Origin of the sequence: uncultured Marivirga sp., assembly GCF_963974845.1 — a bacterium.
Classification (GTDB): Bacteria; Bacteroidota; Bacteroidia; order Cytophagales; family Cyclobacteriaceae; genus Marivirga; species Marivirga harenae.
On record NZ_CAXBEQ010000008.1, the window covers coordinates 115,344 to 173,014 of the forward strand.

Annotated in this window: 46 protein-coding genes and 1 tRNA gene (2 of these 47 cut by a window edge); 24 read left to right on the forward strand and 23 right to left on the reverse strand. The window is 36.2% G+C overall.

Translation table 11 applies throughout. The features are described 5' to 3' along the window. Together AAC601_RS16475 and AAC601_RS16480 are read right to left on the reverse strand one after the other, a co-directional pair. Positions 1 to 1,508, reverse strand: the 5' portion of a protein-coding gene (locus AAC601_RS16475) for a BCCT family transporter (RefSeq protein ID WP_303270742.1). It extends 106 nt beyond the left edge of the window; only the first 1,508 of its 1,614 coding nucleotides appear in the window; the start codon lies at positions 1,506 to 1,508; its stop codon lies beyond the left edge, outside the window. Between the two features lie 15 nt (positions 1,509 to 1,523). Then, entirely contained in the window at positions 1,524 to 2,786 is a 1,263-nt protein-coding gene (locus tag AAC601_RS16480) for a hypothetical protein (protein WP_340153863.1), read from the reverse strand. Positions 2,787 to 2,982: 196 nt separating this feature from the next. Here AAC601_RS16480 and AAC601_RS16485 point away from each other — a divergent pair, with 196 nt between their 5' ends. From AAC601_RS16485 to AAC601_RS16505, 5 genes are all read left to right on the forward strand, one after another. Beyond that, on the forward strand, positions 2,983 to 3,636 hold the full coding sequence (locus AAC601_RS16485; RefSeq protein WP_303270744.1) for an HAD family phosphatase: 654 nt from the start codon (positions 2,983 to 2,985) through the stop codon (positions 3,634 to 3,636). Beyond that, entirely contained in the window at positions 3,629 to 4,285 is a 657-nt protein-coding gene (locus tag AAC601_RS16490; protein WP_340153864.1) for a DUF4159 domain-containing protein, read from the forward strand. The genes AAC601_RS16485 and AAC601_RS16490 overlap by 8 nt, the downstream gene beginning before the upstream one ends. Before the next feature lie 46 nt (positions 4,286 to 4,331). Further along, positions 4,332 to 4,967, forward strand: a complete 636-nt coding sequence (locus tag AAC601_RS16495) for a hypothetical protein (RefSeq protein WP_340153865.1) — start codon at positions 4,332 to 4,334, stop codon at positions 4,965 to 4,967. A 34-nt stretch (positions 4,968 to 5,001) separates the two neighbouring features. Then, the gene (locus tag AAC601_RS16500; protein WP_340153866.1) at positions 5,002 to 5,658 is read left to right on the forward strand and encodes a DUF6048 family protein; all 657 of its coding nucleotides are present in this window, start codon (positions 5,002 to 5,004) and stop codon (positions 5,656 to 5,658) included. A 498-nt stretch (positions 5,659 to 6,156) separates the two neighbouring features. Next, positions 6,157 to 6,558: an ArsC/Spx/MgsR family protein gene (locus AAC601_RS16505; protein ID WP_303270748.1), complete on the forward strand. Its 402-nt coding sequence runs from the start codon at positions 6,157 to 6,159 to the stop codon at positions 6,556 to 6,558. 20 nt (positions 6,559 to 6,578) lie between these two features. On the opposite strand, the gene AAC601_RS16510 is transcribed toward AAC601_RS16505, so the two are convergent. Further along, complete coding sequence (locus AAC601_RS16510; protein WP_340153867.1) at positions 6,579 to 7,979, reverse strand: outer membrane beta-barrel protein; 1,401 nt, start codon at positions 7,977 to 7,979, stop codon at positions 6,579 to 6,581. Beyond that, complete coding sequence (locus tag AAC601_RS16515) at positions 7,963 to 8,511, reverse strand: RNA polymerase sigma factor (RefSeq protein WP_340153868.1); 549 nt, start codon at positions 8,509 to 8,511, stop codon at positions 7,963 to 7,965. The genes AAC601_RS16510 and AAC601_RS16515 overlap by 17 nt, the downstream gene beginning before the upstream one ends. Before the next feature lie 58 nt (positions 8,512 to 8,569). Between AAC601_RS16515 and AAC601_RS16520 the strand changes: the two genes are divergently transcribed. Then, positions 8,570 to 9,886 carry a type IX secretion system plug protein domain-containing protein gene (locus AAC601_RS16520; protein WP_340153869.1) on the forward strand — a complete coding sequence of 439 codons (1,317 nt, stop codon included), beginning with the start codon at positions 8,570 to 8,572 and terminating at the stop codon, positions 9,884 to 9,886. Here the strand turns inward: AAC601_RS16520 and cas6 are convergent. The 12 genes from cas6 to lepA all read right to left on the reverse strand — a co-directional run bounded on the left by cas6 (position 9,864) and on the right by lepA (position 27,877). Then, complete coding sequence (gene cas6, locus AAC601_RS16525) at positions 9,864 to 10,643, reverse strand: CRISPR-associated endoribonuclease Cas6 (protein WP_340153870.1); 780 nt, start codon at positions 10,641 to 10,643, stop codon at positions 9,864 to 9,866. The two genes, AAC601_RS16520 and cas6, sit on opposite strands and share 23 nt — an antisense overlap. A 63-nt stretch (positions 10,644 to 10,706) precedes the next feature. Continuing rightward, complete coding sequence (gene ychF, locus AAC601_RS16530) at positions 10,707 to 11,804, reverse strand: redox-regulated ATPase YchF (protein ID WP_303270753.1); 1,098 nt, start codon at positions 11,802 to 11,804, stop codon at positions 10,707 to 10,709. A 13-nt stretch (positions 11,805 to 11,817) separates the two neighbouring features. Then, positions 11,818 to 12,909, reverse strand: a complete 1,092-nt coding sequence (locus tag AAC601_RS16535; RefSeq protein WP_340153871.1) for an AI-2E family transporter — start codon at positions 12,907 to 12,909, stop codon at positions 11,818 to 11,820. Between the two features lie 74 nt (positions 12,910 to 12,983). After that, positions 12,984 to 16,346, reverse strand: coding sequence for a S8 family serine peptidase (locus AAC601_RS16540; RefSeq protein ID WP_340153872.1), 3,363 nt, complete (start codon positions 16,344 to 16,346; stop codon positions 12,984 to 12,986). 89 nt (positions 16,347 to 16,435) lie between these two features. After that, on the reverse strand, positions 16,436 to 17,242 hold the full coding sequence (locus tag AAC601_RS16545; RefSeq protein WP_340153873.1) for a hypothetical protein: 807 nt from the start codon (positions 17,240 to 17,242) through the stop codon (positions 16,436 to 16,438). Between the two features lie 7 nt (positions 17,243 to 17,249). Continuing rightward, on the reverse strand, positions 17,250 to 17,942 hold the full coding sequence (locus AAC601_RS16550) for a hypothetical protein (RefSeq protein ID WP_340153874.1): 693 nt from the start codon (positions 17,940 to 17,942) through the stop codon (positions 17,250 to 17,252). 66 nt (positions 17,943 to 18,008) lie between these two features. Continuing rightward, positions 18,009 to 19,430 carry a RagB/SusD family nutrient uptake outer membrane protein gene (locus tag AAC601_RS16555; RefSeq protein WP_340153875.1) on the reverse strand — a complete coding sequence of 474 codons (1,422 nt, stop codon included), beginning with the start codon at positions 19,428 to 19,430 and terminating at the stop codon, positions 18,009 to 18,011. A 12-nt stretch (positions 19,431 to 19,442) separates the two neighbouring features. Beyond that, on the reverse strand, positions 19,443 to 22,418 hold the full coding sequence (locus tag AAC601_RS16560) for a TonB-dependent receptor (protein WP_340153876.1): 2,976 nt from the start codon (positions 22,416 to 22,418) through the stop codon (positions 19,443 to 19,445). Positions 22,419 to 22,649: 231 nt separating this feature from the next. Then, a complete protein-coding gene (locus tag AAC601_RS16565; RefSeq protein WP_340153877.1) occupies positions 22,650 to 24,506 on the reverse strand; it encodes an OmpA family protein in 1,857 nt (618 codons plus the stop codon). Positions 24,507 to 24,552: 46 nt separating this feature from the next. Further along, the gene (locus tag AAC601_RS16570; RefSeq protein WP_340153878.1) at positions 24,553 to 25,176 is read right to left on the reverse strand and encodes a 7-carboxy-7-deazaguanine synthase QueE; all 624 of its coding nucleotides are present in this window, start codon (positions 25,174 to 25,176) and stop codon (positions 24,553 to 24,555) included. Continuing rightward, positions 25,157 to 26,053, reverse strand: a complete 897-nt coding sequence (locus tag AAC601_RS16575; protein ID WP_340153879.1) for a tetrahydrofolate dehydrogenase/cyclohydrolase catalytic domain-containing protein — start codon at positions 26,051 to 26,053, stop codon at positions 25,157 to 25,159. Before AAC601_RS16575 ends, AAC601_RS16570 begins: the two co-directional genes overlap by 20 nt. A 39-nt stretch (positions 26,054 to 26,092) precedes the next feature. Further along, positions 26,093 to 27,877 carry a translation elongation factor 4 gene (gene lepA / locus AAC601_RS16580; protein ID WP_303270763.1) on the reverse strand — a complete coding sequence of 595 codons (1,785 nt, stop codon included), beginning with the start codon at positions 27,875 to 27,877 and terminating at the stop codon, positions 26,093 to 26,095. A 339-nt stretch (positions 27,878 to 28,216) separates the two neighbouring features. Between lepA and AAC601_RS16585 the strand changes: the two genes are divergently transcribed. The 10 genes from AAC601_RS16585 (at position 28,217) to AAC601_RS16630 (ending at position 40,436) form a co-directional block, all read left to right on the forward strand. Beyond that, positions 28,217 to 29,713, forward strand: coding sequence for a GH3 auxin-responsive promoter family protein (locus tag AAC601_RS16585; RefSeq protein WP_303270764.1), 1,497 nt, complete (start codon positions 28,217 to 28,219; stop codon positions 29,711 to 29,713). A 23-nt stretch (positions 29,714 to 29,736) separates the two neighbouring features. Beyond that, positions 29,737 to 30,894 (forward strand): 1-deoxy-D-xylulose-5-phosphate reductoisomerase, encoded by a 1,158-nt coding sequence (locus tag AAC601_RS16590; RefSeq protein ID WP_340153880.1) that lies wholly within the window; start codon positions 29,737 to 29,739, stop codon positions 30,892 to 30,894. Continuing rightward, entirely contained in the window at positions 30,894 to 32,210 is a 1,317-nt protein-coding gene (gene rseP / locus AAC601_RS16595) for an RIP metalloprotease RseP (RefSeq protein WP_340153881.1), read from the forward strand. The genes AAC601_RS16590 and rseP overlap by 1 nt, the downstream gene beginning before the upstream one ends. A gap of 19 nt (positions 32,211 to 32,229) precedes the next feature. Further along, the gene (locus AAC601_RS16600) at positions 32,230 to 32,847 is read left to right on the forward strand and encodes a DUF1684 domain-containing protein (protein ID WP_303270767.1); all 618 of its coding nucleotides are present in this window, start codon (positions 32,230 to 32,232) and stop codon (positions 32,845 to 32,847) included. A gap of 405 nt (positions 32,848 to 33,252) precedes the next feature. Beyond that, positions 33,253 to 35,670, forward strand: coding sequence for a phenylalanine--tRNA ligase subunit beta (gene pheT / locus AAC601_RS16605; RefSeq protein WP_340153882.1), 2,418 nt, complete (start codon positions 33,253 to 33,255; stop codon positions 35,668 to 35,670). Positions 35,671 to 35,672: 2 nt separating this feature from the next. Then, positions 35,673 to 35,969: a hypothetical protein gene (locus AAC601_RS16610; protein WP_303270769.1), complete on the forward strand. Its 297-nt coding sequence runs from the start codon at positions 35,673 to 35,675 to the stop codon at positions 35,967 to 35,969. 15 nt (positions 35,970 to 35,984) lie between these two features. Continuing rightward, complete coding sequence (locus AAC601_RS16615; RefSeq protein WP_303270770.1) at positions 35,985 to 36,269, forward strand: cell division protein ZapA; 285 nt, start codon at positions 35,985 to 35,987, stop codon at positions 36,267 to 36,269. Positions 36,270 to 36,421: 152 nt separating this feature from the next. Then, positions 36,422 to 37,984, forward strand: a complete 1,563-nt coding sequence (gene rny, locus AAC601_RS16620; RefSeq protein ID WP_340153883.1) for a ribonuclease Y — start codon at positions 36,422 to 36,424, stop codon at positions 37,982 to 37,984. A 144-nt stretch (positions 37,985 to 38,128) separates the two neighbouring features. After that, positions 38,129 to 39,388 (forward strand): M24 family metallopeptidase, encoded by a 1,260-nt coding sequence (locus tag AAC601_RS16625; protein ID WP_340153884.1) that lies wholly within the window; start codon positions 38,129 to 38,131, stop codon positions 39,386 to 39,388. A 349-nt stretch (positions 39,389 to 39,737) separates the two neighbouring features. Further along, positions 39,738 to 40,436: an energy transducer TonB gene (locus AAC601_RS16630; protein ID WP_340153885.1), complete on the forward strand. Its 699-nt coding sequence runs from the start codon at positions 39,738 to 39,740 to the stop codon at positions 40,434 to 40,436. Between the two features lie 54 nt (positions 40,437 to 40,490). Here the strand turns inward: AAC601_RS16630 and AAC601_RS16635 are convergent. From AAC601_RS16635 to mltG, 4 genes are all read right to left on the reverse strand, one after another. Next, a tRNA-Ser gene (locus tag AAC601_RS16635) sits at positions 40,491 to 40,575 on the reverse strand. A gap of 86 nt (positions 40,576 to 40,661) precedes the next feature. Further along, a complete protein-coding gene (locus AAC601_RS16640; protein WP_303270774.1) occupies positions 40,662 to 41,594 on the reverse strand; it encodes a YihY/virulence factor BrkB family protein in 933 nt (310 codons plus the stop codon). Continuing rightward, a complete protein-coding gene (locus tag AAC601_RS16645; protein WP_303270775.1) occupies positions 41,591 to 41,995 on the reverse strand; it encodes a thioesterase family protein in 405 nt (134 codons plus the stop codon). Before AAC601_RS16645 ends, AAC601_RS16640 begins: the two co-directional genes overlap by 4 nt. A 3-nt stretch (positions 41,996 to 41,998) precedes the next feature. After that, entirely contained in the window at positions 41,999 to 43,033 is a 1,035-nt protein-coding gene (gene mltG, locus AAC601_RS16650) for an endolytic transglycosylase MltG (protein ID WP_303270777.1), read from the reverse strand. 94 nt (positions 43,034 to 43,127) lie between these two features. Here mltG and AAC601_RS16655 point away from each other — a divergent pair, with 94 nt between their 5' ends. The 8 genes from AAC601_RS16655 (at position 43,128) to AAC601_RS16690 (ending at position 54,328) form a co-directional block, all read left to right on the forward strand. Beyond that, positions 43,128 to 43,748, forward strand: coding sequence for an L-threonylcarbamoyladenylate synthase (locus tag AAC601_RS16655; protein ID WP_303270778.1), 621 nt, complete (start codon positions 43,128 to 43,130; stop codon positions 43,746 to 43,748). Positions 43,749 to 43,767: 19 nt separating this feature from the next. After that, positions 43,768 to 44,397, forward strand: coding sequence for a WbqC family protein (locus tag AAC601_RS16660; RefSeq protein WP_340153886.1), 630 nt, complete (start codon positions 43,768 to 43,770; stop codon positions 44,395 to 44,397). Between the two features lie 90 nt (positions 44,398 to 44,487). Next, entirely contained in the window at positions 44,488 to 47,085 is a 2,598-nt protein-coding gene (locus tag AAC601_RS16665; RefSeq protein ID WP_303270780.1) for an ATP-dependent Clp protease ATP-binding subunit, read from the forward strand. Positions 47,086 to 47,563: 478 nt separating this feature from the next. Continuing rightward, positions 47,564 to 47,827 (forward strand): hypothetical protein, encoded by a 264-nt coding sequence (locus AAC601_RS16670; protein ID WP_303270781.1) that lies wholly within the window; start codon positions 47,564 to 47,566, stop codon positions 47,825 to 47,827. Between the two features lie 809 nt (positions 47,828 to 48,636). Beyond that, complete coding sequence (locus AAC601_RS16675) at positions 48,637 to 49,107, forward strand: Lrp/AsnC ligand binding domain-containing protein (protein ID WP_303270782.1); 471 nt, start codon at positions 48,637 to 48,639, stop codon at positions 49,105 to 49,107. 98 nt (positions 49,108 to 49,205) lie between these two features. Continuing rightward, positions 49,206 to 50,012, forward strand: coding sequence for a prolipoprotein diacylglyceryl transferase (lgt, locus tag AAC601_RS16680; RefSeq protein WP_303270783.1), 807 nt, complete (start codon positions 49,206 to 49,208; stop codon positions 50,010 to 50,012). Between the two features lie 500 nt (positions 50,013 to 50,512). Further along, positions 50,513 to 53,371 (forward strand): excinuclease ABC subunit UvrA, encoded by a 2,859-nt coding sequence (uvrA, locus tag AAC601_RS16685; RefSeq protein ID WP_340153887.1) that lies wholly within the window; start codon positions 50,513 to 50,515, stop codon positions 53,369 to 53,371. 57 nt (positions 53,372 to 53,428) lie between these two features. Beyond that, positions 53,429 to 54,328: a bile acid:sodium symporter family protein gene (locus AAC601_RS16690; protein WP_340153888.1), complete on the forward strand. Its 900-nt coding sequence runs from the start codon at positions 53,429 to 53,431 to the stop codon at positions 54,326 to 54,328. Between the two features lie 3 nt (positions 54,329 to 54,331). Here AAC601_RS16690 and AAC601_RS16695 read toward each other — a convergent pair whose 3' ends face one another. From AAC601_RS16695 to AAC601_RS16705, 3 genes are all read right to left on the reverse strand, one after another. After that, on the reverse strand, positions 54,332 to 54,574 hold the full coding sequence (locus AAC601_RS16695) for a DUF4834 domain-containing protein (RefSeq protein ID WP_340153889.1): 243 nt from the start codon (positions 54,572 to 54,574) through the stop codon (positions 54,332 to 54,334). A 111-nt stretch (positions 54,575 to 54,685) separates the two neighbouring features. After that, positions 54,686 to 57,499 (reverse strand): carbamoyl-phosphate synthase large subunit, encoded by a 2,814-nt coding sequence (gene carB / locus AAC601_RS16700; protein WP_340153890.1) that lies wholly within the window; start codon positions 57,497 to 57,499, stop codon positions 54,686 to 54,688. 74 nt (positions 57,500 to 57,573) lie between these two features. Further along, positions 57,574 to 57,671: the 3' portion of a class I SAM-dependent methyltransferase gene (locus tag AAC601_RS16705; RefSeq protein WP_340153891.1), read on the reverse strand. 508 nt of this gene lie beyond the right edge of the window; only the last 98 of its 606 coding nucleotides appear in the window; the start codon falls outside the window, past its right edge; the stop codon is at positions 57,574 to 57,576.

Below are 57,671 nucleotides of genomic sequence, written 5' to 3' on the forward strand. Positions count from 1 at the left end.
CGTGCATGTTCTTTCATCAATCCTTTATAAAGACTGAACATCATTAAAATCAAAATGAATGCGAATGGTAGCCCGGTAGTGATGGCAGCTGTTTGTAAGGCTGTGAGCCCACCCCCCACTAGCAATACAGCAGCGACTGCTCCTTCAGAAACTGCCCAGAAAATTCTTTGACCAACTGGCGCGTCTAATTTACCACCAGCGGTGATACTATCAATCACCAATGAACCGCTATCCGAGGAAGTAACAAAGAAATTGATGACCAATATCACTCCAATACCAGAGGCTATTCCCGTCAGTGGGAATTGTTCTAATAATACGAACAGACTTGTAGACGCATTAGCTACGATTTCAGGACCAATATCAGCTATTTCATTAAGTTGAACCCAAATTCCAGTTCCACCAAAAGCTGTCATCCATAAGAATGTCAATAAAGTCGGTACCAATAGAACACCCGTAATAAATTCTTTCACAGTCCTTCCTTTGGATACACGTGCTATAAACATTCCTACAAAAGGTGACCAACTAATCCACCATGCCCAGTAGAAAACAGTCCAGCCATTTTGCCAACCGCCTTCCCCATCCTTAGCATAAGATTCCGTCCAGAAACTCATGCTGAAGAAATCTTGGATATAGTTACCTAAATTCTGAATATAAGAATCGAAAATATACAGGGTGGGTCCAACTGCAATAATAAATATTAAGAATATTGCACCAATCCTAATGTTCAATTCACTTAAATTCTTCACTCCTTTGTCAATGCCCGAAAAAACAGAAATAGTGGCAACCAGGGTAATTCCAGCAATAAGTAATACTTGGGTGGTGACCGTATCTGGGATATCGAAAAGATAGCTTAATCCAGAATTTACTTGTTTCACTCCTAACCCTAAAGAAGTAGCTAGACCAAATAAAGTAGCCAAAACTGCGATCACATCAATCACATCACCTATCCATCCATAGATTTTATCTCCTAAAATTGGATAAAAAACCGAACGAATGGTAAGCGGTAATTTTCTTGAAAAAGCAAAAAAAGCAAGTGAAAGCCCTACTAAAGCATAAATACCCCAAGCATGAAGCCCCCAATGTAGAAAACTAAATTGCATAGCTTGAGAGGCGGCTTCTCTAGGATTTTCTACATCCTGTGGTGGAGTTAAAAAATGAGTCATGGGCTCTGCTACACCCCAGAAAATGATGCCGATGCCCATACCTGCACTAAAAAGCATAGCAAACCACGCACCACGACTAAACTCTGGTTTAGCATCTTTTCCTCCTAGTTTGATTTTACCCAGTTTACTAAAACCAATCACAATACAAAATATTAAAAACAAATTAGTTACCAATACAAAAAACCAACCCGCATAATCAGAAATACCAGCTTGAATTTTGGCAAAGACTTTTTCCATAGGTTCACCAACTACCAAAGTGACAGTGATGAAAACCACAATCAAAATGGTTGCCGGCCAGAAAACCGGTTTATGAACATCGAAATATTTACTTAATTTATTCTTCATAGTGCTTTCTTCTATTTAGAAATAATAACCAATATTTATATTGAATCGGGTATTGATAGTAGGTTTTTCAAGCGGTGCATTGATAGCTCCTTCCTCAGTAACGCCTACCCTTCCATTTACATTTTCACCTCTTCCACTACTTAATGCATTTCCACCAAATGCATTACTTAGCCATGGTTGATTAATGCCTGAAGCAATATCAAAAAACGTATAGGTATTCCCTGCGGTCACCATAAACCCCAAAATATTCTGCTGGGAATCTACAAATTTGTATTCCTCTCCCAAAATTTCAATGCTTCCATACTTATACATATAAGAATAATCATCATAAAACGTCAGAGAGGAAATTGGTCCCCATTCCAACTTATACTCATAAGACAAACCCAATGAGAAAGTAGTAGCACTTGATGCCACTTGATAGGTGTCAAATCCGTACGCTCCCATATTAACATAGTCTACTGAATTCCCTGCATCATCTATACTATTGGGATAATCATAATGAGTTAATTGAAAATTAATTCTTGCTACTTTATTGACAGCATATTGAGAATGAAATGCGGTGGCCCAATGAGCAAAGCTTTTTCCTATATTAGAATTAAATATTTCACCAAACTGCCCAGAAAGTCCTATCAAGAATTTCCCTTTTTCATATTCAGCTCTTGCATTGACCTGGTTTCTTTCTTTATTTCCATTATAGCCATCGGAAGGAATAACATCATAAGAATATCTGGCAGATGCGAAGCTTCCGTAATCCGGTTCACTAACACCCCTGGGTTCTGCCATTAAGAAGTATGCTAAGTGGTACGTCCAATTTTCTTTTTGCCATTTAAATTTCAAGCCTGTATCATAATCGTCTTCCAAGCCGAAGTAGTATGGTAAATGAAACCACCAAGAATTACCTGAAAATTCTAACTTACCAAAAGGAACCTGGGTGACTCCCAATTGCATTTGTAGTTGATCAGAAAAGTCATGAAATAAAAATGCTTTTTTCACAAAATGCGTATTAAAGCCCGGGTAAAAGCGATATTCGAAATCAATTCCTACATTTTTGGTCTGTCCATTAGCTTCCAATCGGAAAGTATCCCAAAAGAATCCATTTCTATTCTCTGTAGGCAAAGGAGACGTTTTCCCTTCATATATAGTATATATTGTATTAAAACGAACCGCGCCACCTACTGTAATGAATGTGGTGTCTTCATCATCTAAAAGTGCTTGAGCTGTACTTTCAAAAGAAATGTAAGTAAAAATGGTTATCAAAAATAAAAATCTAATGTTCATATCATGAGTATTAGAATTCAAAAAGTGATACTATAACAATAAATCAATACACGAATTGTTTAGATCATTATCTAAAAACATAATATAGTTGATTATAAAAGCAAAGTCAAAAATCAAGTAATTACAAGAAATGCAACACTTATTAAGGTAATTAAAGGGATTTTAACTTATTTCGTAATTCTTTAAAAAAACAGAAATGCACGATATATTCTCTAACAAAAAAGCCATTATTTTTGATATGGACGGAGTTATAATTGACAATATTTCTTACCATATTGAAGCTTTGAAAATATTTTTAAAACAATTTGGTAAAGAGGTCACAGAAGAGGAGTTTCAAAATCATTACAACGGAAGAACCATTCAAGAAGTGATTTTAGACTTAAAACCGGGAGCTGATCCTAAGGAAGTGATGCGTTTAGCTGAAGAGAAAGAGAAAATATACCGTGATTTATACAGCCAGGACTTGGCTCCAACACCTGGCTTAATGGAATTTTTGCCAAAAGCTAAAAAAGCAGGTTTGAAAATGGCAGTGGCCACTTCAGCTATTACAGCCAATGCAGATTTCACCTTAGATGGCTTAAATATTAGAGAATATTTCGATGCGGTTATTGATAGCACAATGGTTATAAAAGGAAAGCCGGACCCACAGATTTATATAAAAGCTGCAGAACAATTGAATATTTCTCCTGAAAATTGCGTTGTGATGGAGGATGCATTGGCAGGAATTCAGTCGGCAAAAAGTGCAGGAATGGATGTCATTGGATTATACACTTCTTTAAAAAAAGAAGAACTACCCAACGGACTGCTGATGAAAATAAAAGATTTTAATGAACTGAATAAAAATGAATAAAAATCTCAGCATACTACTCGTATTTCTTTTTGCCATATTTTCTGCTTATTCACAGCAAGTAAAAATAGCCAAATTAAAATATAGTGGAGGTGGAGATTGGTATGCCAATAAAACAGCACTTCCGAATTTAATCAATTTTTGCGAAAAGGAATTAAATCTCCCGCTGAGTAATAAAGACTATGTTGTGGAAGTAGGTAGTAAGGAAATTTACCAATATCCCTATATTTATATGACTGGACATGGCAATGTAGTTTTTTCGGATGATGAAGCTCAAAATCTAAGGAATTATCTCATCTCAGGCGGTTTTTTACATATAGACGATAATTATGGTCTAGACCAATTTATAAGATTGGAAATGAAAAAGGTATTTCCGGCATCTGATTTTGTAGAAATACCATACGATCACCCTATTTATCATCAAAAATTCAAATTTAAAGATGGTCTCCCCAAAATACACGAACATGATGGGAAGCCGGCTCAAGGACTTGGCATTATTTATGAAGGTAGGGTTGTATGTTTTTATTCTTATGAAAGTGATTTGGGAAATGGCTGGGAGGATCAAAGTATTCATAAAGACCCAGAGGCCGTTAGATTAAAGGCGCTTAAAATGGGAGCCAATATTATTAGCTTTGCTTTCACTCAGGATTAAACCGTATGTACATAATAAATCAATTAGAAAGCTTAATTTTGCGGTCATGTTGAAAACTGCCACCAAACATATTGTTATTGCCCTAATTGGACTTTTCCTCTTTGGTGCTTGTGAACCTTGTGATGATTGTGGTCCCGACAATGCATACCCATATTTCAATTTGAGTATTCTGAACAAAACATCTTTAGATACACTGACTCAATACAAAAGCAGATTGAATACTGAAATAAAAGCTGTGGACGCAGCATTAGATAAACCTGAAAACGCTCCTGTTGTTGACTCATTAAATAACCTCAGAACGCTAAAGTCAGACTCATTGGCTTTAATAAATGCCCTAATCACAACCACAAATGATAAAACCATTAGTATCGAATCTATAAATGGAAAAACCAATTTATTTGAAAATGTTAGAGGAGGGGATAGTTTAAATAGATTTCGCATACCAATTAATACGCTGCAGACTGAGTCCGAATATATTATTAAAATTGAACTCGCAGACTCTTTACGATTTATGAAAATCGAATATCAATTGAACGACACCACAATTAATAGCAAAATCACCAAATCTGTGAAAGATTTAAAGGTGATTGAACATCAATTTGATTCCTTAAGAGGGCCGTTTGGTTGCCAACCAATTTCCGATTGTATCAGTAATGAGCTTGAAATATATGTTGAAATATAAATTCTTATACCTTTTATTATTCATACCATTATCGATGACTCAAGCATTTGCACAGGATTCAACAGATGAAAATTCTGAAGAACCTGAAATGCAGGAGAAACTTAAAAGATTAAGCTTAGGAATTGGGTTTGATTATCTAAAACTACACACTTTATTAACTGACAATAGTGAAAAATGGGAAGGAGCAGTTAATTTTCTAATCTTAGAGAAACTCTCAGTAATCGGTGAATACGGTGTAGCAGAACTAACACCTGAAGAAGCCTATAAAAACTCAGATTATAAGTCTGACGGCAACTACTACCGGATTGGGCTTGACTACCATTTTACAGTAAACCCAAACAACTTTTTACTTTTAGGTTTAAGATATTCACAAGCATCTTTTAATGAAAATATAGCGTATGAAATCGGAAATCCTGTATTTGAAAATGAGACCGGGGAACTCAATCGAAATAATTTAACAGCACGATGGTATGAATTTGTATTAACTTCTGAGAAAAAAATAAAAAGGATTCGAAAAAAAGATATCCCTGATTTTCTTTCCATTGGCTTTAAATTCCGACTAAAATCACTTCTACAATATGATGATTTTGATGATTTTAAAATAAAAAATATTCCGGGCTATGGCAGAACTAATATTAGTTTAAATCCGGAATTTAATCTCTACCTAAAATTTAGAATACCACTTAATTAAACTATTTTTATAGATCTTTGTAAATCAAGGTGATCTATAAGAATGATTTGAATCTACTTTCGTTTTTCATGGACGCAGCTAGAATTTGAAAGCTACTCTAAAGACTTTCCGTAAACCAACTTTTATAAGTTAAATAAGGCTTGATAAATAGTAAGGAAGTCCTTAAAAGTTCCTAGTCATACTTCAATACAAGAAAATCAAGATAATTTAGACTGCCCAATTCTTCTGATGATTACGTCAAAATTGGCTCAGCCTTGTATAATTAAAAGATCTATAAACCTCTTCTAACTTAGAACTGACTCTTCAAATATTTCTCAAACGGTCTAACAGTTTCCAATTTTGAAATAAAATCGTGACTACTAGAATGAAATACAGACATTATTAAGCAGGCAATCTGAGAGTCGGATATCAAACGTTGGTAAATATTAGTAGCCTATATTTGAAACTTCAACTCGGGTACATAGTTCAATATACATGGAGACACAGAAAAAGACTAATATGGAAATTAAATTCATCTACGATAGCAGTCAAATTAAAGAGAGAGAAGCTTTTGGCTATGCAACTTCTTTAGATCAGCATTATATAAATGCGATTGACTTAAGCAAAGAGACCTTAACTGAAAGGCAATGGGCCGAACTTGCCCAGAAGCTTAACATCACTGTAAAGGAATTAATAGATGAAAATAATGACTACTATCAGGATGAGCTAAAAGATAAAGATTTTGATGAACACGACCTTTTACAATTAATTAAAGACCACCCTCAAATTATTAGAACTCCAATAATTGATTCAGAAAAATATGCGAAATTCATAAAATCGCCTTATGATTTTAATGAAATGGATATGGCTTTTAAAGAAATCAAAAAACATTTAGCAAATAAGGGCGAAAGCGATGAGTAGCTAACTCCATAACTCAATTATTAAAACATATATGCCAAGCTCATATTGAGCCCCATAAATGCCGGCATGCTGCTAAATGTAGCATCATCGGTTGTTACATTAGATAGTGCACGTTTGTATGTTGGCATAATACTTAATGCATATTTATCTGCGAAGGGATAACTTACCTCTATCCCAGCAATGCTACTTGCAAAAAAGTTCTTATATGATTTTTTGTCACCTTGACTAAACTGAATTTCATTGATTTGATCGCTTCCACCTTTCAAAGTATTTCTAACTATGAAATCTCCCGATAGTCCAGCAACTAAAGAAATATCAAATTTACTATCAATTACTTTGTAAGAAGCCATAACAGGAATTGTCAAAATATGTAGATCATTATACAATTCATACTCAGATGTAACATTCACGACCCTACCGTCCGATATTTCTGTTGAACTACTTGCCCCATGATATGGGTATAACTGATCACTGTTCCTATCTCTTAATACTGTACTACTAAGGGAGGAAGATCGATAAGCACCATATTGCAAACCTGATTTTATATTCCACTTGTCATTTAGAATTACTCCAAAATTTAATCCTAAAGTAAAAGAAATATTGCCTTGCATAGGCGCAGAACTTAAGTTTTCAACAGTTTCCCTCTCTTGCTTGGCATTAAAATTTGTATTATCACTAGTTGTTCTTCCTGCAGTACCAGGATTATTGAGTGTAGAAACGGTAGAAAATAATGGTGTTTCAGTAATTTCCGAATTAGGGTTAAAACTTCCCGATCCAATATTTACATTCGTATTCCAAGCAAGGTCTGACTTTTTCTTCGGTTTATCCAGACTACTAACTGCAAAATAGGAAACTTCCTCAACTGCAACTTCCAATTTAGGAAATTCAATCAATGCTGGTGAAACGGCTTCTATTTTTGATATAAAAACATCCGATTCTCTCCCGATTTCTTTCTCATAAAAAACAATAGTCTGATTATTCTCTATTGAAGATGATTTAATACTCGCTGTTTGATTATCATTATTAGAAACTGCAAATGCATTTCCTTCAAAATTACTTTTATCTTTATCGTCTTCTTTGTCGCTAGCTATTAATTCCGGTTTAGCCAGGAAAACATCATTATTACTGATGAATAATTTTTGAACATTACTTTCTGGAAGCTCAACAGGAGCTAGTGTAGTATCCTGTTTTACCTTAAAGGTGAAATCCTGCAAATTAAAATAGATAGAAATTAAAGCGATAAAAATTACTGCAGCGGCAAGATTTCTATAGAAGGCAGCTCGTTTCTGCATTTTTCCATTTTCTTGCTTAAGCAATCCAGCTTCAATCCCTTCCCATACATTATTGCCAGGCTGAACTTCAGCTTGGTCAAGTTTTCTGCGAATAGAATCGTTAAATTTATCTTTATTGAAATCTTTCATTCCCCCACTTACTTTGTTTCTCTAATTGTTCCATTAATATTTTTCTTGCTCTTGCATATTGAGATTTCGATGTCCCTACGCTTATATCGAGCATTTCTGCAATTTCTTTATGTTGATAGCCCTCAACTGCGTATAAGTTAAAAATTACTTGACATCCTGTAGGCAAATCTTGTATTAAATCCATCAAATCTTCAACTGCCAAGCTATCTACTGAGAGAGAATTAATTCCTTCTCTTATTTCTTCTACGTCAACCATAGGATAGAGATACAACTTACTTCTCTGATGATTTAGCGCAGTATTAATAATGATTCTTTTAATCCAATAACCAATACTTGATTCCCCTCTAAACTTCACTATATTCTCAAAAACCTTTATGAACCCTTCCTGCAAAATATCTTCCGCCTCTAAAGTTGATTTTGAATAGCGCAAAGCTACAGCCATCATTCCCGAGGAGAATTGCTGGTAGAGTTCATATTGACTCTTTCTGTCGCCCTTCTGGCAACCTTTTATAAGTTCTTTGGTTCTAGGCATGACAAAAACCTTAAGGATTCTGTTTATATTAGACCCAAAATACAAATTAAAGGTTGGAATGAAACAGAATTTAATTATTTTAATTACGTTTTTGATTATTATAAGTACACAGAATAGTTGCGTTCCCGTACAGTCAACAGGCAGCAAAACCCCAAGTCCAAAAAGCTATTATCCTGATCTATCTTTTGAAAGTAAAAGTTACCAAGAAAGGATAAATACTGTGCAATCAATACTCTTCAATGGTAACAAAATGACTTCTACTAACAATCCAGTGCTGGAACTTGGGAAAAACGATCGACTGCTTCTGACTTTTGATGACATCAATGAGCAACAACAACAGTATTTTGCAAAAATACTTCATTGCAATAAGGATTGGACAGCCAAAAGCAATATTCAGGCTATGGATTACTTGGAAGAATTTAATCAGTTCCCAATTAGAGAATTTGAATTTTCTTTTGATACCAAAATGGGATATGTCCACTATGAATGGCAGGTTCCAACAGTGAGGCTTTCAGGGAATTACTTAATCGTAGTTTACCAAAATAATAATGAAGAAGACATAATTTTAACTGAACGATTTATGGTTCATGAAAATAAAGCTGGCATCAATTTCCAAATTTCAGCATCAAATGTGGTGTCAAAAAGAAGAACCCATCAGGAACTAGAGTTTGAAGTGATGCTAAATAATATTAATGTCCTAAATGTGGGTGCTGATATTTACCCTGTAGTTAGACAAAATTATAATTGGTTGTTCGCAAAGGAAGCACCAAAGCCGTTGCAGATTTCGGACGGCAACAAGCGCTTAACCTATAAATTTTACAATGGTGAATTAAATTTCCCGGGTAATAATGAATTTAGATTCTTCGACATCTCAACAGTAAATTTCAAAGGGAACGGTGTAGCCAACATCAATAAAGAAACAAAACCTATTACTACTACACTAAGAGTTGATCAAATAAGAGCTTCGGAAGCTTTCAGGGAATGGGAAGATAGAAATGGGACCTTTGTTATTGGTAATAGAGAGAGACAAGATATACCGCTGGTTTCTGACTATTTCTTAACTGAACTTAAATTGGAAGCACCACAGGAAATTGGTGATATCTATGTGGTTGGCGAATTTAACAATTGGCAATTGAACAATAAAAACAGGATGAAGTATAACACCAATACCGGAATTTATCAAAATAGCTTTTTGTTGAAACAAGGCTATTATGAGTATCTATACTTCGTAAAGAATCAAGAGAATAACCCAATAGAAGGAAGTCATTTCGCCACTGAAAATAACTATGATATCTTGATTTACTACAGCAGTCCTCAAATTAGATATGACAAGCTGATTGGTTACACCCAGTTTAATTCTCGAGCTGCCCAGTGAAATAAGGTACTGTTTGACTACCTGGAGTAACTTCTGCTAAATCTAGCATTCCAAACCCTTTGTCGTTGAACAGTCCGAGTCCATTCTCGAATAGAAACTGATGCAAACTAGGAGGCGCCTTTAAGGTGAAAGGGAAAGTATATCCTCTGACCTCATAGGGAATGTCCTGATCGAAAATGGGATAAACTCTAGAATATTTTTTACCTCTATCTTCCAACTTTTTGAGGTAATTGCTATCTGGATAAAACTCAAACCCTTCAAAGTCATGACGTTCACGTTTTTGCAGCAGCGCATCCCGCAAGAGGTCTGCGAATTCAAATGAATCAGGATGGATAAATTTTTTCCCTGAGTCGCTAGAAAATTCCGGACTTAATAAAACAATAGGAGAAATACAGATATACTTCGTTTCTTCTTTAAATTCAAGTTCGTTTTCCAGCTCCACAGCATGAGGTACAATTGTCAATCCATTCAATTGTATTTCAGGAAGGCTAAATAAAACTTCAATGATTGAATCAACAAACTCCTTATTTGAAGAAGAAAAAACTACAGTTATTTTAGAACTGTAGAAATGAAGGCCAGACTTACTTACCGTTGTTTGACCTTTTAAACCAGAAAAATTATAATCTTTAAAATTATAAAATTCTTCCCTACCGCACTTTTTAATTAAACCCTTAAAAAATCTGAATAAATAGTACTGGTGATGGAAAGGAACAGTAGCTCCTTTTTCCTTATTCTTAAAAATTAATCTAACTCTCACGACCCTCTTTTATTTTCTAAGACCAATCGTGATATAAAATTGTTTTAAAATTTCTAAGAAAATTTACACATTAAATCTAAAATGCATTATGTCACCGTCTTTTACTACGTATTCTTTGCCTTCAATAGCTATTTTACCTGCTTCCTTGCAGGCCTGTTCGGTTTTATACTTTTGGTAATCGTCAAGTTTAATCACTTCTGCTTTTATAAAGCCTTTTTCAAAATCGGTATGGATGACTCCTGCTGCCTGTGGTGCTTTCCAACCCTTCTTAATGGTCCATGCTCTGACCTCTTGTTTCCCGGCCGTAAAATACGTTATCAAATCCAAGATAGTATAAGACGCTCTAATCAACTTATTCAAGCCGGACTCACTTAATCCGTATTCATCTAAAAACAAAGCCTTTTCATCTGCATCATCAAATTCAGCAATTTGGGCTTCAATAGCTGCACTAACGATGATAACTTCTGCCTCTTCATCTTTCACATAATCCTTAAACTTTGTTACCAACTCGTTGCCAGTGACCGCTGCTGATTCCTCAACATTCGTTACATATATAACAGGCTTGTCGGTCAATAACATCAAATCCCTAACAGGTTCTTTCTCTTCTTTGCTCAGTTTTAATGTCCTAGCATTTTTTCCATCTTCCAAAACGGCCTTATACTGATTTAAAACAGCCAATTCCTTCCTGGCATTAGCGTCACCTGATCTTGCAATTTTCTCAGTTTTCTGAATCTTCTTTTCAACAGAATCTAGGTCTTTCAGTTGCAGCTCTGTATCAATAATATCTTTATCTGCTACTGGGTTTACTCGGCCCGAAACGTGCGTGACATTATCATCCTCAAAACACCTTACAACATGGACAATGGCATCTACTTCCCTAATATTCCCCAAGAACTTATTACCTAAACCTTCTCCCTTACTAGCACCTTCTACCAACCCAGCTATATCAACAAATTCGATGATAGTGGGTACCACTTTTTCTGGAGAAACCAAATCCTCCAGGATTTCCAATCTCTCATCTGGAACACTGATTACCCCCACGTTTGGGTCTATCGTGCAAAAAGGAAAATTAGCAGCTTCTGCTTTGGCATTTGAAAGTGCATTAAACAAAGTTGATTTACCTACATTTGGTAAGCCGACTATCCCACATTGTAATCCCATGAAAATATATTATTTAATTCTGAAATATTTTATATTGCTTATATCCTTGGTAAAGTTCAATAAATACAACTCTTATGACTGTATAAACGGGGATAGCGGCAATCATACCTAATACCCCTGCCAAAGATGCGCCTGCAAAGATAATAACAAAAATTTCTAATGGATGTGCTTTTACACTTTTTGAAAAAATTAAAGGTTGTAGCAAAATATTATCAGTAATCTGAACCACGGCAAATACAGAAACAATTTTTACTCCCAAAAAGAAAAGTTCATTATTAAATTCAAATATTCCACCAGTCGTTACTCCAACAATGATCCCGAAGGTAGCTCCAAGAATGGGACCAGCATAAGGTATTAGGTTCGCTACTGCAGCAAACACAGCAATAGTCACCGCGTACTTGATTCCGAAAATACTTAGACCGACTGATGCAATCGTAAAAATTGAAATCATTTGAAAAAGTAAGCCTAGTAAATAATTAGAAAGCAACTTTTCAATTTTATAAATTGCTCCTATAGAAACTTCAAAGTATTTGTTAGGAATTAATTGTATGAATTTTCTCCTGGCTAATCCTTTTTCATACAATAGGAAAAAAGTAATGAAAACTACTGCTAAAATAGCAACGAAAATACTACCAGTAATGGAAATAAAATTATTAATTATGTAACTAAAATCAACCGTCTGGGCGAAATTAAGAAAGCTTTCCCTTAAACGGTCGATGATAAAGCCTTCCTCCCCAATATTTGGAATAGAGTCTATCAAAAACACTTCAATTGATTGTATAGGAGTTGTTATTCTACTATACAAATTATCATAATCAAGCCCACTTAAAATCTGAATTTGCTCTGACACGAGAGGGATAAAAAGTCCAATAAAAAGTACTATAAAACCGATGAGCACTGAGAATGCTATGATAATAGTTACAATCTTGGGGAGTTTATATCCGTAGAAGTACAGGCTATTTAAATACCCAACCAGTGGCCTTAAAATAGTTGATATTATTAAAGATATAATGATGTAAATCAATATATCAGAAAAAAGGAGGCTTATTAAATATATAGCTAACGAACCCCCTAATAAAAACAAAATCGGCTTGAGTCTATTCACAACTCTAAGATACTAGATATAAAAAGAAATGAAAGGAATTTAGATCCTTCCATTTCCATTCCAATTAGGCACGGCTACTCTAACACCATTAATTTTTTCATATAATTTCTATCTGAGGTTCGGAAAAGAATGAAAAACACCCCTTCTTTACCATCAATACTTACCTCTTGTAATGAATTTGAAAGATGTGATACTTTGAATTCAATACTTTCCCCAGTTAAGCTATAAACCCCTTGAATCTCTAAATTTACTTGGCTTTGAACTTTAAAAACACCATTTGTAGGATTTGGATAGATTTTGACAACGTCTTCAAGTGATTCCGCATTCCCCGTTACAATGAATTCAAATACATCTGATCTCATTAAGCATCTACCATTATAAATTTCAACTTGAAATTCACCAGACATGTCACCAATAGGAATGGATGGTGAATTACTATTTTCAATTGGGAGTCCGTCAAAATACCATTGATAGTTATCAGAAAACCTCGTACTGGACAATATGTTATTTTCTAATACAATTGATGGCTTAGCAATATTAGATTGCACTACATTAATTTCCCTAGTAAAAGTACTCACTTCATCAGAGGTATTGATTGTGAAAAATACATTAACAATACCTGTTTTAGAAAACTCTATTTCAGGATTTTCATCTTCTACAGAAATAATGTCACCATCTAGTTCGAATTCCCACTGATAAGAGGTAATATTAACACCATCAGAAGTATTGTAAAACTTTGTTACTCCGTTCGCACATGAAAATTCATATGTAAATTTGGCATCTAAGACATTTTCACAGCTCTGAAGTATCCACCCCTCAGCATTAACTGATGTAGAATTTTCATCCAGAACTAATTTAGTAGATCCAATTGCATCTACATTGATCACACTTAAATCACTAAAGCATAACTTATTAGCGCCATTTGATTCTATAAAAGATTTTGCATCTGTGGACTCTATAACAGCACCATTTCGGTTATTTAATGAATCAAGTACCTCAAAATTAGAATTTACTAAGACATTGCTTCCACTTGTAAAGTTTATTTGGCTTGAGTCATAAATTAAAAAATTATCTATCTCCAAGCTGCCAGCATAATTTAGCAGCCCATCCACTCGAAAATCAGAGGCAATAAAATCACCTGTAACTTGAAAATTACTACCCTTGAATTCTATAGATCCATCATCATTATTAATATTTGCATTTACATGAGCGTTATCCGTTGGGAATATAATATTTGAAGCTTCAAACACTAAGTCATCTGAAGCTGCTTCGAATAAATTATTAATTGTCAATGACAAATTTGAGAATCGCAATGATACATTTTCACTAAGGACTAAGGAATCAATTTCCAAATCACTTTCATTAGAACCAATTAATCCATTAATTACTTCAATCTTAGAAAACTTAAGTTTCCCGATCAAATTAACTGATTTATCATCATCCTTATCGACTTGCAACACAATATCCTGAAATGATTCATTACCATTAATGATGCTACTAGAGTAAGCAGACTTCATAGCAATGACCCCATTTTTAATTATTTGTCCCTCTTGGTTTAAACTAATGCTATTTAAAGACAAAGTATGTCCATTCAAGTCCAATTCGAAAGAGCTTCCGTCCAGGGCACCAATAGAAAAAACTTCCAGATCGCTATTCAGACGAACTGCCTCTCCTTCAAAATTATCAATCAGCACAACAGTGTTGCCATTAGGTAAGCTCTGCACTGCTGATTCATCAAAATTTTTCCAATTAGACAGGTCATTCCAATCATCATTTACGGAACTTAATATCATGGTATTAACATTAGATTCAGAATTTTCCGATGATATGGTCAGTGAATAGGTCTGATCCTGATCGTTTGCTAGCCCTTTATGAGATATCTTTAATTCATACGTTCCTGATTCCACAGCAGTGAAATGTATTTTTTCAACATTATCTCTAAAATTATCACCAGTAGATTGACTCTTTGACTCAGGATTCATTACGTATGGAAATGCAACTTCAGATCCGTTAAAATAAAGTCGAGTATCTAAGTCATTCACAAGCCTTAAATCGGTGGGATTTAAGGTATCAGAATTGATAGTACTACCTGGCAAGTCAGTCCAAGAAAGTGTGGATGTTATTAAATCCCCAGAATCAGCTTGTATGAGATGTACCACTTCATCCATGCTTGATGTAATAGAAGATTCAATAATTCGATTGTTATCGTCCAATTTTAATAATAATTCAGATGCGGCAGCGACATCTAACAAGCCCCATCCAAATTGATAATCAGGACCAATTTTTGTTCCAGTTGATTTTGCTGTATGAATCACTAAACCTTTTAAAGTAGCGGACAACATATACTTGGAATTCATATTAAAATATAACTCCTGTAGCAGAGCAAGGCCACCAGTGACATTAGGTGCAGACATAGAAGTACCACTCAATGAGGCATACTGATCTTCACCGGCAGAAGAAGCGGAGAGCAGCCCTTGGCCAACACCAACAATATCAGGTTTAATTCTACCGTCATCTGTAGGACCCCAACTAGAAAATGAAGTAATCTCAATGTCTTGGGGATTATTGAAATTACTTGCCTTCATAACAGCACCCACTGTCAAAATATTTTTAGCACATCCTTTAGGACCAATGGAATCAAATGGACCATCAGCAGGAGCACCTGTGCCGTTACCGGCATCACTTCTATCATTTCCAGCAGATTTTACAATTAGGTAGTATGGATTAGAATGAGCTATATCATCCCATAATTGAGAAGAACTATTATAGCTACCAAATCGATAATCTTCTGTTTCGCTTATATCACTATCTCCAAACCACTGCCATGCGGAGCCATTATAATTCCAACCTAAAACCTCTCCATAAGAATGATTAGATACAATTACTCCGTCTTCAGCTGCCTTAATCATTTCAGAATTATCCTGATTAAAATCATAGTATTTAATAATTCCTGAAGTGGCCATTCCTTCTGCACTTGCATTGACTCCAGCCCCTATTATGGTTCCAGTAACGTGAGTAGCATGATTTGATAAATTCTCTGGCGAATCTCCTCCGGTGGTTCTACCAGACAACTCCTGATGAGATTGCAATACTGAACCCCCATCCCAAACAGCTATTTTAACGTTCCTCCCGCTCAGGTTTAGGCCTAACCGACCATTTCGCTTGACAGAGTTAATATTTGTCAAACGACTAGCATCAGCATTATATAATTTATAGAAAACGGGATTCCTATTTTGATCTAAATACTGGACCTCTACTAACTCGTTATCAACAAAATATTTACTTTTCAGTCCTTGGGACTCAAGCAACTTCTCGGCTTCATTCTTTTTTTCAATTTCCACACTTTTTATAGTTTCCAAATTTTGTGCCTTAAGGGCAAAACAATTGAAAAATATGTAAAGCATTACTAAACTAAAGTGACGTACTTGTGTTTTCATAAATTGATAACTGAATAAATAGAAAAATAGTTTAAACAAAAATAGGGAGTAAACTCCCTATTTTTATAACAATAATTAATAACTCTAAATTACAATCTCGTAAAAGTAGAAGTTCCTGCATCACCGAATCCGTTGCTCCAAGTCAATACAAAGTTTCCATCACAATCCAATGTTCCAGAACCGTTAAACACATCTCCACCATAGACTACGTCTGGTTGATCAACCATAGATATTGCAAATACATCTGTTGAAAATTGACCAGGATTGTCAGCTGATTGATAACAATTAGGATACAAACCACCAGTCACATCAGAAAGCTCATAAACATATTGGAAATTACCTAAATCTTCTACTAAAGTGATGGTAACCTCATTAGTAACACCAGCACATCCACCAGGAGAAGTCTCTGTCGTTACAACCGAATAATCACCTGCTAAATTTGGTATATCGCAATCGTCATCTGCAATTAAAATTGTTGCTCCCACTCTTTCCGTTCCTTCAGTAGCAACCGCAACACCAGTAGCAGAAACAATTGAAACCGTTACTGACTTATCTCCATCAGGTGAGTCGTTATTACTGTAAGAAATTGTAAAAGGAGCAGAAAATTCACCTGCAGGAATTGTTACTGTATTGGATGAAGGTAATGTAACATTTCCAGCTGCATTATCAGATGTAGTTACGCTTAATTCAACAGTAATAGCACTACTTTGAGCGGGGCCTGTTAAAATAATATTCACAGTTGCTTGCCCTGCTTCTGCATCCTCGGCCACTGTAATAGAGCCAGCATCAACAGAAACAAATGGATCATAATCAAACTCATTTGTTAAATCTGAGTTTACTGTGTCGCAGGCAGTAATAGCCGCAACCATTAATAAACTGTATAATAATTTTTTCATAATACTTTTATTTATAGTCTTCTAAATAATTCATTAAGTTAACAATATCACTATCATTTTCTAGATCTAAATCCTCAGATCTAACATACTTCTTTACGTCTTTGTAGTTAATAGCTTCAAGGTTCTTAAATAGCTTTTTTAGCCTGCTTTCCACCCAAACATTTTCCTCTGAAACAAAAACAAAATTTTCAGAAATGGAGAAGTATTTGGGTTTTTTATCAGAGCTAGAGTAACCAGTATTTCCCTGAGTATCCCTATATTCTAATTTTGCTGCTTTGTATCGATATAATGAAAATTTACTTCCATTAAAAAGGACTTGAAAATATCCATTATGCTGTACGCCCTTGAAATCAGATTTTATGTACTTGAAACCCGAAACCGTAAATGACCTTACAAACGTTGGATTTATATAATTCAGATCCTCTTGATCCTTTTCTTGCAATAAAATTGAATTCTCAAAAGAGTCATAATTAATTTTTACATCACAAATCTCTTTACCGTCAGACAATACTAAACAAGCCTCAGTGATTTCCTCAAACAAATATGGATCACCATCAAAAGATGAATATGTTCCTTTCTCATACAATAAGTCTTTGTTAAGGAAATTTGGATCAATCTGATCCATGATTGTACCACCAGTCTGTGCTAGCGCAGTCAAACCAAATAAAGAAAAAAATAATATAATAAAAATTTGCTTCATAAAGAGAATGTTAAGGACAGGGTATTAAAAACCCTGTCCATAATTAGATATTGATATTACTAAAAATCATTCTGCGTAGCCAGCATTTTGAACCATGTTCTCATTCACATCCAATTCATTCTGTGGGATAGGGAATATTCTAAGTGGGCTACCACTAGATATAGAACAAGGTGCAGTAATTTCAAGACCTGTTCCGCATTGATTTCTAGTTAATCCTCTTCCTAAACGGAACAAATCAAAAGATCTATGACCTTCGAAAGCAAATTCTCTTCTTCTCTCTTCCATGATTTCATCTAACAAACCATTATTAGGGACATCAGTAGTTGTTAAAGCAGCTAATCCTCTAAATGCTCTAAATTCATTAAGTATTGTTCTAGCATTTGCAAAATCATCTCTTCTTGCTGCTGCCTCTGCTGCAATCATATACATTTCTGAGTTTCTAATAATTTTAGGGCTTACTAAACCTGGGATTCCTGATGCAGACTCCCCTAGGAATTTACCAACATAAAATTCACCACCTACTTCATAGATTAGATCTAATCTCGGATCACCTGCTTCGTATAGATTAATAATATCACTAGATACTCGAATATCACCATATCCAATCGATTGATCAATGTAAATATATCCGAAGTTATTAGCTCCTCTACTTTCATTTCCGACAAACTTTAAAGTAAAGATTTCGGAATCATTTTCAGATGAATCCCAAAAGTCAACTAAGTCTGCACCAGCAGCCATACCATACTGAGCTCTAACTGAATTAGCTAAACTATAAGCAGTAGCCAAATCATCACCAGTTGCTCTGTATAAATAGACTCTTGCTAACAATGCATCTACCGCACTACCCGTAAACCTAACAGGACCTACCGAACCATCTGTCATTAATGATTTTGCTTGCGTTAAGTCAGCGATAATGTTTTCATAAACTACAGAAACAGCATCTCTTGCAGGTTCGCCAATAAATGCTTCCGTAATGTACGGAACACCTGGCTGCGAGCCACCACCTTCTGAGTATGGCAAAGCATAACTTCTAACTAAATCAAAATGAACTAATGCCCTTATAGCATAAGCTTCACCCACTGCTTGATTAACAGCAGCTTGATCAGTAGACTCAATTTCAGCATTGATGATGTTATTAGCTCTTAAAATGGTGCTATAACCATCAGCCCACAAACCTGAAACATCTCCGCTAAATGAGTTATTCTGATATTGGTAATTATTTAAAAATCTATTACTATTTCTAGTAGAGATATATACATTATCACCGTGAGCTTCCCACATAACAGGGAAATTTCTACCATAATAGCTTAATAATTGTAAACCATCGTATGCGCCATTTAGGGCTGCTTGCAAACCTTCCAAGTCAGAAATTGCCTCCTCAGTAGATAATGACTGAGCTGGCTGTAGTTCCAACGGATCTTCTTCACAAGATAATAGGAACACAGTACCTACTATCAATGCAAATAATTTTATATTAAATAATTTCATATTAATCAATTTTTAGAAGTTAATTTCAATTCCACCAGTTACAACTCTACCCACAGGATATCTGAAGAATTCATCGCCACTTTCACCCATTTCCGGATCGAAACCAGAATAGTCGGTGAAAGTCAATAAGTTCTGACCTTGTCCATACACTCTGATTCCCTGTAATCCAATAGTTTCCATCCATCTTTTCGGAAGGTTGTAGCTCAAAGTAACATTTCTTAACCTTAGGAATGAACCATTTTCAAGAAAACGAGTAGAGTTTGCATTAGAATTCAGGTTCCCTCCTAGAATTGGTTGTGGTAAATCAACAACATCGCCTGGTTGCTCCCAATAACCGCTACCTACTGAGGCTAAGTGGTTCCAACCGTATCTCTGACCATCACTTTCTATAAAACGTCTAGAGCTATTGTATACATCATTACCAGCAACAAAGTTAAAGAAGGCAGATAGCGTTATTCCTTTATAACTGAAAGTATTATCGATACCTCCAAAGAAAGTCGGTTGTGCATCTCCAACAATTGTTCTATTTGCTAGAGCATAATTAGAAGTTACTCCTCCGTCTTCTGTTAACCAAAGTGGTGCTCCATTTGCAGGGTTTACACCGGCCCATCTAGGTAAGTTCCATGAGCGAACTGGCAAGCCTTCTCTGATAATTTGATTACCATTTAAAATGTCCTCACCATCATTTAGAGCTAATACTTTATTCTCATTTCTTGAAATATTAAAGTTAGTAGTCCAAGTGAATTCGCCTTCAACATTAATAGTGTTTATAGCAATTTCAAAACCTCTGTTTTGAACTTCACCAACATTTCTTAGAGCAGAAGAGAATCCACTAGTTCTAGAAATTGGAACATCCAATAGTAGGTTTTGTGATCTCTTATCATAAACGTCAAATAACACCATTACTCTGTCATTAAACATACCGTAATCTAGACCAATATTTGCCGACACACTTTCTTCCCAGGTTAACTCAGGATTAGCAATTTGTGATGGGCTACTTCCAGGTAATGCATTATAAGCAACACCGAACCCATAAAGACCCAATGAACCAAAATTATCAATATCAGCATTTCCAGAAGTACCATAACTACCTCTTAACTTCAAATCACTTATAAAGCTCAAGCCATCAAGAAAGTCTTCTTCAATAATTCTATATGAACCACCAACAGACCAGAAATTTGCATATCTATTATCAGCACCAAATCTTGATGAACCATCTCGTCTAATTGACGCTGTAAAGAAATACTTATTATCATAGTCATAGTTTAACTGACCAATATAAGATAAAAACGAGTACTCAGTATAAAATCCCCCTACACCTTGAGGCGTAGCTGTTGAGTTCAAGGTTTTTAACTTTCCTGAAGCCAATCCAATACCATAGGCATTGAAACTTTCTCTTTCTCCTTTTTGATATTCAAAAACTGCTAAACCACCAATATTATGCTTACCAGCAATCGTCCAGTCACCACTTAATTTAGTTTGAGAAGTTAACAGTAAGTTTTGATTAAAATCTTCTGTAATTTCCCCGCTATTTGCTACACCATCATTAGTAGTAGGGTCTTGAAATGCTCCTTCTCTAATGTTAACTAAATCAGCATTTAAGACTTGAGAAAGTCTTAAGTTATCTAAAATATTATAATTCAAAGCAAATTTAGTAATACCTCTTAAATTGTTGTTAACAACAGGATTTAAAGGTGCTGAATACAAGAAATTGTCTCCCGTAAAACCTAACCAACCTGGCTCAAGTCCAGTGAACAATTCACCAGTTTCAGGATCTCTTGCACCTTGCAAAGGAGTAGTTGAGAAAGCACCTAAGAGAGGTGATGCAAATCTGTTACCGGCAACTGCATTCAATTGATTTGTGTAGGAAACGTTCAAATTCAATTGAACATCTAATTTGTCATTTAATTTATGATCTAAATTTGATCTTAATGAGTACCGAGAGAAATTTGATTCTATTAAAGTACCCGCTTGATTAAATGCTGATCCAGAAATAAAGAAACGAGTATCCTCTGTTCCTCCTGAAGCTTGAATTTCATAATTTGAAGTTTCTCCCGTCCTAAATGCTGCATCAACCCAGTCAGTAGTGTTATCCAAAAGCTCAGGACCTCTGTTGGCATCAATAACTGCATCACTAAAACCAGAATTACGAAGAATTTGCCTTTCGTACTCCAAATTCTGTTGAGCACTCATCATGTCAAAATTACCAATTTGTGGCTGAGATACTCCATACTGAGCACTAACTGTAATTTTAGATTTACCAACCTTACCTTGTTTCGTGTTAATCAATACAACACCATTTGCACCTCTTGATCCATATAATGAAGTTGCTGCAGCATCTTTAAGGATCGACATTGATTCAATGTCATTTGGGTTAATGTTTGACATTACGTCATTTGTTTGGGCCGTAGTTGAGAAATCTCCGCTTGCCATAATTACACCATCAATTACATAGAGAGGGCCTCTACCAGCAGTGATAGATCCATTACCTCTAATTCTGATAGTTTGAGCTGCGCCCGGTTGCCCTGAAGGAGCAGTTGAATAAACTCCTGGAGCTCTACCTTGAATAATCTGATTAATATCTGGCATTGGCACTTCATTAATCTTATCTCCGTTTACTGTTGAAACAGAAGAAACTAATTTCTTCTGAGAAGTAGCAGAGTATCCAGTTACTACAACCTCACTTAGCTGTGCGATATCAGGATCCATTCTTACATCTATTACAGATCTTGCACCAATTTTCACTTCTTGCTTGGCCATGCCAATAAATGTAAAAACTAATGTACCTCCATCTGATGGGACAGAAATTTTATAATTACCATCTAAATCCGTGGTAATACCTGTACCGGTACCTTTTAACAATACGTTCACACCTGGTAGGCCTTCTCCAGTTTCAGCGTCTAAAACTGTCCCGCTTACGGTGCGATCCTGTGCCCATGCGTGTAGCACGAACACCAACATGAAACATGTTAGTAGAATCTTCTTCATACTTATTTTAGTTTAGGTTAACAATAATTAAAGGTTAAATGTACATAACATTACATGAAAATACCTAACAAAATATTAATTTTTCTTGAAAATAATTTACCAAATAAAAATTATCTTTTTCCTTATAATATAGTTTATTGTTGTTATGATAGATTCTAAACCCATATAATACAAAGGAAACTTATACAATAGTATTTTGTAAAAATATAATTTTACTAATATTAAATTGAATTAAAGAATTTTGAAAACCACCGTCTTTTGATACTTACCAGACGATAATCTTTTTGCCCCATATCCTACGGCATTTATCCTTTCCTTATCCAGACCGTATCCATCAATTAATTTTTCATAAACTGCACCAGCTCTTTTTCTGGATAACTCCTTATTATAAGAATCAGATCCTAGCTTGTCAGTGTATCCTCCAATCTCTATCTTCACCTTAGGGTTTTGAATTAGGAAATCGGCTATTTTATTAATCTCATTTTGAGACTTCTCTGACAATTCATAGCTATCAAATTCAAAATATATATTATTGAGCATTACCGTTTCGCCTTTACTTATGGGTTTTAAGGAAAAACTCAATTCTGTTTGGCTATCGGTGATTTCCAATCTTTCGGAATGAAATAAATAACCAGGAGATTCAACATAAAAAGAGTAATCCGAAGGGCGGGGAATTACTACTTTATATTCTCCACTGAGGGCATTGCTGTAGGTTTCCTGCACAAGGCTGTCTAATGCCAAATCAAAAATTTGGATTTTGGCCTTGAGTTTAGAACTATCTGCGGAGTTAAGCACATCTCCATAAACTAAATTAATCTTACTGCCTTTTTTACCCTTATCGAAGTAGACTTTTGCTGGGGGATATTTTTCTTCCGATTGAAGCTCTCTAGACCAGTATTTCTCGCCACCAAACTTTTCATGATACGAAAGTTCGTTGTTAAAAGTATTTATTGGAAGACCTATGTTTTTAACATTTCTATTTTCTATTGGCCACTCCACCATGTAAATATCAAATCCTCCCATCCCAATGCGTCCATTTGAACTAAAGTACAATCTATCATTTGATAAATTGAGAAACGGAGAAATCTCATCGGCAAATGTATTCACTTCTGAGCCTAGATTTTTTGCTTTAGACCAATCACCATTTACTATGGTGGAATAATACAGGTCTCGCTTGCCAAATCCTCCTTTTCTATTAGAGCTAAATAACAAAAACCGCCCATCTGAAGACAAAAAAGGTTGAGATTCCCAAGCATTAGTATTTACTTCTACTCCTAAATTTTGAGGCTTTTGCCACCCATCACCTTCAAAATAGGAAATATATAGATCACAACTTCCTAAGCCGTCCCTTCTATTACAACTCGTAAATACCATTACTCTTCCATCTGCTGAAATTGCGGCAGCACCCTCATTTTCTCTTGTATTGATTATAGGTACTTCCTCAACATTTTGAAACTGGCTACCTTCGATTTTAGCACGATAAATCCCTTCTTCTAAACTAGCTTTTCTTTGACCGGTGAAATATAAAAACTCGGAAGGGTACAATGTGAAAAAAGGAAAATAGATGCTCCTGAAAATATTTTCTGACTCAATTGTTTGGACGTCTTCATTTACAAGTGGTTGAGTCTGTAATTCCTGCTGCGCAAACGCTATCGATTGCGAAATAATTTCTGCCATCTTAATGTAGTCTTTCCTATACCCTCTTTCAAGATAAAGCTTTATTGGGTCTTTCGCTAATTCATACTCCCCGTGATCAAAGGATTCTTTCCCTAATAGGAAATAGTAATCCGTATATTTTGCCGGCCATTCTTTTTCGAGGGCAAATGCTTTTTGGAGGGAATGTACCACTTTGTTTATATCATTAATTCCATAAAACAAAGTGGCTCTTTCTAAATAGAGATGATGGTTGCCAGGCTCAATTTCAATAGCATCTTCCATATATTCAACCGCAGCATCCCAGTTTCTTTGGTAAAGTGCATCTTTAGATTTTTCTACTAATCTTTCAGTCCGCCATTTGTACTCTTGACAAAAGGAGCTAATTGAGAAGGAAAGAAACAGTATTAAAAGAGGGGTATATTTGAAATTCATATCCCAATTTAAGGGATAAGGAAGAATTTCAAAAGAAAATTATCTTTTATGGAATTTGTAAATACTTATGCGTCTGTAAGGAGATTCCCCAATTAGGGTTTTCTTTTACATAATCCACAATCATGGGCATCACTTCATCTCGTTTTCCCCATTCAGGTTGCAATAACAATTTACAATCTGGACCAACCTTTTCAGCATGTTCCTCGGCCCACTTAAAATCAGATTTGTTGTAAATAATAATTTTCAATTCATCTGCACGATCATACCAATGATCTAGCGGAGCTTTAAATTTTTTAGGGGAAAGACAAACCCAATCAACGATTCCGGAAAAGGGATGAGCACCAGATGTTTCAACATTTACATGAAAGCCTTTTTGCAGTAAACGTTTGGTCAGGCCATGCATGTCATACATAAAAGGTTCACCTCCAGTAATGACGGCCAATCGAGATTTGTATTGATAAGCTTCATCTACAATCTCATCAATATTCTTCAACGGCCACTTATCTGCGTCCCAACTATCTTTTACATCACACCAGACGCAGCCCACATCACAGCCACCCAATCTAATAAAATAAGCTGGTTTCCCATTGTGAAAACCTTCTCCTTGAATGGTATAAAATGCTTCCATTATAGGAAGTTCTATATTGGGATCAAACGAGTTCTTGTCCATAAATCTCTTTTTGGGAAGCTAACCATGTATTCATTAATAAGCCTGCTCTTGTCATTGGCCCTACCCCACCCGGCACAGGTGTTATATGAGTAGCCTTCTTCGATACTTCATCAAATAAAACATCTCCTTTTAAAGCAAAGCCTGATTTTTTGCTTGAATCCGGAACTCTGGTTGTTCCTACATCAATCACTACAACATCATTCTTAACCATGTCAGCAGTAATTAAGCCTGGCTTTCCAACGGCTACTATTAAAATGTCTGCTTGCTTGGTATATTTTGCTAAATCGACAGTGTATCTATGTGTTAAAGTCACGGTAGCATCTCCAGGATAATTAGCGCTACCCATCAATATTGAAACTGGCGAACCAACTATATGACTTCTTCCGACCACAACGCAATGTTTCCCTTTTGTTGGAATATCATATCTTTTCAATAATTCCATAACTCCAAAAGGAGTTGCAGGAACATACGCTGGTAGATTAGATGCCATTCTGCCGTAATTAACCGGATGAAATCCATCCACATCTTTTTCGGGCTTGATGGCATTCAGCACTTTATTTACATCAATATGCTTTGGCAAGGGTAATTGAACAATGAAACCATCTACTCTTTCATCATTATTTAACTTCTCCACCTCAGCTAAAAGCTCTGCTTCTGAAATGAAATCATCAAAAAGAATTTTCGAAGACTCAAAACCAATTTCTTGACAATCTTTCACCTTGGCTTCCACATAAGTTTGGCTAGCGCCATCAGTCCCGACCAATATGGCCGAAAGATGAGGTACCTTACCGCCTTCCTTCTTTAATGCTTCAACTTTCCCTTTTAACTCTTCTTTTATTTGAGAAGAAATTTTCTTCCCATCTAATAAAATAGGCATGATGTTATGCTTATGTGATGTTTATAAATTTTTTATGGATCAATCCAATTTAAGAACCGCCATAAATGCTTCCTGTGGAATTTCAACATTTCCTACCTGACGCATCCTCTTTTTACCTTTCTTCTGCTTTTCTAATAGCTTTCTCTTACGCGAGATATCCCCTCCATAACACTTCGCCAATACATTTTTACGAAGAGCCTTAACAGATTCTCTAGCAATAACCTTGGTGCCAATTGCTGCCTGAACTGCAATCTCAAATTGTTGTCTAGGAATCAATTCCTTTAGCTTCTCACACAACTTCTTACCCCATTCATATGCTTTATCCCTATGAACGATAGCAGAAAGTGCGTCCACCTTATCACCATTTAGTAAGATATCCAATTTCACGAGGTTACTGGTGTGATAACCTACCAATTCGTAATCCAAAGATGCATAACCCTTAGAAATCGTTTTCAATTTGTCAAAGAAATCAAATACAATCTCAGCCAAAGGCAAATGGAAAGTTAATTCAACTCTTGATTGGGTTAAATAAACTTGATTTTTGATCTCCCCTCTTTTATCCATACAAAGAGAAATCACTGGACCTACAAAATCTTCTTTTGTGATTATTTGTGCTCTTATATAAGGTTCTTCCAAATGGTCAATACTGCCTAAGTCAGGCAACTCAGAAGGTGCACTCACTTTTACCATTTCACCATCTTTTGTAAATGCATGGAACTGCACAGATGGAACGGTGGTGATCACTGTCATGTCAAATTCACGCTCCAATCTCTCTTGCACGATTTCCATGTGCAACATTCCCAAGAAACCGCATCTGAAACCAAATCCAAGAGCTGCAGAGGTTTCAGGCTCCCAAACTAAGGAAGCATCATTCAACTGAAGTTTTTCCATTGAAGCTCTCAATTCTTCAAATTCTGAAGTCTCTACTGGATATATACCAGCATAGACCATTGGCTTAACATTTTCAAAGCCTTGAACTGCTTTTCCTGGATTATCGACATGAGTGACAGTATCACCCACTTTAACTTCTTTAGCTACTTTGATTCCACTTATTAAATAACCAACATTTCCTGTGCTGATCGTATTCTTTGGCTGCTGCGTCAGTTTTAAAATTCCAATCTCATCAGCTTCGTAGGTTTTTCCAGTATTGATGAATTTAATTTTATCACCTTTATTGATTTCACCATTAAAAACCCTGAAATAAACTTCAATACCTCGATACGGATTAAAAACAGAATCGAAAACCATAGCTTGTAGTGGAGCTTTAGGGTCTCCCACTGGTGCCGGAATTCTATGTGCAATAGCTTCCAGAATTTCAGCAATACCTATTCCTTCTTTAGCACTTGCATGAAGAATATCTTCTTTTTTGCAACCAATTAATTCAATAATCTGATCGGAGACTTCCTCGATCATTGCTCCAGGCAAATCTATTTTGTTCAGCACGGGAATGATTTCCAAATCATGCTCTATAGCTAAATAGAGGTTAGAAATAGTTTGGGCCTGAATTCCTTGTGCGGCATCAACAATCAAAAGCGCACCTTCGCAAGCGGCTATGGAACGCGAAACTTCATAGGAAAAATCTACATGACCGGGAGTGTCAATAAGATTATAGACATACTCTTCACCATTCAATTTATACTCCATTTGGATTGCATGTGACTTGATGGTGATGCCTCGCTCACGCTCCAAATCCATATTATCCAACAACTGTTCCATTTTCTCACGCTCATTTACTGTTTGAGTTGAATCTAACAGTCTGTCTGCCAAGGTACTTTTACCATGGTCAATATGTGCAATAATGCAAAAATTTCTAATATTCTTCATTTATATAACTTTGCTCGAAAATTCTGACCAGACAGAACATTTAAACTTGCCACAAGGCCATTGGGTTCGTTGTTTTTAAAAACTACAACAATTAAGTATGTCCTAGCCAATCCATCTTCCTAATCGAACTGCAAAAGTACGCAATAAGGCTGAGATATAATAACAAGGAGATTTTATTTTAATGTAAGTTACAGAAGCAAATCAATAGCTCAAAAAATGCCCTAGAGAACAGACATAGATTATACTTTAGCATTTTCATAGCTCTGTACGATAACAATAAAACCATAAAAGCCTTTAGAATCAAAAAGGGTTCACAATAATTTTCTTAATTTTGGCTTTATGGGAATACGTGCAGTACTAAGTAAACCTTTGGCGGCTATTATAGTCAACCAACAAAAAAAGTGGGCAGCTCGACCAGCTCTGTCGCAAGTAAAAATTTTTAAGAATATCATCCAAAAAGCTAAAAATACCGCTTTTGGAAAAGACCATGGCTTTAATAATATTCAAACTTATGAAGATTTCAAAAAGCAAGTCCCAATCCGGGATTACGAAGGTCTTAAGCCCTATGTAGATAAAATATTAAAAGGAGAATCAGATATACTTTGGCCCGGAAAACCAGCCTATTTTGCTAAAACTAGTGGAACCACCTCCGGAACTAAATATATTCCCATCACAAAAGATTCAATTCCAAACCATATTAATAGTGCAAAAAATGCTTTATTGAGCTACGTTCATGAAACCGGAAAATCGCAATTCTTGGACGGGAAATTAATATTTTTATCGGGCGCACCCACATTAGAACAAAAAGCGGGAATTAATACTGGGCGCTTATCGGGAATAGTGAATCATCATGTTCCTAATTATCTCAGAACTAATCAACTCCCCTCCTATGATACGAACTGCATAGAGGAATGGGAAGAAAAATTGGAGCGAATTATAGATGAAACTTTAGATCAAGACATGAGTCTGATTTCGGGAATTCCGCCTTGGGTGCAAATGTATTTTGATAGAATTCAAGCAAGGGTTAAGAAGCCAATTAAAGACATCTTCCCAAATTTTGAAATGTTTGTCTACGGAGGCGTTAATTTTGAGCCTTATAAAAATAAATTATACGAAAGCATCGGTAAAAAAGTAGATTCGATAGAAACATATCCGGCTTCAGAAGGATTTATTGCCTATCAAGACACCCAGACAGAAGGAGGACTTTTACTTTTATTAAACAGCGGGATATTTTTTGAGTTTATTCCGGTAGAGGAATATTTTGACGAAAACCCAACTCGCTTAATGATTGATCAAGTAGAATTAGATAAAAATTATGCTTTAATCATTAATAGCAATGCTGGTCTTTGGGGATACTCAATAGGTGACACTGTTAAATTTGTTTCCACAGATCCGTATAGAGTAGTGGTTTCCGGAAGAATTAAGCATTTCATTTCGGCTTTTGGTGAACATGTGATCGGAGAGGAAGTTGAAAATGCTATGAGGGCAACATTAGAAAAATTTGAAAATGTGAAAATAACGGAATTCACGGTGGCACCTCAGGTAACTCCAAAATCGGGATTACCTCATCACGAATGGTTTGTAGAATTCGATAATCCTCCAATAGATTTGGAAGCATTTTCTCAAGAGTTAGATATCAATCTAAGAAAAAGAAACAGTTATTATGACGACCTCATTACTGGAAATATACTTACACCCTTGAAAATAAGAACATTAAAAAAAGCCTCATTTATTAATTATATGAGATCTGAAGGAAAGCTGGGCGGACAAAATAAAGTACCTCGCTTGTCAAACGACAGGAAATTAGCGGAGGCTTTGGAAAATTATACACATTAAAATTTAATAATATTAATTGACATATGTCTAATAAAAAATCGATAGCCATCTTAGGCTCCACAGGTTCAATTGGAACTCAAGCTTTGGAGGTTATCAAATCACATCCCGATCATTTTCAAGTTGAAGTCTTAACTGCACAAACCAACGTAGAATTACTAATACAACAATCTATTCAATTCAGGCCTAATGCAGTAGTCATAGGCAACGAGGCTTTTTATGATCAAATTTTCAATGTATTAGATCCCTTAGGAATAAAAGTTTACTCTGGAGAGAAATCATTAGCCAGTGTGGTTCAAATGGACACTATTGATGTTGTTTTAACCGCACTTGTTGGCTATGCAGGCTTAGTACCCACAATAAAAGCCATAGAAGCAGGCAAACACATTGCATTAGCAAATAAAGAAACCTTGGTAGTTGCAGGAGAATTAGTCACTTCCTTAGCTCAAGAAAAGGGAGTGAATATTTACCCTGTGGATTCTGAGCATTCCGCAATTTTCCAATGCCTAGTTGGAGAATTCCATAATCCTATAGAAAAAATAATTTTAACTGCATCCGGTGGTCCTTTCAGAGGGCGAAGCAGAAAATTTTTGGAATCTGTAAAGAAGGAACAAGCGCTAAAACATCCGAACTGGGATATGGGTGCTAAGATCACAATAGATTCTGCCAGTTTGATGAACAAAGGACTCGAAGTAATTGAGGCAAAATGGTTATTTAATCTAAGGGAAGACCAAGTAGATGTGGTAGTGCATCCACAATCCATCATACATAGCATGGTCCAGTTTGAAGATAGCTCCATTAAAGCGCAAATGGGCTTACCCGACATGCGGGTACCGATTATGTTCGCATTAAGCTATCCCGACCGTTTAAAGGCTGATTTTCCTAGATTCAATTTTATGGACTATCCACAACTTACATTTGAGCAACCCGATAGTGACACATTCCGTAACTTAGCTTTGGCTTTCCATGCGCTTGGGCGTGAAGGAAATGCAGCCTGTATTTTGAATGCAGCGAACGAAGTAGTAGTTTCGGCCTTTCTTGAAGATAAAATTTCCTTTTTAGGGATGTCAGAAGTGATAGAAAATTGCCTTGCAAAAGTAGATTTTGTCAAAACACCAAGTTTGGAAGATTATATTTCAACAGATAAAGAAACTAGAATTAAAGCTTTAGAGTTTATAAATTAATGGAAACAGTTATTATGATCGCCCAACTTATCTTGGGCTTATCTATTTTAGTAGGATTGCACGAGTTTGGCCACCTTTTGGCTGCCAAAGCTTTTGGTATGAGAGTGGAACAATTTTCAATCGGGTTCCCTCCAAAAATTTTCAGTTTTAAGTACGGAGAAACCGAATACGCACTTAGCGCAATTCCTTTAGGCGGTTTTGTGAAAATTTCAGGCATGATTGATGAATCCTTGGACACTAAGAATATGGACAAAGAGCCTGAGCCTTATGAATTTCGAGCTAAACCTGCGTGGCAACGATTGATAGTAATGATGGGAGGTATAATCGTCAACGTAATTACGGGTATAATCATATTTATATTTTTACAGTATGGATATGGCGAAACTTACGAATCAAAAGACAACATTACTGAAAACGGTATTTATGCTTATGAGCCAGCAAAAGAAATTGGTTTACAAACTGGTGATATCATTATCAATGTAAATGGAAAAGAGTATGAAAAAGTAAGTGATCTCACTAGTTCTGACGTTTTATTAGAAACAGATAGTTACTATACAGTCTTAAGGGATGGAAAAGAAATTGTTGTTCCGATTCCCAACGACATGATTGAAAGAATTTCTGAAGACAATCAGCGTGTTGCCTTCATTTCTCCACTTTATGAGTTTGAGGTTGATAATATTCAACCTCAAAGCAATGCAGACATGGCTGGACTTATTCCTGGTGACAAAATAATTGCCGTTAATGGAGAGGAAGTAAAATATTTCCAATTCCTTAGAGAGAAACTAGAAAGTAATAAAGGCGAAGAAATCCGCTTGACAATTAAAAGAAATGAAAAAATAGAGAATCTTCAAGCTAAAGTGGGCGATGATGGACTCTTAGGTTTTAGACCCAAAATGGATGTTGAATTGGAGCATGAAGAATTTACTTTTGCAGAATCAATTCCAACTGGAACCGCCAAAGCGTTCAATGTTATTTGGTTGAATATAAAAGGATTTGGCAAAATATTCAGGGGTGAGGTTTCTGCTTCGGAATCTTTATCTGGGCCAATTGGTATTGCACAAATTTTCGGTGGCGAATGGGTTTGGCAAAAATTCTGGGGAATTACTGGCCTTCTTTCCATGGTATTGGCATTTATGAACTTCCTGCCAATTCCTGCATTGGATGGTGGACATGTAGTTTTCTTAAGCTATGAAATTGTCTCAGGAAGAAAACCTTCCGATAAATTCCTTGAGAATGCTCAAAAGGTAGGTATGGTTTTATTACTTAGCTTGATGGCTTTTGCCATTTTTAATGACATTTGGAAAGTAATTTTCTAAATCAGTTTGATTAATTTGTATGAAGCCTACAAAAGTTTTAACGTATATAGTAATAGCAGCAGTCATTTTGATTGCTGTTTTTAGTTTGTTTGATGCAGGAGACAGTCCGAAAGTAGAAAGCAACTACATTGAAGAAATGAAAGCTTTCCGCCACCAAAAGGATAGCTTTATGCGAAATGATGAAAAATCCCCTTTTATTGAACAAAATAAGGAGTTCAAAGGCTTAAAGCATTTTGATGTAGACGAAAGATTTAAAGTAAAGGCATCGGTTGAGGCTCTTGAAAACGGTAAAGTCTATGACTTAAGGACTAGTGATGACAAAGTGAAAACCTATCAAGCAGTTGCAATTTTACATTTTGATATTGTTGGTTCACATCAAGATTTAACTCTACTACAATCTGCTTTAGATGGTCATTTTTTCCTTCCTTTTTACGATGAAACTTCCGCTATCACTACCTATGGAGCTGGCAGGTATTTAGAGCTTGACTTTCAGAAAGGTCAACAACAAGTGATTTTGGATTTCAATAAAGCTTATAATCCCTATTGCGCTTATACTGAAGGTTACAGCTGCCCTGTGCCACCACCGGAAAATAATATATCTATTCCTATTAATGCCGGGGAGAAGAATTATGAGTAGGAGTAAATAGTCAGTCTTTTCTATTTTGCTTTCTAATGCAACAGTATTTCCTGTTTCCAACCGACACCCTTAAAGTCCCCTCAAGGGGACAATCTCACGGATTTCATTTAGCGGTACAGCATAGTGATCATCACTATTTTCATTAGAGTTTAACCCTCAAATACAAAAAGTACACTAATCAGAATCAAATTAAAAAACAAAAGTGCATCTGAGCGCACTCCCCCCTTGAGGGGGGGAGCAGGGGGGTGTCCCATAGATTGAGACAACAAATAAAACAGGAAAAATTACGAATAAGCGTAATTATTCATTCTCCTTATCAATCATTTCTTTAATTTTGTTTTTGAAAAATAAAATGGGCTTTTTAAGAACCCGTGTTTGTTAAAACAGAAGTATAAAAATACAGCAATGAAGATAGCTTTAAACTGGTTAAAGAACTATATAAATATTACCCAATCTCCTGTAGAACTTTCAGAAACCCTGACCAACACTGGTCTAGAGGTTGAAGGAATGGAAGAGATTGAAACCATACCTGGTGGATTAAAGGGATTGGTAATTGGAGAAGTAAAGACGTGCAGCAAACATCCAAATGCGGATAAACTGAGCATTACGACAGTTGATATTGGCGAAGAAGAACCAGTACAAATCGTTTGCGGTGCTCCGAATGTAGCAGCAGGTCAAAAAGTAGTGGTCGCCACAGTCAATTCTACCCTATATCCCAATCCTGATGAGCCTTTCAAAATCAAGAAATCCAAAATCCGTGGAGAGGTCAGCATGGGGATGATATGCGCTGAAGATGAAATTGGTATGGGTGCAAGCCATAATGGCATAATGGTATTGAATACTGATAAAGCAAATGGCACTCCGGCAGCAGAATATTTTAATATAGAATCTGATATCGTCTATGAAATTGGCTTAACACCTAACCGTGCTGATGCGATGGGTCACATCGGAGCTGCAAGAGACATCAAAGCCGTAACTGGAGAAGAAGTCCATTTCCCTTCAGTTCTGGATTTCAAAGTGGACAATCAAGACCTTACGATAGAAATAAAAGTAGAAAACCAAGAAGCTTGTCCAAGATATTCTGGTTTAAGCATATCTAATGTTAAAGTTGCTCCAAGTCCGGACTGGTTGCAAAATGCTTTAAAAAGTATTGGCTTACAGCCTATCAATAATGTAGTGGATGTTACTAATTTTGTGATGCACGAATTAGGCCAACCCTTGCATGCTTTCAATGCTGATAAGATTTCAGGCCACACAATCAAGGTCAAAAATTTAAAGGAGGGCAGTAAATTTATCACTTTGGATGAAAAAGAAAGAAAATTATCCGCTAAAGATTTAATGATTTGTGACGGAGATTCCAATCCACTATGTATAGCAGGAGTTTTTGGCGGGATAGATTCCGGAGTTCAAGATCACACCACAAATGTATTTTTGGAATCAGCATATTTCTCAGCCGATAGCGTACGAAAAACATCACAACATCACCAATTAAAAACCGATGCTTCCTTTCGATACGAAAGAGGGACAGACCCTAATATAACCGTTTATGCCCTTAAGAGAGCCGCTCTTTTAATTCAGGAAGTGGCAGGAGGCCAGATCAGCAGTCAGGTTCAGGATGAGTATCCTGTAGCTATTCCAGACAGAGAGGTTTTAATGAAATATAAAAACATCGACCGATTGATAGGAAAAAAACTGGAGCAGAATGAAATCCATACTATTCTCAATCGATTGGATATTGAAACCACTGATAAAACAGAAAATGGATTTAAAGCCATAGTACCACCTTACCGAGTAGATGTTACCCGCGAAGCGGATGTGATTGAAGAAATCATACGAATCTACGGTTTTAACAATATTGATTTGCCCGAAACGCTTTCCAGCAGTTACATGGCTAGTTTCCCGGAAGTCGATCCAGTTAAAATGAGAAAAGAAGCTGGCTTGCTCCTGACGGCCAATGCATTTCAGGAAATAATGACCAACTCTTTAACAAAACCGGTATTTAGCCAACAGTTGGACGGATTCAATCCAGAAGAAAATGTTGAAATGCTTAACAAACTCAGCGAAGATCTGGGCGTAATGAGACAAGACTTGCTGTTTACCGCCATGGATGTTTTAGCTTATAACATCAATCGCAGACAAAATGACTTAAAATTCTATGAATTTGGAAAAGTTTATAAAAAAATTAATTCCAAATATAAAGAAGAAATGCGCCTTGGGATTTATCTGACGGGGAAAAACGAATCTGAAAATTGGATTCGAAAAAATGAATCTGTAAAATTTCATGATCTCTATTCGGCAGTTCTAAAAATTTTCAATAAATTTAATGCGGAAAGTATTGAAAATGAAGAATTTCATAACGATTGCTTCGACTATGGCTTGAAGTTAAAAATCAAGCAAAAATCAGTTGCTGAGCTGGGTAAATTAAGTAAAAAAGCACTGAAATTGAGCGGATTAAAGCAAGATGTTTTCTATGCTAATATCAATTGGGAAGTGTTACTAAAAATGGTTAATACAAATATCCAATTTGAGGCAGTGAGTAAATACCCTGAAGTAAAAAGGGATTTATCGCTCGTGATAGATGAACAAGTTTCGTATGATGAAATTAAGAAGATCAGCTTGAAACAAGCGCAGTACTTAATCAGTAACATTGATGTATTTGATGTTTATCAAGGAGATAAAATCGAAGAAGGAAAAAAAGCTTATGCTTTATCCTTCACCTTGCAAGACAAAACAAAAACATTGACAGATAAAATTATAGATAAAACAATGGAAAAACTGATGAAAGCTTTTGAAAACGAAATCGGAGCAGTAATCAGAAAATAAAAATGAATCAGGCAGCTACACATAATGAATTAAATGCCCTAGAGCGAAAGGTTCAATTGCTTTTGAATGATTTTCAAAATGCTAAAAATGAATTGAGGAGCTTGAAAGCTGAAAATGAAGAATTGAAAGCTGTTTTAAAACTAAAAGACGAGAAAATTAACGACTTTCAAAATCAAGATAAAATTAGTAAAATTGTAGGAAGTATTGGGAAGAATGAAGTGGAGGCTTCTGAAATGAAGGGAAAAATTGACGATTACATTAAAGAGATTGATAAATGCATCTTGCATTTAACAAGATAATAGATAAACCGGTTTATGAGAGAACTTTCAATCAAGATCAAAATTGCTGACAGGGAATATCCCATGACAGTGAGAGCGGAAGAAGAGGAAAGAGTAAGAAGAGCCGGTAAATTAATCAATGAACGATTGAAATCTTATAGAGAAAAATTCGGGATTGATGATAAGCAGGACTTGCTTTCAATGGTAGCTTTTGATGCTATTGTTGACAGATTTGGCATTGAAGACGACTTACAAAGCAATGACGAATCGGTTATAAATAAAATAAAATCTATTGAACACTTAATTAATCAATCAATCTAGTCCCTTCCATCCAGAGAAACAGAGCCAATTTGGCAATTACATGAAGAAGTTAAATCCAATCAAGATTGGGTTGATAATCGATTTCAAACTTCGTTGTAATTCATTTTTAGTTCTGTAGTCACATCATCACTTCCCACTAAATAATAAGTAAAATGGGAACTATATACATAATCATTTCAGGGGTAGTAGGACTGCTTTTGGGGTTTTTGCTTAGCAAAATTGCTCAAAAAAGCCTCCTTAGTAAGCTCGAAAAAGAAGCGCAGGATAAAGCCGCTTTAATTGTTCGTGAGGCTGAAGTAAATGCCGAGAACACTAAAAAAGATAAAATGCTTGAAGCAAAAGAGCATTTTTTGAAGAAGAAATCTGATTTCGAAGATGAGGTAGGGCAACGGAAAAGCCAAATGGCTGCGAATGAAAATAAGCTCAAACAAAGAGAGCAAAATCTATCGAAGGACATCGAGCACTTTAAAAGAAAAGAACACGAAACCCAAAAACTTCAAGAAAATCTAAATGCACAGCTTGAAGTAATCGGCAAGCGAAAAGAAGAACTTGAAAAGGTACGTGAGCAGCAAGTCAATATTTTAGAAAAAGCGGCTAACCTCACCGCGGATGAGGCTCGTGAGCAACTGATTGAAACCCTTAAAGATGAAGCAGAAACCAAAGCATCTTCACTGATTAAAGATATCATGGAGGAAGCTAAACTTTCCGCTACCAAAGAAGCAAAGAAAATAGTAATCTCCACTATACAAAGAACTGCCACCGAACATGCTGTTGAAAACTGCGTCTCTATTTTCAATATAGAAAGTGACGATATCAAGGGTAAAATCATTGGTAGAGAAGGACGAAATATTCGTGCATTAGAAGCTGCTACGGGGGTGGAAATCATAGTAGATGATACACCTGAAGCAATCATCATATCAGGTTTTGATCCTGTAAGAAGAGAGATCGCAAGACTATCGCTCCATAGACTTGTTCAAGACGGAAGGATTCATCCTGCCAGAATCGAAGAGATTGTTAATAAGACTAGCAAGAACATAGATGAGGAAATCGTGGAAATTGGTGAAAGAACCGTGATCGATTTAGGGATACATGGTTTACATCCTGAATTAATCAAGATGGTAGGTCGATTGAGATTCCGATCATCATACGGACAAAACTTGTTACAACATTCACGAGAAGTGGCTAATATGTGTGCGACCATGGCTTCTGAATTAGGTTTAAATCCTAAGTTGGCCAAAAGAGCTGGTTTATTGCATGATATTGGAAAAGTTTGGCCAGAAGAACCAGAGCAACCGCACGCTATTCTAGGAATGGAGTTTGCCAAAAGATTTAAAGAGCACCCAGATGTTTTAAATGCGATTGGAGCCCATCATGATGAAATTGAGATGACTTCTTTAATATCCCCTATTGTTCAAGCTTGTGATGCCATTTCAGGCGCAAGACCGGGTGCTAGGAGAGAAATCATGGATAGTTACATCAAAAGATTAAAAGAGCTTGAAGAGCTTGCATTGACTTTTGATGGCGTCAACAAATGCTATGCAATCCAAGCAGGTCGTGAATTGCGAGTGATGGTAGATGCTGAAAATGTAACCGATCAAAAAGCGGGGCAGTTGTCATTTGACATCTCTCAAAAAATAGAAAAAGACATGCAATATCCAGGACAGATAAAAGTAACGGTCATCCGTGAAATGAGGTCCGTATCTTACGCCAAGTAATTCTGTATTGAAGATATTAAACCTGTCAGGTTTTTAAAATACTGACTTTACAATTGACAAGCCCTTTTCAGAAATGATGAGGGCTTTTTAATGCAAATGAAATAAAAGTGTAAATTGCTTATAAAAAATATAAAGTGATTGCTGATGAAAAACACTCTACTACTATTCCTACTCATACTTACAACAGTTTTTTCTTGCAAACAAAAACCGACAGAAGACAAGCAAACAGAAGCCTTTGAAAACCATTTTACTAGCAAAAATCCCTGGCCCGAAATCCGGAAGAAGCGAATCCAAGAATTATTGCCTTCTGCTATGGAAAGAGCAGAAGTTGAAGCTTGGATAGTCATTTGCAGAGAAAACAATAATGACCCAATGGCCATTCATATTGGAGGTGAGAATGCGGGTGGCACTTCTTTCTACCTCTTCTATAAAAAAGGGGACGAGCTTAATTCTGCTGTATTCTCCTCATTCGGAGAGGTAACTGCATTAACTGAATTAGGACTTCATGACAGCATCATAAGCGTTTCAAGAGGGCAAGATGTATTCAAATTAGCAACGGATTTTGTAAAAGAAATCAGTCCCAATAAAATCGCTATCAATACGAGTAGCAGTAATTCTACAGCAGATGGTCTAAGCCACAGCCAATATCAAAAATTGACAAATAGCTTTGGGCAAGAATGGGAAGAAAAACTAATTTCTTCTGAAGCATTGGTTTATGAATGGCTTTCTATTAAACTACCCGAGGAAGTTGAAATACTGCGAAAAGCAGCGGAAATAACCGCTCAGTGGGAGCTTGAAGCTTACAAGACCATTGTGCCAGGAAAAACAACAGACGCAGAAGTAGCGGATTTCTTAAATGAAAAAATAAAGACATACGGTTTTGAAGACGGCTGGAACCCTGAACAAAATCCTAATGTGAACTCTGGTCCAGATCGCGGCCATTCTCATGCAACTGACAAAGTCATCATGCCTGGAGATGTCATTCAAACAGACTTCGGCATCAAAGTTTATGGGATTTGGGTGACTGATATCCAAAGATTTGCATATGTGCTGAAAGAGGATGAAGAAAAAGCTCCAGAAAACATTCAACAATACTGGGACGTGGCCAAAAGAGGCCACCGAATCGTATTTGAAAATATGAAACCAGGCATCTCTGGCTATGAATTGGACCAATTACAGCGGCAATGGATGAAGGAAAACGGTTCTCTGTCTGTCCCGTGGAGTACTGGCCACCCAGTTGGATATGTCGCTCATGATGTTGGCCCGTCCATAGGTGGAGGCCAAGAAGGCATCATTCCGTCAGAAACAGCACTAAAACCGCTTAAATGGTATTCGCTTATGATGGCTTCTACGCTTGGGAAATTGAAAGCGGTGAAAAAACGATTTCCGTTGAAGAAATGGTAGTGATTACAGAAAATGGCGCTGAATATCTGACAAATCCGCAAGAGGACCTGATTCTGATTGGGCAAGAATAAGCAAATTATACTAAAACGCAATCTAAAATTCGTGATGAGAATTATCTCATATAGCTTTTTGATTCCTTGATCTTGGAAAATGATTACAATTTTTTACTATTCAATCAGCCCAGATTATAAACAGAATTTATGACTTAGATCAGTGAAATAGATGATTTACTTCCGTAATCATCTAAATATCAGTTATTTAATTGACCAGCAGTCCTAATATTCGTATTTTAAGTATGGAAAGTAAAGCCTCAAGTGTTGGGGCTTATTAATCTTTAAATATAGGACTCATGGAACTCAAGAAAAACCCGGCAGTTGACATATATCGCTTTAGAAATGTCTTTCTTAATCTCGGATTAATGGTTTCCATTTCTCTTGTCTTTGCTGTATTTCAGTACAAATCATTTGATAGCATTGGTGCGGTGGATCTAGGCGAAGTCAAGCAAAAAACAAATGAAATAATGGAGATCCCTCCGACCACTCAACCACCTCCTCCGCCTCCAAAAATACAGCTGCCAGAAATTATTGAAGTGGCTAACGAAGAACTAGTCATAGAGGATTTGGAGCTAAATATAGATATTGAAATGAACCAAGACACCAAAATTGTTCAGCTTAATTTCGAGGATGACTTAGATGCTGATCAACCTGAGGAAGAGGCGGATAAGATATTCATGATAGTAGAGCAGGCTGCAGAGCCTGTTGGAGGAGTTAAGGCCTTTTATGCTTACGTAGCCAGTCAGCTTGCAGACAACTATCCTGCTACCGCAGCCAGAATGAATATTGACGGAGTAGTTTATATACAATTTGTAGTCGAAAAAGATGGCGATATCACCCAAGTGGAAGCTGTAAAAGGTATTGGAGGCGGATGCGATGAATTGGCAGTAATGGTAGTAGAAAATTCCCCAGACTGGGTGCCTGCAAAACAAAGGGGAAGAGCCGTTAGGTCTAGGAAAGTAATTCCTATTCGATTTATTCTAAAAAGAAAATAGTTTTTTGAGCTTAAAAAAACCCTGATAGTTTCCACTATCAGGGTTCGGTAATTGCAGAGGCGGAGGGATTCGAACCCCCGGTACCTCGCGGTACATTGGTTTTCAAGACCAACGCGATCGACCACTCTGCCACGCCTCTAGATTGTCAGAATGATTTGATTTGCTCAAATCGGACTGCAAATGTATGCTAATTTATTTTTTGTGCAAACTGAATCTTAAAAAAAATTACAGCCGATGGAATTTATTTTCCTTTGCCTTCTCCAAACTCACATTCAACTCCAAACCTATGATTAAAAACAAGGACAAAAATGAGAACCAAATCATAATGGCTATCAAGGCACCGATAGAACCATAGAGCTTATTATAAGTTCCGAAATTGTTGACATAAAAAGAAAAACCAAAAGAAGCTGCCAGACTTAAAAAGGTGGCTAATATAGAACCCGGATTGAAAAAATGCCATCTTTTATGAATGGCAGGTGCCCAGTAATAAATCACAGAAATCGCAATTTGAAACAAAAAGAATATCACTAAAAACCTGAGTCCGATGAAAATATAGACTTCGAAACTATCACTTATAATACCGAAATCTTCAAGAATGTAAATGGCTTGTTGCGCTACAATCAGTAGCACTATGGAAGCAACTAAAACAAAGGCTAATAAAAAAGTAAGGCCTATAGCAATCGCTTTAGCTTTAATAAAACCTCGACTGTCCTTTGTCCTGTAGGTCTGATTAAAAGCTGTCATTAATGCACTAGTACCATTGGTTGCAAAGTATAGGGCAAATATGAAACCGACAGATAGCAAGTCACCTCTGGACTTCGACAAAATATCATCAATCGTGGATTGTGCCACTTCGAAAACCGATTGAGGCATGGTCTCTTCTAGCAAGCCCATCACTTCCTGGTTTAAGTTTTCGATTGGCAAATAAGGAATGAGCGTGAACAAGAATATAATAGCCGGAAAAATTGCCAAGGTAAATTGAAAGGCTACATTATTGGCTCTTTCTATCAAATTATGATCACTTAATTCATCAATAAAAATCTTAATTAAATTGAAATAAGAAACTCCACTCCTTTTCAATCGCTTTCTTTTTAAGAAGTGAATGATACTTCTCAAAAAGCCAATGGACATTATGATTCTTAGGTACTTAAACTTCATTCGAAAAAAGGATGTATAATTTTAGTTAAAATTTCAGGCATTTGACAAGGTTTGCCCGTTTTTCTATCCACAAAAACCAAAACTGTGAAGCCCTTATGGATCAACTTCTCCTCTTTAAAAACTTCATATTCATATCGAATCCTTGCGTCAGGTAATTTTGGAATAGATAATTTAATAGTCAATTCATCATCATAGCGAGCTGGTCGCAAATATTTTGAATAGTTTTCCAAAACGGGCATAATAACCCCTTCTTCCTCAATTTCCCGATATGACAACCCTAAATTTCTTATCGATTCTGCTCTTGCTACTTCGAAATATGTAGCATAATTTCCATAATACACATAGCCCATTTGGTCGGTCTCAGCGTAACGAACTCGTATTTTATGTTCAAATTGATACATAAATTATTTATAAATTCTTGATCGGTTTAATTCATTCTGATAGGCTCTCGCATTAATATTATGCTGCCTTAAGTTAGTGGCAAAAGCATGATAGCCTGAAAAATCAGGTTTTGCACAAAAATAAAGATAGTTATGCTCCTCAGGATTTAAGACCGCATCTATCGATTCAATTTCTGGTAAATTAATTGGGCCCGGGGGCAATCCATTGTATTTATATAAATTATAAGGAGAGTCAACTTCTTTATGAATATTCAGTACCCGTTTAATAGTAAAATCACCAACAGCATAAACCAATGCTGGATCTGCTTGCAGTCTCATATTTCTATCTAATCTATTCAAATAGACTCCTGCAACTTTTGGTCTTTCATCCGCTTGCACGGTTTCCGCCTGCACAATTGAAGCCAATGCACTCACTTCTGTTGGGGAAAGTCTAAGAGCCTTTGCTTTGCGCTTTCGTTCTTCAGTCCAAAATCGCTGATACTCTGCATACATTTTATCAAATAAACCTTGCTCAGAAATGGTGTAGTAAACCTCATAGGTATTAGGAATAAACATGCTTAAAATATTTTCTTGAGTAAATCCATAAGCATTGATTAAAGAATCATTATTTAACAATCCTAAGAACGCAACTGAATCGGCTTGCAAATTATCTGTTATTTTTCCTGCTAAATCCGACTTGAGACGAACATTATTGAAAGTCGTAGTTGTTGGTGTCTGTTCTCCCGCTCTTAGCATTCTCACCGCCTGAAGATTGGTCATATCTTTTCTCATCAAATAAAGCCCAGGCTTCATATTTTCTTGATAATCCAAAAGCTTGGCAACAAAACTAAAGGAGAGCATATCATTGACAATACCTCTTTCATAAACGATATCTTGTAAATCCTGAAAATTCATATCTTCTTCAATCACAATGACCTCATCGCCTTTTTCCACTAGAATATTTTCAGAGAAAAAAACTTGATAAAAGTAGAAAACAAAAGAAGTCAGCAGGATGGAGAATACTACCACAAAGCCAATTAGAAATTTATTCCTGTTCATAAAATTTTTATTTCACATATTTGAAAGTGCAAATTTAAGGATTTTGTTTAGGCTTGAACTATTCTAATTAATTTCAAATTGATTAATATTGTGTATGGCAGCAGAATTAATCAAATTATACGAAGAAAATCCCGATCCTAGAAAAATCCAACAGATAGTTGACATCTTGAAAAATGGGGGAGTAATTATTTATCCTACAGATACTATCTACGGTTTAGGTTGTGATTTAACAAATAGAAAAGCTATTGACAAATTATGTTGGGTGAAAGGAATTAAACCTGGAAAAATAAATCTGTCATTCATTTGCGAGGACATGAGCCACATTTCCGATTATGTTAAAAATTTATCAACTCCTACATTTAAGTTGATGAAGAAAAATCTTCCTGGGCCCTTTACTTTTATCTTGCCTGCCAATAGTAATGTACCCAAAATCGTAAACGCCAATAAGAAAACAGTCGGAATTAGAATTCCCAATAATAAAATTCCCACTGCTATAGTTAAAGCTTTGGGTAACCCTTTGATCAGCACATCACTTAGAGAGGATGATATAGTGGAATACCCAACAGACCCCGAAGAAATATATGAGAACTTTAAAAGTATGGTGGATGTGGTTATCGATGGCGGTTATGGTCACAATACACCTTCAACGGTAATAGATTGCACTACAGAACCGGCAGAAATTGTGAGAGAAGGATTGGGAGAAGTTATTTTATAGTATTTGGAAATAAAAATTAATGCAGGATTCAATTTTAATAGAATTGCAATATTTACCTTCCATCGCTTTTTTTTCAAATCTGGAAGGCAAAGAAAAACTTATTTTAGAAGCAAATGAATTTTTTGAAAAACAAACGTATAGAAACCGTTGCCACTTACTTTCTTCTCAACAAATTGAAATTTTAACAGTCCCTCTACAAGGTGCTAATAAAAAAATAAAGACCCGTGATATAAAAATAGATAACAGTCAAAGCTGGAGTAAAAAGCATTGGAGGAGTATTAAGACCTGCTATGGAAAATCACCTTTTTTCGAATATTTTGCTGATGAATTTCATCCAATATATAAAAACAACTATATTTTTTTATGGGATCTCAATTTAGATTTACTGACAATCTGTCTTAAAATCACAACTCAAAAAATAGAAATAGTCGAAAGCGTCAGCTACAAGAAAAATATTTCGGAAAACGTTATGGATGCCAGATCGTTAATACACCCTAAGAAACCTGATTATTTAGAACGACTTTATAAATCTACAGCATATGGTCAAAGTTTTGGCAACAATTTTGAACCGAACTTAAGTGTTATAGATTTGTTGATGAACGAAGGACCAAATGCGAAAAATGTCATTCAGCAGTCAATTTTCAAATAAATTAAACCTTAGGTTTTTTATTTAGTTTTTATAATAGTTACATTTAAACATGTCTTAGGGCATGAGTATAGAATATCGAGCAGTAAGCATATGGAAGCAAAATTTTCAAACAGAGTTAAAGAGGTAATTTCTTTGAGCCGAGAGGAGGCTCTAAGATTAGGCCATGACTATATTGGTACAGAGCATTTGTTATTAGGAATGGTAAGAGAAGGAGAAGGCGTGGCGATCAGTCTTTTGAAAAAGTTAGGCGTTTCGCTCGATGAACTTCGAGGGGAATTAGAAAGAAGCACAAGAGGCACCGCGACAAATAATGTAAAAAACCTTGCCAATATACCGTTGACAAAGCAATCCGAGAAAGTATTAAAAATCACTTATTTGGAGGCTAAAATTTTTAAAAGTCAATTAATCGGCACCGAACATCTATTATTATCCATATTGAGAGATGAAGATAATATAGCTTCTCAAGTGATGGAGAAATTTGATGTGAATTACGATGTCATTAAGGAGCTCTTAGAATATCAAACCCAAAACCCTATGGCTTCTTCCGATACGGATGATAGCGATGAGGACTCAGGGAAAATATTTGGCAGTGGTTCAAGGGAAACTAGCGGTGGAGGAGCTGGTGGATCTAAAACAAGCGAAAAATCCAAAACTCCTGTTCTGGACAATTTCGGACGTGATTTGACCAAAATGGCGGAAGAAGATAAATTAGATCCTATAGTAGGCCGTGAAAAAGAAATTGAGCGCGTTGCCCAAATTTTATCAAGAAGAAAGAAAAATAACCCGATTTTAATTGGTGAGCCAGGTGTTGGTAAAACTGCGATCGCTGAAGGTTTGGCCTTGAGAATTGTCCAAAGAAAAGTTTCTAGAGTTCTTTTTGGTAAAAGAGTAGTGACCTTAGACTTGGCATCTTTGGTGGCAGGAACTAAATACCGAGGGCAGTTTGAAGAAAGAATGAAAGCAGTAATGAATGAGTTGGAGAAATCTCCTAATGTAATCTTATTCATTGATGAATTGCATACTATAGTGGGTGCAGGCGGAGCCTCTGGATCTTTAGACGCCAGTAATATGTTTAAACCTGCATTGGCAAGAGGTGAAATACAATGTATTGGTGCTACAACATTAGACGAGTATCGTCAATATATTGAAAAAGATGGCGCCTTGGCAAGACGTTTCCAAATGGTAATGGTAGATGCTACCTCCCCTGAAGAAACGAGAGAAATCTTGATGAACATTAAAGATAAATATGAAGATCACCACAATGTTAATTTTACGGATGAAGCAATTGAATCATGTGTAAAACTTAGTGATCGATATATATCTGACAGATTTTTACCAGATAAAGCCATAGATGTAATGGATGAAGCAGGTGCAAGAGTACATCTGAATAACATTCATGTCCCAGATTCTATTGTAAAACTTGAAGCCTCAATTGAAGACATCAAAAAAGAGAAGAATCAGGTAGTCAGAAGTCAGAAATACGAAGAAGCTGCTCGTTTGAGAGATACAGAAAAGAAACTCATTGAAGAGTTAGAAATTGAAAAAAGCAAATGGGAAGAAGAGACAAAAGCTAAACGTTATACCGTAACGGAAGAAAATGTAGCGGAAGTAATTGCCATGATGACTGGAGTTCCTACTAAGCGGGTTGCACAGAATGAAAGTGTAAAACTTAAGGGAATGGGTGATGATTTGAAAAAACAAGTTATCGGTCAAGATGAGGCGATTGGAAAACTTTCTAAAGCAATCCAAAGAACAAGAATTGGCTTAAAAGATCCAAAAAAACCAATTGGTTCTTTCGTTTTCTTGGGACCGACAGGCGTTGGTAAAACTGAATTGGCAAAAGTCCTTTCTACTTATTTATTTGATAAAGAAGACGCTCTTATCAGAATCGATATGAGTGAATATATGGAAAAATTCTCCGTTTCAAGATTGGTAGGAGCACCTCCAGGCTATGTTGGTTACGAGGAAGGTGGACAATTAACCGAAAAAGTAAGAAGAAAGCCTTATTCAGTTGTACTTTTAGATGAGATTGAAAAAGCACATCCCGATGTATTTAATCTACTGTTACAAGTATTAGATGATGGGATACTGACCGATGGATTAGGTAGAAGAGTAGATTTTAGAAATACTATCATTATTATGACCTCCAACATTGGAGTTCGTGACTTGAAAGATTTTGGTGCCGGAATCGGATTTGCCAACAGTGCAAAAGCAGATAATTCTAATGAGGTAATGAAATCTACTATTCAAAATGCTCTAAAAAAGGCATTCAGTCCTGAATTTTTGAATAGATTGGATGACGTGATTGTTTTCAATCATCTTGAAAGAGAAGATTTACATAAAATCATTGATATTTCTTTAAAGAAGGTATTTGATAGAATGTTGTCTTTAGGTTATGATATTGATTTAACAGATGCAGCGAAAGACTTCTTATCTAAAAAAGGATATGACCAGCAATATGGTGCGAGACCATTAAACAGGGCTATCCAAAAACATTTAGAAGACTTAGTTGCAGAAGAAATTTTAAACGAGAAAATAAAAATTGGTGATTCCATTATTGCAGATCATGATGGAAAAAGTGAAACACTCTTTATAAAGTCGAAGAAAAAGAAGAAGGAAGATAAGAAGGAAAAGAAAAACCAAGACAAGGAAGACACCAATCAAGAAAATAAAAAAGAGGCTGAATAATCAGCCTCTTTTTTTTGCTGCAGTTTTGAAACAATCCTCATTATTCAGAGCGTCATCCCCGCGCATACAGGGATCTGACTATTTTAATTAAAGATTTAAATAACCCCTGGTTATTTTCGAAGACTAAAATTTAAACCGAAAATATATCCCATAGATACAAATTGTTGAGTCTAAGTTTCAATAAAAAAAAAGATTCCTTCCTTCGCAGGGAGGAAGTATAGACTAGAGTTATTACCATACACAAGAAAGGACCGTCATTCCTTTGAAGAAGTGAATCCATCGATTTTGATCTTTGACTAAAATACGGAACAACTTAAAATTCACAGCCCTACCAAAACTTACATCTGTAAATTACCTCACCTATCCTATCAAAAATCAAATTGGTAGCCAAAACATTGCACTTAAACGATAATGTATTGAATTAATTTGAAAACAGCTTTAAATAAGCGACATTTACGATACAATAAAACAATAAATCATGCATATTGCAACAGTGGAAAAAATTAGCGTTATCGATAAATTCACCCAAACAATTGAATTAAGTGGAGCCTCTGCTCGCGAGTGGAAAATTGGTATTGCGTCTCTTGAGAGAGCATCGCTTCTAGGAGTAAAAGAAGAAATTTATTATCAAAAGTGTCCAATAGAAGAAGCCAAAGAAATAGTGTTCCATTTTATAGCTCAGGGAGTTCAGACTTGCAATATGAGCAAGGCAAACTTTAATGGGATTTACCTATATCGGTAAATAGCTGTAAGGGGAGGATTCGAACCTCCAAGGAGCAGTTAGGCTACAGTTCCCACGATAAACTGCCATGCAAATTATCATGAAAGTCCTGCGCTTTATCCCAAACCTCCACCCCCGAGACAGGAGGGCATGTTTGCCAATTCCATCACCTTACAAAGTAAATGAAAACTTAAAAAGCCCCTTATCTCGTGACTTAGGGCTCTTCAATTATCCATTATTTCAATCTTTACAAACCTTTTGTTCGCTTTTAGCTGTAAGGGGAGGATTCGAACCTCCAAGGAGCAGTTAGGCTGCAGTTCCCACGATAAACTGCCATGCAAATTATCGTGAAAGTCCTGAGCTTTATCCCAAACCTCCACCCCCGAGACAGGAGGGCATGTTTGCCAATTCCATCACCTTACAAAGTAAATGAAAACTTAAAAAGCCCCTTATCTCGTGACTTAGGGCTCTTCAATTATCCATTATTTCAATCTTTACAAACCTTTTGTTCGCTTTTAGCTGTAAGGGGAGGATTCGAACCTCCAAGGAGCAGTTAGGCTGCAGTTCCCACGATAAACTGCCATGCAAATTATCGTGAAAGTCCTGAGCTTTATCCCAATTCTCCACCCCCGAGACAGGAGGGCATGTTTGCCAATTCCATCACCTTACAATATTTAATCAATTTGGCACTTTTTGCCTTTCTGATATTTCAAAGGTAATAAAAACATCATTATGTTACATATTATTTAATTTTATTTGATAATAAATACGTATATCGTATTTTTACCGTTATATAATTATTTCCTCAATAATTTACTCCCTAAAAATACATGCAAAATTATCAACTTGATAATACCGATTTGGCCATATTAAATATTCTTATGCAGGATGCACGAAGACCATTCACAGAAGTGGCCGAAGAAGTCTTTGTTTCTCCTGGAACTGTCCACGTCAGAATGCGAAAAATGGAAAAACTAGGGTTGATTAAGAATTCTCAACTACAAGTGGACTTATCTAAACTAGGCTTAGATGTGACAGCTTTCCTAGGTGTATACCTTCAGAAAAGCTCTTTATACGATGATGTAGTGGCAGCGTTAAAAGCAATTCCTGAAATTGTAGATTGTCATTATACCACTGGAGCTTATTCTATGTTTGTAAAAATTGTTTGTAGAGACACCAATCACTTAAAAAACATACTACACGACTTCATTCAACCGATAGAAGGAATTGAAAGAACGGAGACTTTTATATCTTTGGAGGAAAGTATAAATAGACAAGTACAATTAAATAGAGCCTATTAGGCAATTATGCGAGAGAAACTTGTATCTGTTTGATATTCAGAACCAAACGATAAATATTTGTGAAATTAATTATTAGATTCCATATAAATAGTAAATAAATGCTCAACTACATCATCTGGAACCCCGATGGAACATTAATAGATTTTGGCTTTTACCAATTAAGATGGTATTCAGTACTCTTTGGGTTAGGCTTTGTTTTAGGCTATCAGTTTGTAAAATGGCGTTTCAAAAGAGATGAAGTAAATGTAAAATTACTCGATAATCTTGCAGTTTATTTGGTGGTAGGCACTATAATAGGCGCAAGATTGGGACATTGCATTTTCTATGACTGGGATTACTATCAAAATCATTTACTGGAAATCCTGCTTCCGTTTCGATTTTCACCATCTTTTGAATTCATTGGATATAGAGGACTAGCAAGCCACGGTGGTGGTGCTGGAGTGATCATCGCATTGCTCATTTATGCGAAGATGGAGAAAATCTCTAAGATGTGGATTTTGGATACCATAGCTTTAGTAATTCCTTTGGCTGCCGCTTGTATTCGCTTGGGAAATTTAATGAATTCAGAAATCATTGGAAGCCCTTCCAATGTCAGTTGGGCATTTATTTTTCAAGGCATTGACAATATCCCAAGACATCCGGCTCAATTATATGAAGCCCTCTCCTATCTTCTAATATTCGGGGTTTTATTCTGGTTCGATAAAAAGCAAAAGTTTGGAAAAGGATTTATATTTGGATCCATGCTGGTTCTGTTATTCACTGCACGTTTTTTTATCGAATTCGTAAAAGCTGACCAATCTGCTTTCGAAGCGGATATGGTTTTAAATATGGGGCAATGGCTAAGTATTCCTTATTTTCTTATTGGATGGGTTTTGGTTTGGTTTGGTGTAAAAGGTAAAAACTAACTACTACACTCAATCTTCTATTATGATAAAACCATTGAAACGGTTTGGCTTCTTTTGCATTCCATTGAGCCACGATTAAAACCGTGGCTTATGGCTGTAAGAGCAAATAACAAGCATGTTACACGAATGCGGTATATGAGAATATAGAATTCTATAAGTATTGCAATACCAACATTCACCTTAATAATAATTAATAAGCATAATGACCAAGGACATCAAAATGTAAACAAACATAATCCCATTTGATATCTTTAGTCGTTCATTTTCTTTTTTCAAACTTTTGATCTCTGCTTCTGCATCCATTTTGCAAATGGAATTTTTATTTATATTAGAGTCAATATCCCGTAAATTGATAAATAGAAAGTTATCAGAGGCCTATCGTGTGTGCTGGTAGGAAAGCTAATGCACCCTTAACTCTTTCACATTTCAAAATTTATCTTCACAAAAACCAAACAATCCTCTATGCTATTTTGTAAATTAGCAAGTTATAAATGCAGAGGATGAGTTTAACGAAAGAAGCCAAAAATAAAGTTCAAAACACTACTACAGCAAGTCAGGATGAATATCTTGAAGTCATTGGTGCTAGGGAACATAACCTAAAAAATATTGACATCTCCATTCCACGAGATAAACTAGTGGTTGTGACTGGAATTAGTGGAAGTGGGAAATCAAGTTTAGCTTTTGACACCATTTATGCGGAAGGGCAAAGACGTTATATGGAAAGCTTCTCCGCCTATGCTCGATCTTTTATTGGCAATATGGAACGCCCTGATGTGGACAAAATCAATGGACTTTCTCCCGTTATTTCCATAGAACAAAAAACCACCTCAAAAAACCCACGATCAACAGTAGGTACCCTTACCGAAATTTATGACTTTTTAAGAGTGCTTTATGCCCGTGCTGGTGAAGCGGTTTCTTACAAAACAGGTAAGAAAATGCAGCGCCAAACCGAAGATCAAATTATTGATCATCTAATTGGTGAATTTCCTGATGCCAAACTAAGCATTTTGGCACCTGTGGTGAAAGGTAGAAAGGGACACTACCGGGAGCTATTCCAACAAATTCGGAAAATGGGCTTTACAAAAGCGCGAGTGGATGGCGTTATTTTAGAAATTGATGCCCGAATGCAGGTAGATCGCTACAAGACACACGATATTGAAATTGTGGTAGATAGAATTGTGGTCAATGAAAAAGATAAATACCGTATTACACAATCTGTTAAAACTGCTTTAAAACATGGGAATGGGATAATGATGGTCAGAGATACTGATGGAAATGTTCATCACTTCTCACAAAATCTCATGGATCCTGAAACAGGTCTAGCTTATGATGAGCCAGCACCCAATAGTTTCTCATTTAACTCCCCTTATGGTGCATGCCCTACTTGTAAAGGCTTGGGTGAACTAGAAAATATTACGAAGGAAACGGTAATACCAAATCCGAAATTGAGTATAAGCCGAGGAGGAATTGCTCCCTTAGGAGAGTATCGTGATATATGGATTTTCAAAAAAATAGATGCCATATTAAAGAATACGGATGTTAACCTCAGCACACCGATTGATAAGTTTCCGGAGGACGTCTTAAACGTATTGCTCTTTGGAAGCAAAACTAAAGTGGAAGTGAATTCGAAGAAGTATCCAGGAACGAAATGGAGCACTAGCTTTGAAGGCATTATTAAATTTTTACAGAAGCAGCAAGAAAGTGGTACCGATAAAATGCGAGATTGGCTGGAGGAATATACTGTAGTCCAAAAATGCCCTGACTGCAATGGTCAGCGATTAAAAAAGGAATCACTTCATTTCCTGATTGATGGAAAAAACATCTCCGAATTGGCATTAATGAGCATCAGCGCATTGGGCAATTGGTTTGAAAATATTGAGGAAAGACTTTCTGAAAAGCAAAATCTAATAGGTGCAGAAGTTTTAAAGGAAATAAGAAAGCGAGTGGGCTTTATGTTGGATGTGGGTCTAGACTATTTATCGCTTGACCGACCATTAAAAACACTCTCCGGTGGAGAAGCGCAAAGAATTAGGTTAGCTACTCAAATTGGTACTCAACTGGTGGGCGTTCTCTATATTTTAGATGAACCTAGCATTGGCTTGCACCAAAGAGATAATACTAAGCTCATCGCTGCTCTTCAAGATTTAAGGGATTTGGGAAATACCGTAATGGTGGTGGAACATGATAAGGACATGATGCTGGCTTCCGACTTTATATTAGACATTGGGCCAGGAGCAGGTAGGCATGGAGGAAAAATTGTTGCAGGGGGCACGCCAGATGAATTTTTAAAACAAGGCAGTAAAACTGCTAAATATTTGAAAGGGGAATTAAATATTGAAATACCCACGGAAAGAAGAAAAGGAAACGGCAAAAAACTTCAATTAAATGGAGCCAAAGGAAATAACCTGAAAAATGTAAATGTTGACTTTCCATTAGGGACTATGATGTGCGTAACAGGTGTTTCCGGCAGCGGAAAGTCCACTTTAATTCATGATACGCTGTACCCGATTTTAAACCAAAAATTCTATAGATCTAAAAAAGACCCAATGGAACATGATTCCATTAAGGGCTTAGAGCATTTAGACAAGGTCATCGAAGTAGATCAATCACCCATTGGCAGAACGCCACGCTCTAATCCGGCAACTTACACTGGAGTTTTTACAGATATTCGCGCCTTATTTAGCAATTTACCAGAAGCTAAAATTAGAGGGTATAAGCCCGGTAGGTTCTCTTTTAATGTAAAAGGCGGTAGATGCGAAACTTGCGAAGGAGCCGGTATGAAATTGATCGAGATGGACTTCTTGCCTGATGTGCACGTTCCTTGTGAGACTTGCAAGGGCAAAAGGTACAATCGAGAAACTTTGGAAGTGCGATTTAAGGGAAAATCTATTTCTGATGTTTTGGATATGACAGTAGAGCAAGCAGTTGAGTTTTTTACAAGCCAACCTAAAATTCTAAGAAAAATCAAGACGCTTTCTGAAGTAGGTTTAGGCTATATCACTTTGGGACAACATGCTACCACTCTCTCCGGTGGCGAAGCTCAAAGAGTAAAATTAGCTACGGAACTATCTAAAAAAGATACCGGAAATACCTTCTACATCCTAGATGAACCCACAACAGGACTCCATTTTCAAGATATAGAACATCTTTTAGAAGTACTGCAAAAGTTGGTGGATAAAGGCAATACTGTTTTGGTGATCGAACATAATATGGATGTCATCAAAGTAGCAGATTACTTAATAGATTTAGGCCCTGAAGGCGGAACTGAAGGAGGAAATATTGTATTTACTGGGACTCCAGAGAAAATCATTAAATTGGACAATAGCTATACTGGTAAATTTTTAAAACCGGAACTATAGAAAGGAATCCCCAATTTATTTCAATGGGCTCAGCATAATTTTTTATATATTGGCCATATGAAAATGGATGAAGTAACGCTTAATTTCAATAGTGAAAGCTTATTGCTGTTAAATTTTTTGCTTGGCTTTATTATGTTTGGCGTTGCGCTGGACTTGAAAGTTGAGGATTTCAAAAGGGTTTTACTCAACCCCAAAGCTTCTATAATTGGGTTAATTTCTCAATGGGTAGTTTTACCTATTATTACACTTATCTTAATTTTTATTTTTGAACCTCAAGCTAGTATGGCATTAGGCATGATACTAGTTGCATGTTGCCCAGGGGGAAATATCAGTAATTTCATTAGTAAATTGGCAGGCGGAAATGCAGCGCTTTCGGTAAGTCTAACTGCATTAACTACTTCTGCAGCCATCTTCATGACACCTTTTAGTTTTGCTTTCTGGTCATCTTTTATCGATAGTGCCAGTGGTTTAAAAAGTAGTATTTCTCTCAATATATGGGATATGTTTTCTACTATTATCTACCTAATTGTGATTCCAGTTATACTGGGAATTTCATTTGCAAAATACAAACCAAAAATTGCCGATAAAATAAAAAAGCCTGTCAATATCCTTTCCATCGTTATTTTTGCAGCTTTTGTGGTCATAGCATTTTTGAAAAATGCCAATTACTTTTTAGAATACATTCATATCATTTTCGTCATCGTTTTATTCCATAATGGATTGGCCTTCTTGAGTGGATATTGGATGGGTAAACTTGGAGGTTTAGAAGAAAGTGAACGAAAAGCCATATCAATTGAAACAGGAATTCAAAACTCTGGCTTGGGTTTGGTTTTGATTTTCAATTTTTTTGATGGAATTGGTGGAATGGCAATAATTGCTGGTTGGTGGGGAATCTGGCATATTGTAGCCGGATTAGTCATTGCTTACATTTGGTCCGGTAGGAAAGTATTTGCCTAGTACTTATACATCCTCGTAATCCACATATTCTCCCCCTTTGAAATTACCTCCTGTTCTTTTTCCCTTCTGATTAGGTACATGGTCGATATGAATGCCATCTTTCGTTCTTCTTCCTCTATTGTTCTCTTTATATTGTCTTTCTTGAGCTGCCCTAGCAGTTCTTCCCAAGAATAATCTAAAAAAAAACCCTCCCACTTTGAAAATAAGATACCCTATCAAAAAGAGAATTAATAAAAACTTAAACATAATTTTATAACTTAAGGCTTACGCCAAAATTTAATTTGAACTACTAGAAACAACAAATTCCCACGGCTAAAGTTTCAAATCCAGCCCTAGGAATTTGTATATATAGTTTTACTATCTACTCAAGTAAAGGTTTCGTTCCGATACGATTTTAAGGAAATAATCATCCATTAAATCATCAATAAAGTAAATAGATTCACCCGTTGATTTCATCTCAGGTCCTAATTCCTTATTCACATTCGGGAATTTATTGAATGAAAAAACAGGTTCTTTAATTGCATATCCCTTTTTAACAGGATTAAATTTAAAGTCTTTCACTTTCTTTTCTCCCAGCATCACTTTAGTGGCATAATTCACATAAGGCTCTTGATATGCTTTACAAATAAACGGAACCGTTCTTGATGCTCTTGGATTTGCTTCAATGATATAAACGACATCATTTTTAATAGCAAACTGAATATTGATTAAACCTTTTGTTTCTAATGCTAAAGCAATTTTCTTGGTGTAATTTTCGATCTGCGTTAACACAAAATCCCCTAAATTATAGGGAGGCAATACCGCGTAAGAATCTCCAGAGTGAATCCCTGCTGGCTCTACGTGTTGCATGACGCCAATGATGTAAACATCCTCACCATCGCAAATGGCATCCGCTTCAGCTTCAATGGCGCCATCTAAGAAATGATCCAGTAAGACTTTATTTCCAGGGATATCTCGAAGTACATCTACCACATGTTCTTCCAACTCCCGTTCATTAATCACAATTTTCATACCCTGGCCCCCTAAAACATAGGAAGGTCTCACCAACATCGGGAAACCGATATCTTTGGAAACTTCCAAAGCATTATCAGCATCTTCCACTACTGTAAATTTCGGATAAGGAATATCGTTATCAGCCAACAGTTTAGAGAAGGATCCTCTGTCCTCTGCTAAATCTAGTGCTTCAAAAGATGTACCTATAATTTTTATACCATATCGGTTCAATTTTTCAGCTAGCTTCAATGCTGTCTGCCCACCTAATTGAACGATTACCCCTTCTGGTTTTTCATGTAAAATGATGTCATAAATATGTTCCCAAAAAACAGGCTCAAAATATAATTTATCTGCAGTGTCAAAATCCGTAGAAACGGTTTCAGGGTTGCAATTAATCATGATAGTTTCATAACCGCATTCTTTTGCAGCCAAAACACCATGAACACAAGAGTAATCAAATTCAATCCCTTGGCCAATTCGGTTTGGTCCCGAGCCTAAAATAATCACTTTCTTCTTCCCACTTTCAACTGACTCATTTTCCTCCTGGAAGGTGGAGTAATAATAAGGTGTTTGTGCTTCAAATTCTGCTGCGCAAGTATCAACAAGTTTATAAACTCTTTTGATACCCATTTCATGACGCTTTTTATAAACTTCACTTTCCAAGCAGCTCACTAAATGTGCAATCTGTCTGTCCGCATATCCTTTCTGCTTCACTTCCATCATTAAGCTCTTAGGAATGCTGTCAATTGAGTATTTTTCTACTTCCTTTTCTAGTACCAATAATTCTTCTATCTGCTCTAAGAACCACTTATCGATCTTGGTCAGTTTTTGAATTGTTTTAAAAGGAATACCCAATTTGAAGGAATCATAGATATGGAAAAGTCTGTTCCAGCTTGGATTTTCTAGGCTATATAATAATTCATCTTGTTTGCGAAGTTCTTTTCCATCTGCACCTAAACCATTTCTCTTTATCTCTAAAGATTGACAAGCCTTCTGCAGTGCTTCCTGAAAATTGCGGCCGATACCCATGGTTTCACCTACAGATTTCATGGAGAACCCTAGTCTTCTGTCGGATCCAGGGAACTTATCAAAATTCCAACGAGGAATCTTTACAATCACATAATCTAGTGAAGGCTCAAAATAAGCAGATGTAGTTTTAGTGATCTGATTTTTAAGCTCGTGTAAATCATAACCTATGGCTAGTTTAGCAGCGATTTTTGCAATTGGATAACCTGTTGCTTTAGAAGCTAATGCCGAAGAACGCGAAACTCTTGGGTTGATCTCAATACCTATAATATCATCATTTTCAGGATTTACAGCAAATTGCACGTTACAACCACCTGCAAAATTCCCGATACCTTTTATCATTTTAATGGCTAAATTCCTCATTTCCTGATAAACTGTATCAGGTAAGGTTTGTGCAGGTGCAACTGTAATTGAATCGCCTGTATGAACCCCCATGGGGTCAAAATTTTCTACGGAACAGATCACGATTACATTGCCAATGTTATCTCTGAGGATCTCCAATTCATATTCTTTCCAACCTAAAATGCTTTGCTCAATCAATACCTCATGAATTGGGGATGAATGTAATCCGTCTTTCAATGCATTATCAAATTCCGCAGGATCCTTTACGATTGAGCCTCCGAGTCCTCCAAGCGTGAAAGACGAACGAATAACTAATGGAAATCCAATTTTCTGTGCAATTTCTTTTCCTTGTAAAAAAGATGTAGCTGTTTGACCCTCACAAACACCTACTCCCAATTCCATCATTTTTAGTCGAAATAGCTCTCTGTTCTCAGTGGTATCAATTGCATCTACATCCACACCCAACATCTTCACTTTATATTTGTCCCAGACTCCAGCTTTATCGCATTCTATTGCAAGATTCAATGCCGTTTGTCCTCCCATAGTAGGTAGTACAGCATCAATATCATGCTTTTCTAGAATTTCTATGATAGACTTTTTTGTCAGTGGTTTAAGGTAAATATTATCAGCTGTCACTTCATCGGTCATAATAGTGGCCGGGTTAGAATTGATCAGAGTAACTTCAATCCCTTCTTCCCTAAGGGAACGTGCTGCTTGGGAACCTGAATAATCAAATTCACAAGCCTGACCGATGATGATTGGACCTGATCCGATGATGAGTACTGACTTAATACTTTTGTCTTTAGGCATGAGCTTTTTTATTTCGTTGTGGGGCTAAATAAATTGGGCAAAATTAAGATGATAATTTCGAAAACGAAAGGAGTTCACCCATCAATCTGTTGATAAATTTTGCTTTCTACCATAGAATGATAAAAAAGCACTTTTCTTTTGCAAATAAATCCATGCTTTATAAAAAGACTGT

Bases quoted from the DNA above. Each gene is read 5' to 3' on its own strand.
- AAC601_RS16495 (WP_340153865.1), top strand. From the start codon at position 4,332: ATGTTGAAAACTGCCACCAAACATATTGTTATTGCCCTAATTGGACTT.
- AAC601_RS16670 (WP_303270781.1), top strand. From the start codon at position 47,564: ATGCATATTGCAACAGTGGAAAAAATTAGCGTTATCGATAAATTCACC.
- AAC601_RS16515 (WP_340153868.1), bottom strand. From the start codon at position 8,511: ATGCCTAGAACCAAAGAACTTATAAAAGGTTGCCAGAAGGGCGACAGA.
- AAC601_RS16615 (WP_303270770.1), top strand. From the start codon at position 35,985: ATGAGAGAACTTTCAATCAAGATCAAAATTGCTGACAGGGAATATCCC.
- pheT (WP_340153882.1), top strand. From the start codon at position 33,253: ATGAAGATAGCTTTAAACTGGTTAAAGAACTATATAAATATTACCCAA.
- AAC601_RS16655 (WP_303270778.1), top strand. From the start codon at position 43,128: ATGGCAGCAGAATTAATCAAATTATACGAAGAAAATCCCGATCCTAGA.
- AAC601_RS16550 (WP_340153874.1), bottom strand. From the start codon at position 17,942: ATGAAGCAAATTTTTATTATATTATTTTTTTCTTTATTTGGTTTGACT.
- AAC601_RS16690 (WP_340153888.1), top strand. From the start codon at position 53,429: ATGAAAATGGATGAAGTAACGCTTAATTTCAATAGTGAAAGCTTATTG.
- AAC601_RS16555 (WP_340153875.1), bottom strand. From the start codon at position 19,430: ATGAAATTATTTAATATAAAATTATTTGCATTGATAGTAGGTACTGTG.
- AAC601_RS16625 (WP_340153884.1), top strand. From the start codon at position 38,129: ATGAAAAACACTCTACTACTATTCCTACTCATACTTACAACAGTTTTT.
- AAC601_RS16675 (WP_303270782.1), top strand. From the start codon at position 48,637: ATGCAAAATTATCAACTTGATAATACCGATTTGGCCATATTAAATATT.
- lgt (WP_303270783.1), top strand. From the start codon at position 49,206: ATGCTCAACTACATCATCTGGAACCCCGATGGAACATTAATAGATTTT.
- AAC601_RS16510 (WP_340153867.1), bottom strand. From the start codon at position 7,979: ATGAAAGATTTCAATAAAGATAAATTTAACGATTCTATTCGCAGAAAA.
- AAC601_RS16660 (WP_340153886.1), top strand. From the start codon at position 43,768: ATGCAGGATTCAATTTTAATAGAATTGCAATATTTACCTTCCATCGCT.
- mltG (WP_303270777.1), bottom strand. From the start codon at position 43,033: ATGAACAGGAATAAATTTCTAATTGGCTTTGTGGTAGTATTCTCCATC.
- AAC601_RS16610 (WP_303270769.1), top strand. From the start codon at position 35,673: ATGAATCAGGCAGCTACACATAATGAATTAAATGCCCTAGAGCGAAAG.
- AAC601_RS16480 (WP_340153863.1), bottom strand. From the start codon at position 2,786: ATGAACATTAGATTTTTATTTTTGATAACCATTTTTACTTACATTTCT.
- AAC601_RS16630 (WP_340153885.1), top strand. From the start codon at position 39,738: ATGGAACTCAAGAAAAACCCGGCAGTTGACATATATCGCTTTAGAAAT.
- AAC601_RS16575 (WP_340153879.1), bottom strand. From the start codon at position 26,053: ATGCCTATTTTATTAGATGGGAAGAAAATTTCTTCTCAAATAAAAGAA.
- lepA (WP_303270763.1), bottom strand. From the start codon at position 27,877: ATGAAGAATATTAGAAATTTTTGCATTATTGCACATATTGACCATGGT.
- rny (WP_340153883.1), top strand. From the start codon at position 36,422: ATGGGAACTATATACATAATCATTTCAGGGGTAGTAGGACTGCTTTTG.
- AAC601_RS16560 (WP_340153876.1), bottom strand. From the start codon at position 22,418: ATGAAGAAGATTCTACTAACATGTTTCATGTTGGTGTTCGTGCTACAC.
- AAC601_RS16600 (WP_303270767.1), top strand. From the start codon at position 32,230: ATGAAGCCTACAAAAGTTTTAACGTATATAGTAATAGCAGCAGTCATT.
- carB (WP_340153890.1), bottom strand. From the start codon at position 57,499: ATGCCTAAAGACAAAAGTATTAAGTCAGTACTCATCATCGGATCAGGT.
- AAC601_RS16520 (WP_340153869.1), top strand. From the start codon at position 8,570: ATGAAACAGAATTTAATTATTTTAATTACGTTTTTGATTATTATAAGT.
- AAC601_RS16565 (WP_340153877.1), bottom strand. From the start codon at position 24,506: ATGAATTTCAAATATACCCCTCTTTTAATACTGTTTCTTTCCTTCTCA.
- AAC601_RS16545 (WP_340153873.1), bottom strand. From the start codon at position 17,242: ATGAAAAAATTATTATACAGTTTATTAATGGTTGCGGCTATTACTGCC.
- rseP (WP_340153881.1), top strand. From the start codon at position 30,894: ATGGAAACAGTTATTATGATCGCCCAACTTATCTTGGGCTTATCTATT.
- AAC601_RS16485 (WP_303270744.1), top strand. From the start codon at position 2,983: ATGCACGATATATTCTCTAACAAAAAAGCCATTATTTTTGATATGGAC.
- AAC601_RS16490 (WP_340153864.1), top strand. From the start codon at position 3,629: ATGAATAAAAATCTCAGCATACTACTCGTATTTCTTTTTGCCATATTT.
- AAC601_RS16570 (WP_340153878.1), bottom strand. From the start codon at position 25,176: ATGGACAAGAACTCGTTTGATCCCAATATAGAACTTCCTATAATGGAA.
- uvrA (WP_340153887.1), top strand. From the start codon at position 50,513: ATGAGTTTAACGAAAGAAGCCAAAAATAAAGTTCAAAACACTACTACA.
- AAC601_RS16505 (WP_303270748.1), top strand. From the start codon at position 6,157: ATGGAAATTAAATTCATCTACGATAGCAGTCAAATTAAAGAGAGAGAA.
- AAC601_RS16585 (WP_303270764.1), top strand. From the start codon at position 28,217: ATGGGAATACGTGCAGTACTAAGTAAACCTTTGGCGGCTATTATAGTC.
- AAC601_RS16665 (WP_303270780.1), top strand. From the start codon at position 44,488: ATGGAAGCAAAATTTTCAAACAGAGTTAAAGAGGTAATTTCTTTGAGC.
- AAC601_RS16540 (WP_340153872.1), bottom strand. From the start codon at position 16,346: ATGAAAACACAAGTACGTCACTTTAGTTTAGTAATGCTTTACATATTT.
- AAC601_RS16590 (WP_340153880.1), top strand. From the start codon at position 29,737: ATGTCTAATAAAAAATCGATAGCCATCTTAGGCTCCACAGGTTCAATT.
- AAC601_RS16640 (WP_303270774.1), bottom strand. From the start codon at position 41,594: ATGAAGTTTAAGTACCTAAGAATCATAATGTCCATTGGCTTTTTGAGA.
- AAC601_RS16695 (WP_340153889.1), bottom strand. From the start codon at position 54,574: ATGTTTAAGTTTTTATTAATTCTCTTTTTGATAGGGTATCTTATTTTC.
- AAC601_RS16500 (WP_340153866.1), top strand. From the start codon at position 5,002: ATGACTCAAGCATTTGCACAGGATTCAACAGATGAAAATTCTGAAGAA.
- AAC601_RS16645 (WP_303270775.1), bottom strand. From the start codon at position 41,995: ATGTATCAATTTGAACATAAAATACGAGTTCGTTACGCTGAGACCGAC.
- ychF (WP_303270753.1), bottom strand. From the start codon at position 11,804: ATGGGATTACAATGTGGGATAGTCGGCTTACCAAATGTAGGTAAATCA.